The organism is Mesorhizobium sp. M0910 (assembly GCF_040319465.1).
In the GTDB taxonomy this organism is placed as follows: Bacteria; Pseudomonadota; Alphaproteobacteria; order Rhizobiales; family Rhizobiaceae; genus Mesorhizobium.
Window position 1 is genome coordinate 1 of record NZ_JAMYNZ010000015.1, and the last position, 57,671, is coordinate 57,671.

The window sequence follows — 57,671 nt, forward strand, 5'->3', positions numbered from 1 at the left end:
AGGCCGATTTGACGCGCAATACTCCGCGTCGCATCCACGACGACAACCAAGAATCGCTGTTTTCCGCCATTTGAAAAGGAGGTGCATAATGAATCGGTCTTCGCTCTCGGCAGAAAGTCCTGGCTCTTCTGCGGTTCCGATCGCGGCGGACAGCGCGCGGCCGTTCTCTACAGCCTGATCGTCAGCGCCAAGATGAACGATGTCGACCCGCAGGCCTGGCTCGCCGACGTCCTCGCCCGACTGCCCGCCTATCCGGCCCATCGGATCGATGATTTGCTGCCGTGGAATTGGAGATCCGCAAAATTGCGGACCCAACCAGCGGCGGCCTGATCATGCAGCGCAATAAGGTGCATCACGTCTACACCGTCGATCGTGTCGCCAGGGACCTCGGCGTCAGCGAAGCGCTCATCCAGGACCTGACCCTCGGTCTCGAGCCCGAGGACGGCGTCATCTGGGTGTACGGCGCCAACGATGACGACGGGATCTTGGCCTTCACCGATGAAGGCTTGAGGAGGTCAAGCTCCTCTCGAAGAATATCATCGCGTCTCCCCATCGAAAGGTTGACCCCAGCACCGCGGTGCTCAGGTGCTCATGGCCGCTGGATACGCACGTCTGCGGTCTTCACCGGACTTCACCGGATGGGTACGTTCGGCTATGGCAACGATGGGGACCTTAATGATGTCCATCTCATCGGCGGTGGCATCGACGCCAACGGTCGTGGCTTCTACAAGCAGTGGGGCGGCAACTGGGCTTGGTGGGCCGGCGGCACCTACAAGTTCAACGAGAAGACCGCGTTTAATCTCCAGGTGTCTGGTGACGACGACAAGAACTAGGTGTGGCTGCGAACGTCGCCTATACCGCTGTTCCTGGCTTCACGATCACGGCCGAAGTTGACTACAACCACTACGGCAACTTCGACACTCCGACCATCTACGGCAACTGGGTCGGCGCCGACAAGAAGAACAGCGTCGGCGGTATCCTCCGCTTCCAGCGCGACTTCTAATCGGCAGCATCTGACTGAAATCGACCCCGGCGGGCAACCGCCGGGTTTTTTCGTATACGTGACGCGATTATCTGATCAAGGTCGCACGAGGAACGTCGACGGCTTCGTCATCAGGATTTGTGGTCAGTCGCCAATCCTGTTCAAAGTACGGCAAGATCACCCAAGGCATCGATCAGTGGCTGGATCCTATTTTCATAGTTTTTCCAGCGCTTGACCGACGATTTATAGATCGGTTGCCGGACTTGCCAGCGACTGATAGTTCTGACCGACCCAGCCTTATCGAAAAAGCGAAGACAGGCATCATCCCAGGTCAAGCCAAGGTGATCTATCAAGCGACGCGATTGCCCTTCCTGGTCAGATATCAGCTCTTCGTAGCGATTCTCAAAAATTCGCCCGGGCAAGATCGAGTGCCAATGGCGCATAAGCCGCTCATACTCACGATAAGCCAGTCCAAGAGTCCCAAGGTCGTAACTGTAATCAAGGCCCTTTTTTAGGTCGGAAAAGAAACAGGAAAGACAATTGTCGATCGCGTCGCGCTTGCAGTGAATAAAACGCGCGTTCGGGAAGAGGATGGCGATCAGACCGATAAGCTCGAAATTATGAGGCAGTTTGTCGATAATGCGTGGTGCGGTAGGCGAATAGAGACGCAAGTTGGATAGATATTCCTCAGCCAACGCATGCGATTGCTGGATCGTCATCGACTTGACTGTCCATCCATAGGTTTGTCCCGGCTCCCCCTTCAGGCCGATGGAGGCCGCGATTCGCCCCAGTTTCGTAAGCTCTCCGGCCCCGTGAACGTAAGGATGGCTCGAGCAGATTTGCTCGGTCAGTGTTGTACCCGAGCGCGGCATCCCGAGGACAAACACGGGCGCTTCGGATGGGTTACCATACCCGGCTTTGGATGCCAGCAAGCCGGCATCGAATAGCCCGATCAGGGAATCGACCCACCTGCGGTAGGACTCAATGTCAAAATCTAAAGTCCTGAATGTCTTGGCCTTTAGAAAATGGTCCATCGCCTCGCCGTAACGGCCAAGGTCGTTCAGAACCTTGCCTGCCGCCAGATGAAGCCCATAGGGCTCGTCGGCGGAAATCGCCGGGTTGGCAAGTTCGTCCAGGATGGACTTGAGTTCGGGCGGTTCGGTAGAAAATTTCCGGATGCCTACAAGGGTGTTGTAAGCCCCTGGCACGTTAAGACGCCTGGCGATGTTTTCCGTTAAACAAGCTGCTGCCTCGTCCATCCGTCCGAGACTTACGAGCGTATCCGCTAGACCCATCCGGGCTTGCGGATGATAGTGGTCGATCCGCAGCGCCTTCTCATAGATGGGCAAAGCCATGTCGGCCTTGTCGAATTTGGCGTAGGCCTGCGCCAAGCCGCAAAGTGCCTCCAGAAGATCAGGCTTCAATTCGCAGGCCCGTTGCAAGTGCCTGATTGCGGGCAGGTAATCGCCAACCTTTAAATAGGTTTCGCCAAGTGTGAGCCGGTAGTACGGATTGTTAGGCTCTTGGGTGACCGCCCGGGCCAAGTATTTGATGGACAACTCATCATCGAAATCCAGCCCCAATGTGCCAAGTATGTACAATGCCAGCGGATGCTCACGCGTGCGCGCCAGAACGCGATGACAGAGCTCCTCGGCCTCAGGTAGCTGATCCAATTTCTGAAGTTCAAGCGCTTGCCTCAACAGCATGTCGTCGGCCTGCGCGCGAGGCGGGCGGGCCTGCGGCTTGGCTTTGGGTGGCGCAGCTTTCGGCGGTGCCGCCTTAGCCGGGGGTTGAGTTTTGAGGTGCTTTGCCCAGGCGGGCGGCAATCGGTTGCTCATACTATGTCGCTAGCAAAACGGCGCGGGAGAATCCAGCCTTGGGCGAACCGCCAAGTAAGCGCGACGATGCTCTCGGCCAGTCAGTACGACGGCGAAAACACCATGTCCGTCGAAGGCTCAACCCGGGATGCGTCGCTAAAAGGTTTTGAAATCGTCCTGTCACTCTTTCCGGGCGTTAGCGCCGCCCCTCACCTGCCTGCCGGCACCCTCTCCCCTTATAGTGACGGGGAGAGGGGCGCTGTGATCGGCGATCTCACCAATCGCCGGCCTGCAAGAGAGCCAGCGCTGCGGCGCGCCCCTTCTCCCGTCACTATCTAGCGTGCGCACACATTTGATTCAACTCCAATGAATCAAAGTGATGGTCGCATTTCTGGAGCCGAGCATCGGGCTCAACAGCTTGGAAAACGTACGTTTTCAAGGCTCTTGGCTTATCAAAGAAATTGCCCCTTCGAATCAGATGTGTGCGCACGCTAGCCCGTCACTATACGGGGAGAAGTGCCCGGCAGGGCGATGAGGGGCAGCGCCGGCTTCGAGAATTGATGTTCCCACCACAAGTTGGAAGCGGTCAGTCGGCTGAAGCGATCGCCGCGGCTCGGCCACGCCGGAAAACTTGCACCCTTCCCCCGCCCACGCTAGCAAGTGACTCCCCTTCCACGCGAGCCTGTGCCATGCTCGCGCAAGGCGGCCTTCGCCGGAGGCGTACGCGCTACCCGTCTGATTTGACGGACGAGGAGTGGGAGCAGTTCGCGCCGCTGATGCCCAAGCCTGGGCGTCGCGGCCGTCCGCGCGAGCGTTGATGTCCGGGAGGTGGTCAACGCCGTGCGCTACCTGGTCCGCTCCGGTTGCGGTTGGCGAATGCTGCCGATCCATTTCGGGCCCTGGCAGACGGTCTACGGCTGGTTTCCCGAGTTGGCGCGGCGTTTTCTGTTCCAGACTATCCACGATGTGGCGCTGATGCTGGATCGCGAGCGAGCCGGGCGCGAGGCCAGTCCCACGGCTAGCGTGATCGACAGCCAGTCGGTCAAAGCTCCGCAAGCTGAAACAAGGGTTACGACGCCGGCAAGAAGATTGTCGGCCGCAAGCGACACGTTGCCGTCGATACGGATGGGCGGCTCTTGATGGTCAATCTCACCACCCCCGATATCTCCCACAGTGCCGGTGCTCAGGCGATCCTGGATGGTAGCCGCAAGCGTTGGCCCTGGTTGAAGCATCTATTCGCCGACGGCGCCTATGACAGGCTGAAGCTCATGGACAAAGCCGCCTATCTCGACTTCGTGGTCGAGATCACTCGTCGATCCGACGACCAGAAGGGCTTCCAGATCCTGCCCCGCCGCTGGGTCGTCGAGCGGACCTTCGGCTGGATGACAAGATGCCGCCGCCTCGTGCGCGACTACGAGCAGCGCATCGATGTCTCGCAAGCCATGATCCTTGTCGCAATGGGCGGCAATCTCATCCGCCGAAACGCTCATCCGTGAATTTCAAAACGGACTCTCAGAAGCGGCATGGATAGGCAATCCATCGTCCGGGATTGAACTGATAGTTTTGATTTTGATGCTCGAGCGCTCCCGCGCCAGTGAGTATATAGAGCCCCAAAATTCGGGTTCGCGCCGGTTCAGTCGCCGGATCTTTATGAGCGCATGATTTCTTCTGGCGCGGGAAGTGGATTAGGAAAACCTGCTGACGGCGCGGCCGCCTTCAATAAGAAAAACTGTGCAGCCTATAAGCTTCGGCTCGACGACATCCGGTTCTCGATTTCCTTTAGGATGTTGGTTGCGCGTGCGATGCGGCTATACCTGGCCAGAAAGTCTGCCTTCGCCTGCTGACCGATCTGATCCCGAAGCGCCTTGTTTTCGCGCAGGCGCTGAAGAGCTTTGACCCAGTCGGACGGGTTGTCTGGCGACACCAGAACGCTGTTGACGCTATCCCTCAAAACTTCTCGGATAACTGACAGGTCGGAGGACACTATGGGTTTGCCATGCGCCATATATTCGAAGAGCTTGAGCGGCGACATTCCCTCAGCGATATTTCGACCGCCGCCCTGGCCCTCTACATCTCTAAGATAGGGCGCGAGTACAACGTCCATTTCGGCCAAGTAGGCACATGTCGCGGCGTGAGGAACGTAGCCGTGAAACACTGTGTTCGGGCATTTGGCCAGCTTCGATGTCCAATACTCTATATCGCCTGGTGTTCCGCCGACGATGTGAAATGTCGCCCAGCCGCATCGAGGCGCAATAGCGCTGATTATCTCCATGCCTTTTCCCTTATACAGATGTCCGACATAACCAACCTTGAACGTGCCGCTGAGGCTGCATGGCTCGACATTCGGCGGAACCGGATCCGCGCCATTGGGCGCGATGAGAAATTTTCCCGCATGTTGAGGAAAGAGGCGGATGCTGTCGTCCCGCAGACGTTGCGACGTGACGACCAGCATACAGAATGCCTCTAGGCCTATCAGTTTGGCAAGGCGCTGACGCTGACGTCTGCTCAAACTGCCAATCGGGTCGTGAAGCTCAAAAACGGTCGTGAACCCGAAAAGTCCGGCAGAAACAAGCGCTACAGTAGCCGAGCGTGTAAAGACGACATGCGGCCGCAGCCAGACCGCAGCAAGAAGTGCCAACACAGCAAAAAAAAGCTCCCGGCCGGGCACAGGCCAAAAGGGTACAGGGAGAACGCGGAATGGGAACTCGGTACCGAATCCGTATTCGCGCGCGATCTTCTCATAATGATCCCGTGTATTCATGGAGGCGCGTGGAAGCGCTAGTAGGACCTCCGCTCCGGCAACCCGAAATGCATGGCACATCTTTGCGACTTGTACCGCATTGGCGGCCGGCGCCGGAACGTGCGCAGAATGTATATAGAGAAGCCGCATCCACAAAGCCTATCTTTCACGCCTCGCGGCTGGTCTAGTTCTTCGCCTCTGAGCCGCAAGTTCGGAGACCACGGGCTGGGCAGACGCACCAAGTCGAACGACAAAAGCGCCCTCCGCCCCGGTGGCTCCATGGGTTGTGATAGTACCACTCGCCGGTTGCCTCACCAAAATCGAGCGCCCTTTTTCGCGAACTGGGGGCAGGCCCAGCGACAGCACACGCCGCCCTTCACCGGACAGGTTCTGACCACAGCCGTCATCAAAGCCCCAGCCAGCCAGCAATTATGTTGCGCTGTATCTCAGAAGTTCCGGAATAGAGTTTGCTGCCGATGGCATCACGCACGGCACGTTCGACGTCGAATTCGCTCAAGAAACCATAGCCGCCGAAGACCTGGACGACATCGAGCGTGGTGCGAACAAGCGATTCGCTCACAAAGAGCTTCGAAACGGCGGCGTCGAGGGATACGGACTGGGAGCGTTCAAGGCCCCACGCCGCTTTGTAGACGAGCAGTCGGGCCGCCTCCACCTGCATCTTCATGTCGGCAATCTTATGGGCGACCGCCTGGTGCTTGGAGATGGTCTGGCCGGACTGACGTCGGGTGCGCGTATAGGCCACTGCCTTTTCCAGAAGCCGCTCCATGGTGCCTACATGACTGGCGAATAGGCACGCCCGCTCCCAGTCCATGCTATGGACGAACAGCCTGGAGCCGCCGCCCACTCCACCGAGAACAGCGTCCTTCGAAACAAATACGTCCTCGAAGACAAGCTCCCCGATCGGAGACGTCCGCAGTCCCATTTTTTCGAACTTTTGCGCGACCCGATAGCCGGGCAGCGTGCGGTCCACGAGGAAGCTCGTGATGCCGCCGAAATACCCCTTGGCGCGGTCAGTGACAGCAAAGACGACGGCAACATCCGCCACCGGCCCGTTGCTCACGAAGGTCTTCGTGCCGTTGATTAGAAAGCCGTCGCCATGAGGCTCCGCCCGGGTTTGCATCGCAAATGCATCGGAGCCCGACTCCGGTTCGCTCATCGCATTGGCCGCGATCAAAGTGCCATCACAGAGCCTCGGAAGATATCGATTCTTCTGCTCTTCAGTGCCGAACTTCCAAATCGGCACCACGCAGGCCAGAAGGTGGGCGCAGATCGAGAAGACCAAGCCGGAATCCTCGCAGCCGTAGCCGAGCGCGTCGATTGCAATGGCCGTGGACAGGGAATCGAGACCGGGTCCCCCGTAGGCCTCGGGGACTGGCAGGCCGGTCAGGCCCATCTGCGCGCAGGCCTGCCACAACTCGTGCTGGAATACTTGGTCCCGGTCGCGCTGCCTGACATCTTTATTGAGCTTATCTTGCGCGAAGCGATGGATCTCACCGCGCAGGATGCGCTGCTCCTCGTTCAGCGCGAAATCCACTACTCCATCCTTATCAGATGCTGGTAGTCAATTTTATCTGTCGATGTCTTCGGAAGTAACGGCTGATGCGAGAACCAGTCCGGGGCCATGTAGGCCGGCAAGTTGTGAGCGCAGAACCGCTTCAGCTCGATGAGCGACAGCGCATGGCCGTCGCGCGAGGCATAGAACACCTTAATGGAGACGCCCGACTCCTCCGAGCGAGCGATCGCCGCCACCTCGGAGATCGCTGGATGGCGATAGAGCGCCGTCTCGATCTCGCCGAGTTCGATCCGATATCCCCGCCTCTTCACCATCCGGTCGCGTCGACCACGGAAGGTGTAGACTCCGCCATCGCCTTCGATCACTACATCGCCGGTACGGTACCAGCGACCGCTTGAATCGACGTGAAAAGCGGCGCTTGTTCGCTCAGGCATGTTCCAATAGCCCAGCATCACGGGAGCACCGCTGATTGCGAGCTCGCCTTCCTGGCCTCGCGGCACGTTGCGACCATTCGCATCGATCACGCGTGCCTTAACATGCGCGCAGGCGCGCCCGATCGGAAACGGCGCCGAGCGGTCTTCGGCGATCGTCTGCGGGATTTCGTAGTAGGTACAGACGTTGGTTTCGGTTGGACCATAGAGATTCAGGTAGCGTGCGCGTGGGACCACAGCCTTTAGCCTGCGCAGATGCTTGACCGGAAAAACCTCGCCGGCAAATAGAATGAACCGAAGAGCGTGGTCGTCGCGAGCATCAAGGCTGCCGTGCTCGACCAGAAGCGTGAGTACGGAGGGCGTGGAATACCAGACGGTCAACCGCCGCTCGGCGATAACCGACGCCATCCGGGTCGGATTCTTGCCGAGCTCCTCACCGATGAGGAATACGGTCGCGCCGTGCTTCAGCGGTACGAAGATGTCGAGGATAGACAGGTCGAAGTGGAAAGGCGCATGGGAGGAGAAGCGGTCATTCTCGTCAGGGGCGAGGATCTCGGAGCACCAGTCCACGTAGCTCGAGCCATTACGATGCGTCAGCATCACGCCCTTCGGCTGGCCGGTCGAGCCCGAAGTGTAAAGCACGTAAGCGAGGTTGTCCGGCCCCGGCCGCGCCGATTCGTCCTCCACCGCCAAGCTGCCGGCCTCTACGCGAGCCAGGTACGTCGCGAGCGGCGAGGGACCGTCGGACCAGTCGAGCGGTAAGAGACACGGTTCCGCAGCCAAGCGCGCCAACTCACAGCGCAAAGTTTCGGCTCGGGACGCCTCCACGAAAATCGCGCGCACGCCGCAGTCGTTAAATATGAACGCGCTACGCGCAGGCGGTGCCAGAGAGTCGACGGGCACATAGGCCGCGCCCACCTTCAAGGTGCCGAACAGAACAGCGAGCGAGGCGATCGATTTTGGAAGGCAAATGCCGACGCGGTCCCCCGGCCGGACGCCGATCCGACGCAGATGGTCGCGGACTTGGTCCGACAGCGCGTCGAGCTCGCCGTAGGTGATCTGCCGCCCAGAGCTCGCCTCGACAGCGGCGCACGTCTGGGGATGCCGCCTCGCGCTCTGTTCCAGATACTCGTGTAAGGCAGCAACCGTCATGGCGGGCTCTATGTGGACGCCTGCTTCGACTGGACGAAATTGGCAATTTGGGCGATGGAGTTCAGGTTCTCCGGCACGAGTTCGTCAGGGGCGATTTCGATACCGCAGGATTTTTCCAGGTAGGCAACGAGCTTAAGCGTCGCCAACGAGTCGAGAATGCCGTCAGTTATCAGCTCCGTTGAATCCGTCAGATTCTCCGGCCTTTCACCGGGCAGAAACTCCTTCAATATGAAATCCTTGGCCATCGTCCTGATCTGGATCGCGTTCATTGTTCCTCCTTGTGTGGAGCAACCGCAAGGTTCAGGGGAATTAGATCCTGGTGTTGCTGCAGCACTTGGTAAAGCTTGTCGGCGATGAGCCGATGGCCGGCGGCGTTTGGGTGATCGTCCCAAGGTGCTACAAGAAGCGTCCGCCAGTCATACCCGTCATACACACCGGAAAGATCGAGAACGTTAAAGCCAGCCTCGGCAGCGAGGCGCTTCTCTAGCTCGGTGCTGGTCCTCTCGTCTGGTCTGGGTAGATAGATCCAAAAGACCCCGACCCCTTCTCGCTTCGCAGCTTCCACGATTCGAGAATAGATCGCACGCAGAAGTCTGTCTCCGTAGGGCATGAGCTTTCTTTGAAGTACCTCGTGGTCGGCACGGGGATCGATCCCGCTCTCGCGTACAATGTCGCGCACGAAGTCGTAGCGATATGCGGAGCCATTCTGGATTGCTTTCCCGAGACGCTTTAGCGTTCGTGGAACAAGCGCGCTGTGCTCGAAGTAAAAGATGTACTTTGGTTTGAATGCGAGCACTCGATCCTCGATGATGGCCAGAATGTCCAGAGGAACATAACCCCCAACGGCAAAGTTCAGCACCTCGTAGTGTCGATACCCGCTGTCGTCTGCCTGCGCATTCAGCCGCCGCTCCAACAGGCCCTCGAAAGTCTCGTCATCCGCGACGCCCTCGCCGAAGACATGCGAAGAGCCGACGATTGCGATTCGTGGGGTGCCGGGAGTAGGAATCTTTTCATAGTCCTGATCTCGCATGCCCCAGCGGTTGATGTGGACCCGCGTTCCCTTAAAGTCTGCTTGGGAGAGTGGTCGCAGATAGGTCGTGGGAAGCGCACCGGTGAACTCGCTCAGCGGCGTCTTGTCCAAATTGTCCCAACCGTCGTGTCGTCGTTGGCCATAGACAATCCACAGTTCTGGGTTAAATGCGCCGACATTGACGAGGTTCTCGTAGTAGCCGCGCTCCAGGTTCGCGTTGTCGCGGCTATTGAGGTTCGGCGCTCTAATGTCGGCCATTGCGGTACTGACCGTCTCCCCGAGGCGATCGTGAACCATGGGGAGCGAGATGCAAACCGCGATCAACCCGCAGACACCGACCGACGCAACCGACCGTCGGAAACTGTACTGGCGGTCGGCGCCGCCGCGCGCGAGCGCAAGCGCAGGAATGCCAATGATAGCTGCCACCGCGACCAGTACGAGGGCGGGCGTCATTTTGCCAGGAACTTCCACGCCCACAGTGTCGAAGACGGAGAACCATTGCGGGACCGAGCTCGCGCTCCAAAACGACCAAAGGAGGCAGATGACGACGAATACGCCAATGGTCCGGCTCGCAGTTTGCAGCGCACCGTTCCAGCTTAGTGCCCCGCCACGCAGGCGCCGCGTGCGACCGTGCCGCATTTCATAGTGGGCGTTGATCGTCACAAGCACGGCCAGGATCATCCAGAAGAGGAAGTCGTTCCAGGTGAATACCCAGGTGCCACGTAACCAGAACCACTGATAGTTGTGCAGCAGCCAAGTCGCGAGGAACGCGAGGAGGGTCGCGCTGACCAGCGCTACGCTCTCTCCCCAGCGTCGAAAGCGAAAATACAACGGATAGTATACAATCTTCATTATGAAGTCCTTCCAGTATATATTTATTCGACGCCAGAAATCTGTGAAACTTGAGGAAAGAAAGTACAGATTGTGGGTTTCTGGAAGGTTGAATCCAAATAAATGCAAAATCCCGGTGATTATGTGAAAAGTTCCTGAAACCTTCAGATAAAGTAAAAATGGCCATATGATAAATTGCAAAAGCTCAATCTGATTGTGTACGTCCGCAGCATCGATAACAAATCGCTGATATACGATGCGGTAGCATATCAAATGGATAGCGCCGCGAAACATCCACTGAATGCCCGTTTGATAGATGTAGTGCCGGTCAGCATTGTAGTAGCTGCTGCGGAAAGTTCTAAAATCTACGACCGGAAAGAGCGGGAAGCACACGTTCGGCAACATGAAAAAATACGCGAGCCGCTCCGAAAGCGTCGCCATCTTCTGTTCACGTCGCATTTCGTATGCATAGACAATGAGACGGAACATGAACATGGAAGCGAGCACTGGCCAGACGGCGCGCGTCCACGGGGTCGCTATCCAGTCCATTCGTGCGGCGGCGAGCCCGCAGCCGGCGCCAACCAGCGCCAGCACTCTCCATCCAAAAGCGATCGGTAGGTGGACAATTCCGATCAGTACGAGCCCAATGGCGACGATCCAGGCGGCATCGATGAGGCCGTCAAATCTCCAGTGGTGCCAGTTGGGCCCAAGGTTCGCGAAAACTGCGGCGATAGTCGCGAACGAGAGCAGCACGAAAAACGGCAGCCGGTAAGGCTGTGGCAGGAAGTAGTGCACGCACCAGCCGGCGAGGGCAACGAGCAGGACGCGGACAAGCGCAGTAGTCTCGAGCCTGAGGAGATAGACCAGCGCGATGAAGAGGGCCAGCTGGCAGGCTATGGCGAACCAAGCCAGGATGCTTCTCGACTCAGTCTCCGTAGGATCCGCCGACCAGGGACGAGACAATGTCTTGATCCAATGCACGCTCGCGCGCCTCAACCAGCTGCCGGCGGACATCGACAAGAAGTGGCTTTGGGGCATGCGAAAGATCCGCAAGCTGCTGGTCCCCCTCCCATGGCTCCCATCCCTGACGGGTAAAGCGCCCCGGTCCTTAGAGGGATGCCTTGACTTCTTTGAACGAGTCCGGTTCCGCGCAAACGCAGAAGTACATAAAACGCAGAAGTACATAAGTGTATCAGAAACAAATCGCTCCGCTGTGCCCGGGGTAACAGCGACTCGTCTCTAAGACGCTTAAAAACAAGCTAAATCTGATCGATTGAAAGCCGATTCCGAATGGGATCGATCTGCCCCGTAATCCGCGCCGCGAGCCGAACGCCGATGGCAGTCGACGCTCTGTCTGCCTTGGCCATCTTAGTCCGGAACGCTCGGGCACATGATCGACGAGTTCGCGGCACTTCCAGCCGAGGCAAAGGCGCAACTCACCATCCTGGGCGATGCCAATGCCGCGCCACTCTCGACGAACAGGCAGCCCGGTTGGGCCTTTCCAGCAGCGTCACTTTCGCTGGCGCGGTCGAAAATGTCTTTCCATTCCTGTGGGAGGCTGATTCTATCTTTCCACCTCGGTGTCGGAAGGTATGTCAAAGTCAACGCTCCTGAAAACAGCCTCTCTTCGTTGAAGATCGTTAAATACAATTCGACCTCGGAGGCAATTGTTGCCTACGTGCTGGCGTGATACTAGGCGGAACAACTTGACGGAACAATTTTGCCGTATAGCCGCCGTTGATAGCAACGGACCTGCTAAATGTTGATTGGCACACTAACTTTGCACACCGGTTACAACGAGGGGGCGCAGCTTCAGAGCCTCGCCCTCCAACGCTGCATTTCGGACCTGCGTCCCGGCTCGCCGGCGGAGATCGTGGACCACCGCTATCCAAGACGACTGGAGACTGGCTATGGGCCGGCGACAAACGCACGCCAGCGAACGCTTGCCGCCTTCGCCGATGGACTGCTGCTCAGCCCCAAGAGGTTCTACTCGGAGGATAGGTCACCAACGTTTCGCTACGTAAGCGACCGCTATGATGCGGTTGTGGTGGGTAGCGATGAGGTTTGGAAGATCGACTACGTCTCCCGTCTCGGTGGGCTGATCAAGCTTCAGACCAACCCACTATGTCCGCCATTTCCCAATGTCTACTGGCCAGAAGTGGCGTGCTCGAAGATAGCATATGCGGCGAGCACCGGCAGCAGCACCAAATGGACCGAAATGCCGCGCCGCAATCGATACTTGATGGCCAAATGCCTGAACGAATTTGTCGCGATCGGCGTGCGGGACGAGCGGACACGTGAGTTGGTCCTCTGGGCAGATCCAAGCCTCGCGGATCGTGTGACATTGACCCCAGACCCGACAGTCACTCACGATCTAACGTCGAATGCCACTCATGAAAGCCTGCGCGTAAAGCTGGCTTCCTGGGGCGTGGATTTCAATCGGCCCCGGGCGTTGGTGATAGCCGGCCAGCACGAGCTCTATGCAGAGGCCACGACCTCTCTGCGGGCGCGCGGCGTCCAGATTGTATCAGTCTCGGATCGCAATCACCTCGCAGACATCGATCTCACCGAAAAGCCGATTGATCCCCTCGAGTGGGCAAATCTGGCATCACAATTCTCCTACTGCTTGTCAGAGCGCATGCATGGGGCACTATTTGCTCTGCGGAACCGGTGCCCGTTAATTTGCCTGGACAGCCGGCGACCCGCCATCGGCTTCCCCACTAAGAATGAGGCTTTGATGACGCTGATGGGCATTCCCTCTCAGTACGTGTGTATTCACCGCAAGGGTGCCAGGGACCATTTGCTGGACATGTGCGAAAACCTCGGAAAACTTGTTCACGACTACATGAAGATAGACAACCGGTTCCGGGAACTAGCTGAGATTGGCCGTACGTTTCTGGATAGGGCCCTGCCTGCGGCCAAGTAAAATAACAAATCAAGATGTTGTAAAATGCTTCGAAAGCTGCAAATTCTTCTGTATGCTCAAGCGAAGGTAATCATCTCCTACGTATATGACGTTGGAAATTACCTACGTTACAACGGGGATTCGCTGCTGGTTCCAAAAAAAGAGCGGCTATATTACCGAATAATCGTGGACGCTCACTCGATTGAGAAGGGCCTTTCTCTAAAGGACAGGAGGCCCGGTTTTGGCCAGGAAAAAATCAAGCGACTTATGAATGAGGTGTCCTCCTACGACGCCTCGCTAGGGGCGTTTCCGCTTGAAATGGCTGTTGGCGCACTTCGCGCCTATGTTGACCTTCATCCACCAGGGGAGCCTGAGCAGCCCTTTGTTGAGAAAGTTCGTCAATTCGTCGAGCGTTTCAATGGGCTTGATGGAGTCGCCTTGACCGGCGGGGTTCAAAGCGCCGTTCTGCCAATTGGGGGGCCAGCCCTCACACTCCTGGAAGGACTTCAGTGTCGTCGCTCGGTTAGATACTTTGACGAACAATTAATAGATCGCACCACATTGCTAGAGTTGGTACGCTTGGCGCAAGGTGCGCCATCCCAATGCAACAGGCAGGCGACAAGAGTATACCTCTACCAGGGCCGTCATCAAATCGATCAGATACTCGCCCTGCAGGGCGGGGCGCGAGGCTTTTCAAAGTCCATATCAAACCTGGCCATTATCACGTCAGACACAAGGGCCTGGCGAGGAAGCAATCAACGAAACCAGATTTATGTCGATGGTGCGCTGTTCCTAATGCATTTCCTGTTGGCCGCGGAGGCACTTCGGCTCGTGGCTTGCCCCCTCAATCTTGCGGTCGATAGTCGAGTTGAACGGCAAATTCGTGACGTCGGTCGAATTCGAGCAGGCGAGAGATTGATTGCATGCGTCGCCCTTGGCCCTATGGCAGGTACTGCCATCAGATTTGCCAGGTCGCCGCGCAGGCCGATTGATGAGGTGGTCTCGTTTGTAACCGAGGAGTAAGTCTCCGCTGGCACTTGCAGAGCGATCGAACGAAGCTGGCTTCTCGGGGAAGGGACAATGTCTTGATCGACTGCCCGCTCGCGCGCGCCAACCAGCTGCCGCCGCACATCGACAATAAGTAACGTGGAGCACGCGAAAAATCCGCAAGCTGCGGGTCCGGCCTCTCCCATAGGTCCCTTAAAGCATTGCCTCCACTACTTTTTTGAACGAGTCCGGTTCCGATCCGATTTCGCGCAAACGCGGTGAGGCAGAAGTATTGGTCCAAGGTATACCACAGTATACCACAAAATAATCACTCCGCTGTGCCCGTGGTGACAGCGGCAGTTCTCTGGGACGTTTAAATCCAACAAGTTAGATCTGATCGACTGGAAGCCGTTGGAATAACCCTCCTTACGGACTGCATGTGCCATGGCCCAAGAAGGAAGGGCACACTTAGGATTCGGGGTTCATCTCCATACGGCATGCACCCACCGAGGCGTGGCATGTCACTCCAATGCAGTAGCACCGATATCGGGACGCATGGACCAAAAGCGCGGCTGGGCGTGGGAACGCACCCAACGGATAAATTCAGCGCGATCGGTGCGGCGATATGAAAGTACAGGACGCGGAAGGCAAGATTGACTTGGGGCGTCGACTGCGTATCGCTCATGTCATCACCCGTCTCATCAATGGCGGTGCTGATGAGAATACTGTCCATTCCTGCAATTGGGCCGCGCAAGGGGGGCATGATGTTGTCCTGCTACATGGCGAGACGGTCCAGCCGGAAATCATAGCTAAAGTGGACCCGCGGGTGGAACTCATTGGCGTCCCGGGCCTGACTCGGTCCATTTCGCCTGTCTCCGACATGCGGGCATTGTTGGCGCTCACCCGGAGATTCCGCGCCTTGAATGCCGACATCGTGCATACGCACACCAGCAAGGCAGGCATTCTCGGGCGGCTCGCCGCATGGGCGGCGGGAGTTCCAGCGATCGTTCATGGCGTGCATATCGTGCCTTTTGTCAATGTCGGCGTCGCCGAGCGGTTTGCTTATCTCGCCTTGGAAAAGCTGGCAGCGCCATTCACCAGTGCGTTCATCAGTGTGAGCGAGGGCATCCGCGACTTATGCCTGAGCGCAGGAGTGGGACATCCAGACAAACATTATGTCGTCCATTCCGGATTCGATCTCGATCGTTTTCGCAACGCCGGTCCGCCCGACGGTTGGCGCGATTTGTTGCGCTTGACCCCGGACGCGCCGCGCCCGTCCGTGCTCTTGATGATCGCGGCTTTCGAGCCACGCAAGCGACACACGGAATTTCTGGACGCTTTCAACAAAGTCGCCGTCCGGTTACCCGACGCGGTGCTTGTGCTCGCGGGCGACGGGCCGCTTCGCTCGACCGTAGAATCGCGGGCCAAGCGGCTTGGGCTCGAGCGACAAGTGGTCTTTACCGGTTATCGGGACGACCCCGAGCGGCTGATCGCGCTCGCGGATCTCTGCCTGCTCTGTTCCATGCGGGAGGGATTGCCCCGCGTAGTTATGCAATATCTCGCCGGTGGCAAGCCCTGCGTCGCTTGCGATCTGCCAGGTCTTCGCGAAGTGCTCCGCCCTGGTATCAACGGTGTGATTACACCCGCGGATGATTTGGCAGCCATGGCCGACGCCATTGCCGCCCTCCTGGAGGATCGTGCAAGACTGGCCTGCCTCGCCCAAGGTGCCGCCGCGGCGACGGATCTTTCGAACTGGGACGTCAAGCTGATGGGAAAGCGGACCCATGCCATTTACCGCGCGGCTCTTGACCAGCATCGGGCAAGCAAGGGAGTATCAACAGTACCTCCTGTCCGAAATGTGGCGCTTCCGCGATGATCGGGTGCAGCCTTATGCGTTTGACGGTGATCGGGCAACTTGCCGGATTGGTTAGCGGTGCATACTTCGCCGATTTCGGCGATGAGGTGGAGTGCGTCGATCTGGACGACAAGGGGATCGATGCGCTGAAGGCAGTGAGATGCCAAAGAGGCATCTTCTTTTTTGCACATGGGACGGGGTTGTAATCTTGGTGGCCGCCTTGGCTCCGGGAACGCTATCCGGCGGATTGATATGATTGCAGCAGAAGTTGCCTCCGCTTATCCGATGAAGACCCCGCGAGCCGAAGCTCTTCCCAGCATGCGTGTTCTGCTCGTGCTCCCAACCTATTTTCCTGAGTCATATGGCGGCGGCGAACAACAGGCGCGGCGATTTGCTCGGGTGCTGGTTGAAAGCGGCGTTTCCGCAACCATTCTGGCGCCCAGTCTGTCGCACTTGACCTCGAAACGGTCTGCCATCGACGGGGTGCCTATCCATCGCCTTCGTTTGCGCGCGGCTCCGTATTTGGGCGGGCGGCATATGCTGTCGTTCCTGTCGTGGTGTGTCCAAGTTGTGATCTGGATGCTGCGCCGTCGCGACGAATTCGATGTCGTACATATCATCCACGCCCGACTTCACGCTGTTCCGGCGGCGTTGGCAGGAGCCCTCCTGCGCAAACCGGTTCTCGCAAAATTGGGCCGGGGCGGACGGTGTTTCGATCTCGACGTTGTGCGCGAAAAGAAAATCATCGGTCGCTGGGCGTCCGCCTTGATTAAACGTCACGTCACGGCCTTCATCGCCAATAGCCGCCAAATCGCTGGTGATCTGAAGAGACATGGCATCGGCGCGGATCGCATTCATATGATTCCGAATGGGATCGATCTGCCCCGCAAGCCGCGCCGCGAGCCGAGCGCCGATGGCAGCCGACGCTTTATCTGCCTTGGCCGTCTCGATCCGGAAAAATGCCTCGAGCACATGATCGATGCGTTCGCGGCACTTCCCGCCGACGCAAAGGCGCAACTCACCATCCTGGGCGATGGCCAGTGCCGCGCCACCCTCGAGGAGCAGGCGGCCCGGTTGGGCCTTTCCAGCAGGGTCACTTTCGCCGGCGCGGTTGAAGATGTCTTTCCCTTTCTGCGGGAGGCTGATTTCTATCTTTCCACTTCGGTTACGGAAGGCATGTCAAACGCACTGCTCGAGGCCATGAGTTGCGGCGTGGTCCCGATCATCACCGATGTCAGCGGTGCATCCGACGTTGTGAAGCATGAGCGCAGCGGCTTCTTGGCTCGCTCGCATGTGGAGTATTGCGGACTCCTTCATCGCGCGCTCGGCCTATCGGAAGCCGAGCGCGATGAGATGGCGCGGCGCGCAGTACAAACAGTCACTGCGCGATTCAGCATGGAGAGCGTCGCAGCACGGCAAATGAGGTTGTATGCCACTCTTGTGGACACTGCCACCCAGATCGTGAGGCGGTAGGTTATTCAGGAGCAACCCCGAAGCCGGCCTACGCAATGACGACTATTGATGCCGGAGAGAGGCGCTGAACGAGATGCATCCACTGAAACTGGTTTTTGCGCTTCCGGCAATCCCCGGCCAAGCGGCAAACATGGTGCCGGTCGTGAACGCATGCAGCGCTTTTGAAGCAGCCGGTTGTCCGATAGCCACATTTTTAAGCAGCGTGGAGCTATGCGCGGCCCCTTTCCGCTATTCAATTATGAAGCAGCCAAGGCGGTTTGCTAGCCTTATCCGGAGGCTCTCACCCGAAAAGCGACAGGCAATAACGGGCAATAAAATGCCATTACAATCCCGCCGCTCGGCCTGTGGCTGGTGTAGGAGTGCCAGCGGACCAGCTATTGCTAATATCGTTGCGGCAACCGCCTTGTCGCTTGCTTTGAGCGCCTACAACGCAGCAAAGAGGCCAAGTAAGCAGCCATGACGGTCGACTCGCGCGAAAGGCTGAGATTCGTGGCTAGGGAAAAGTGTCCTGGATGCGGCAGTACAAATATAGCCATACTATACGACTCCCCCTTTTCCCAAACGGATGTTCGTAGGTTTGTGCACGAATGCTTTCGTGGACGGATCTCCGACCAAAACCTTAATGGTGCGCGATACACGATTGCGCAATGCCGCGCTTGTATCCTGTATTTTCAGAGAGAAATTCTAGACAGCAAAGGCATGGAATTTCTCTATGACGACGTTAGTGACGAATCTGTTTCTCTGGCCAAGAGGGAACGCGCGGGCCGAAGCTATTTCAATAACCTGCTGCGGTCTGCTGGGATGATCGAGGAATTGTTGTACATTCCTCCAGTGGCACGCCACATAAAGGTCTTGGATTTTGGGATGGGGTGGGGCCACTGGGCCATCGCAGCGCGCGCCCTTGGCTATGATGTTGTCGGGGCCGAGCTGTCAGCGCGGCGCAAATCATTCGCGGCCGCGCACGGCATTCAGACCATTGATCCGAGTGAAGTGGAAAATGAGAGGTTCGACTTCATACATATGAATCAGGTGCTGGAGCATGTGTCTGAGCCACGCGAATCCGTAAGACAGCTGGCTCGAATCTTGAAGCCTTCTGGCATTATAAAGATATCCGTTCCCTTTGGCGAATTGGTTGCGCCGCAGATAACATCGGGCTGGAAGATAGAAAAAAATGAACTGTACCCGCTCGGACATATCAATGCATTTACAGATCGATCTCTGGATACGCTCTGCGAGAGCGTAGGTCTCAAACGCGTTGCTCCTTCAGAATATGTAACACCTAAGGCGCGTCTACGTGCACTCTATCGGAAGCTGCGCTGGCCTCGAAGAGCAAATGGCTATTTCCGCAAAAATGAGGGGCGTCGCTGAAGAGATTGCTGCTGGATGCAACAAGGCGGTTCCAGTCAGCCTGTGCGACCGTGACGGCGCGGTGCTTATGCTGGGATGCCTATCCGCTGGCATTATGACTTGGGTTGATGAAGCGATGACGAAAACGGTGATTGGACGCCTGAGGAATTCACCCGCGAGGCGTGGGCGAGAAAATAGCTCATGAGGTTGGAGCACGCTTGCATGCACTGAAGCGTGGCAGTCGAATTGGACAGTCCGGAGCAGGTCAACTTGGACGAGGTAACTGGACATAAAAACCTGACACGAAGGGCAGCCAACGGCCTCTCGTGGTCGGGTGCCACATTGCTGGCCCGAACCTTTTTGAATGTCCTGGTCACGGCCATTCTCGCGCGCCTGCTTTCCCCCCAGGAGTACGGCGTTGCCGGCGCTGCGCTGATCATCGCATCCGTCGGCAATAACATTGCCAATCTCGGCATGTCGCAAGTCCTGGTCCAGCGACGGGACGTCGACGAGCGCCATATCGGAACCGCAATTTCTTTGTCCGTGATAATCGCTGCCATTCTCGGCATACTTCAATGGGTGTTTGCACCACAGATTGCAGATTTTCTTCATGTGCCGGAATTGGTCCTCATTTCGCGCCTCCTTGCTGTGATGATGGTCGCGAACGCGTTCAATCTGACCGCCGAGGCCATTTTGTCGCGGCACCTGAAATTCAGAATATCCTCCACAGCGAGTCTGGTCGCTTGGATTGCTTCCCATGTCGGCCTAGCCATTCCGCTTGCCTATTTTGGACTCAGCTATTGGGCCTTGGTGATCGCATATATGGCCGAGGCATCGATCTTGGCCAGCATCTATTTCTTCATCGCCAGGGACTATCTCGTGAGGCCCAGTTTCGACATGCAGTCCTATCGCGATATCCGCAGACAGAGCCTGGGCTATTCGCTGGCTGGTATATCAGCCGTCACCGCAAAATATATCGATAATGTTATTGTCGCGCGGTTGATCGGCACTGCAGAGCTGGGCATTTACTCGCGAGCGTATTATCTGATTGCGATGCCAGCAAGTCTGTTCGGAAATCTGAACAAGAGCGTGATTTTCCCGCTCCTGTCGAAGGTTCATCACGACAAGGCCAGGCTATGCAGCGCTCAGCTCAAGGGGTATGCTTTAACGGCGGCGCTTGCTCTACCGACTAGCGCGTTTCTATGCTGTTTCGCAAAAGAGATTGTTCTCACAATTCTCGGCCAGAAATGGACGGATGCCGTCGTTCCCATTATCATATTCTCTGCAGTAATTTATTTCCGCGTCGGTTACAGAGTGTGCGGAGTCGTGACGCTTGCGACGGGCCAAAGTTACCGAACGGCCTCCATGCAGATCATTTACATGGCCCTTGTCGCTTCATTCGCGTTCTTCTCGGCGCCCTACGGCGTGAACGCAGTGGCCTTTTCAGTGTCCGGCGCCATTGCGACGAGTTTCTTCCTTTATGCGGCGATGACTTGTCGGATAACGGGATTATCAGCTGTGGATTTCGCGCTCGTACATGTGCCGCCTGTCGCATTCGCCGCTGTGGTGTTCGCCACTGGCTCGGCGGTCAAAATGCTGCTTGCCGGATCGCCCGACTATCTTGTGCTCGCGACCGGGCTTCTCGTTATAGGTACATTGTCCGTTGTCACTGTCTATCTGAGAGCGTCGCTACTCTTCGGAAAACATGGTGCGGAAGTCTTGCAAACTCTAACATCCAAGAAAACGAAATGGATTAGATTTGTATAGCCCACGGTATCTGCACACTCGGCGCCTCTCCGACTGCCCATCCGACGACTTAGAGTCTCTTATACCGGGACTGGAGACACAGTCGGCGGCCTTGAGACGGCAGGCCTCCTTGACGCCGTTTTCTCTCATCGGAATTCGACCTTGCGCGGGGCAAACCGGGTTCAGTGAACGGCTGCTCCTCTGTGCTCGAACAGGCACTACGCACTGGGGACCGTGAAACTTGTCTATGCCTGTCCCGTGCCTGTTCGGGGCCAGGCGGCAAACGCCGTTAACCGCACAAGGTCAGAAATTATCATCTCCATAATCGAACAGTTCTGCGGTTGCGCGGGTGCCTGTCGAAATCCGCTGTCGTGCTGAACGATCGAGGCGGGCAACCGCTCGGGTGTTGACGTCTGGTGCGATGTGATCGGATGCTTCGTCCAATTTTATCCGCAGCCTTTCGCCAGTTGCGGCGTCTGCGTTTGCCTTTCGCGCCGCCCCAAATGATTTAACCTTAAACCGGATCTTTCCGTCCTCCGCTGCCGCTATGCCGAGCGCGTCGTAAAGGCTTCTAACAAACGCATCCGGTGATTGGATCAAGTCCTCGAATCGAAGCGATAGCGCATCACGCTTCCTCGAGGCTTTGAACATCAGGCTAGTCACATCATTGTACCATTTGATCGCGAGCGCCTCGCTGAGACCGCTGCGTATCAGCCCTTCGCACATCGGTAATGGATGCCGCGTAAGCACAAGGTTCCGCGCTTCCATAAAGCCGCGCGCAATCGCGTCGTCGAATGCAATGTAGTAATCCATCACCTTCAGAACGACGTAGCGTGCTTGGGACTTTTCGTTGCGCTCCCCGGGGCGGACGGTCTCGGCAGTCGCTGCGCGGATATGACGCCAAAAGACGGGAACAGATGCCCAGTTGACGGCCCCGCCAATATGGCACGCGGCCTTGCGCAGCTTGTAGTAGCGTCCGAATACTCCCTCATGCCATTCGCGGTATGGCATCAACACATCCGGCGAGCTGCCGATGATATTCCAGACAATATTTGACCCACCTCGGCCAAAGCAATTCAATAGAAGCGCATTGGGCGGAAGAGCTTTGCCCGGCCTGGTGGGAGGCGAAGCACCGATCCTGTCAGCGGTCTGCATCTGCTTTCTCCAGTTATCGCATTAGGCGCGACCCACTTCCCCAGCTGTCGTTGAAAGGTTAAACTGAAACCTATGATATGCTGCGGAGCTTGTGAGGAGAAGCGCGATAGTAAGTAACGGGTGTCCATGCGGAGTCTCATCCCGAAACCAGCAATTATTGGCACACGACAATGACTAACCGCTTTTCTCGCCGGGACCTGGCGCGGGCCGCATGCGCCGCCCTTGTGCTGGCGGCATCCGGTCGCCCAGGACGGGATGCTCGCGCCGCCGGTCCGGCGCAAGGCTCGCAGCCGAAAGCTCACTCCTGGCATCCTGGTCTGTTCCCGGAAATGATTGTGAAATCCTGGTTTCAGGAGGATCTGGCCGAGGGCGAAGTCTCCTCATGGCAATCGGCCGGCGCGAAGCCGGTGGCTGCGATGCAAGCCGAGCCCTCCCTGCGCCCGACAAAGCTTCCGAATAACGGCGGAGTCCATTTCAAACAGGGTACGAGACAGGCGTTGACCTGGCCCGCCGATAGCGATGCGCCTTACCTTCACCGCTGGTGGCTCGTGATCGCCCGGTGCAATTCGGCGATCAATGCCGACGCGGAATGCGTTTCCGTTGTTTGCGCCAATGGCGCGGAGGGTGGCCCGGTGCATCGCCAACCCCAGGTCTGTTTCAAGCCATCGGCCGGCACATTCGTTTCGCGGCTCCATGACGGCAAGCTCAAGAGCGAGGAAGGGCAGTGCTCGACCGATTTTGACGAATGGAATGTCATGGTCGGGTACCGCCGCGGGTTCGTGATGCAGGCTGTGGTGAATGGGATCAAGACGGCCGGCCAGACGGTTTATGCATTGACACCCAACCGGATGAAATCGCAGAGCTTCATGGGCGATGTGAACAATCCGATGAGGGCCGATGTCGCGATCGATTGCGTCATTATCGGGCAAAGCGAACTAAATGACTCCCAGATCGACAGGCTGATGGGATGGGGCATGTGGCGCATCGGCCGGCAATCCGCCCTGCCCGACGTTCATCCCTATCGCCAGAGCCCTCCTTCAGCTGTGGATGCGAACGACAAACCGGCACGTTATGCCTTTGATTCAGTCTCGTGGGCGTCCTGGACAGCCATCGGCAATGAACGGCGATATGGTCATCGTGGTGAGGCGGCGCCGCCGATCCGCGGTTACACAACGGTTTTTTTTGACGACTTCGACTCCAACACGGTTGTCGATGATTCCAAAGGCGCGCAAAGCAGCATCTGGTATGCGCCGACCCATCTGACGACCGTTGGTGTTGACGCCGCTACGCCGCCGATGTCGGCGTCGCCCTCCTCCTATGTGCACGACGCCAGCAGCCACACGCTGGCGCTCCGGCTCTTGCACAAGCGGCGTTGGAGAACAGGTGCATTCTCTTCCGTGAACAACAATGGCCAGGGGCGGTGTTGGGGAAAGGGGATCTTTGAGATCCGCGCCAGAATGCCGAAGATACTCGCGCCCCGCCCTGGATTTTTTCCTGCTTTCTGGGCGTATGGGAAGGAGCATCTATTCTGGCGGACGCGCAATCGTCTTGAGACGGACTTTTGGGAATATGACGGTCTCAATGGGGCCTATATCAACATCAGCCAGCACGTGCACAAACCCAGACTCGGCTATGCAGATCCACATATCACGCCACGTAGCGTGCACCGGAAAATCGCCGGCTATCAAGTCGATCCATCAAGTGGTTTTCCCAGCACGATCGACGTATACGATGGCGAATTTCATACTTGGTATGCGCAGATCGAAGATGATTATACCTATTTCGTGATCGACGGCTATGAAGTGGCGCGCGTTCCGACGACACCGGAACTCGCAGCAAAAAAATACATCATTGTGGATTTCGCCTACGATGAAAAAAAGGGGCGCGCTCAACCGAACCCGTCGCAAACGTATGACATGGTGATTGACTATATAAGGGTCCGGCAGACGGAAACGGATCTGGCTAGGGCCCCGACGGCCTTCAGCGCATTGCCGGCCTTCTCGGGCCAGACCTCACCGGGCCAGGCGCTGACCGTCGTACCGAATGTTATTGCGTCGCAAATAGAGTATCTATGGTATCGTGACGGCGTTCCGATCGTGGGCGAAACCGGCACAAGCTATGAGCTCAGCTCGCGGGATGTCGGGCATAAGATTCGCTGCCATGTTCGCGCGGTCTCTGTGCTCGACCAGCCAGAAGCCTGGACCCCGGAGAGCGAGACCGTCGGCTAGAACGCATCGACTGCGCGACGCCAGGATGCGTCATCACTCTCGTCGGACTGCTGACGAGCTCTGCCGCCAGTAAGCCTCCCCACAGCCGAGGCGGGTGAGTTTTCCCAACAGGCGGAAACCTCTTCGATATGCGATGCCACAGCGGGCGGAACGATGAGGTCGTCGGCTGGAGCAGGGTGAAGTGTTTCTCCGCGGGCTGGCATTGATACATCCAATAAGTTCTGTCTCCGGGGAAGAGAATATGCTAAAGAAGATCGCGCCCAGCGAGAGAGCTGTGATGCGTTACCTTCTGACATTCGCGGTACTGAGCCTCTTCCTGCCAATCAGACTCGAGACGGGTCTTGTATTGCTGCGTCCGTTCGAGCTGATCGCATTGCTGATGCTCTTTTTTGGCCTGGCGACGGAGCGTTGGCGAAGGTTGGCTTTTTCAGCCGGTTTTCTACTGCTCCTGCCCTTCTTGGGCTGGCACGTGGTCTCGGCCTTCAGCGTGGACGCAGAGAATGGCCTGCGCGAGCTGTTGCAGATCTCCGCTGTGGGCGCCTTTGCGTTCGCCTTGGCACAGGAGGCCAGCCGCGTCGACACGCACAAGGCCGTCAACATCTTGCTTTTCGGCATGGTGCTGATCCTCGCCTATACGATCACCTGGCATGTCGCCCATGGCTACTTGGTCGGTTGGAAGCATCTGTTCGATCCGAGGCTCGCGTTCACCTTCCTTCCAATTGCGCTCGCAGGGCTCCTCCTCTTCGTCAACGGGGGCAAGCGGCGCACCCTTTGGTTTGTATGGGCGGGGATACTTCCCCTGCTCGTGCTATCTGGGGAACGCAAGGCGTTTTTGATCTATCTCTTTCTGACCGCCGCGCTTCTGATGCGCGGACGGCTCGCTGCGATGGTGCCAGCGATCGCCGCGGGCTTCGTGGCACTTTTCGTGCTGTCGACCACGGTCAATAACGCCTATGTCGAGAAGCAGATGCAGACCATTCTCGATCCGCTGAGCATGGGGCAATACGAATATCTGGCCGCGACGGGGAAATATGCCCCTGGAGACACCCCGAGCAATGTCCAGCGCGCGTTTGCTTTCACTCTGTCCAGACAACTCATCTCCGAACATCCACTGATGGGCGTGGGTACGAACCAATTCAAGAATATTATCGATACGGATTTCAGCGGACTTCCTGGCGAGTTGCGGCTTGGGATACATGGCGAGTTTCAACGTATCCTCACCGAGAACGGCATCATTGGGCTCAGCCTCTATGTTCTCATATGGATTGCTGCATGGTTTCGCTTAAGCCGTACTCTAAGCTGGGCGCTTTCTCACGGATTGATCGGAGCGGCCCAGGCACGGCTTCTGCCCCTCGTGCTCCTTGTTCCTTGCGCCTTTTACGTTGGAACAGAAGCCTCCGGCACACGAGCTTTCGTTACGCTGAGTCTTGTCTCGCTCCTGCCTGAATTGACGCGGCACGGGCTTTGCCTATCATTGCACAGGATGCGGAGGAGCCACCCCAGAGCATGAGACATCCTGGATTTCTCGCGAGCCCCTTGCAAGGAAACACGAGATGAGTGTTTCGGTTATCATGACATGCCACAATGAAGAACGCTTCATCGCGCAGGCAGTGGAAAGCGTGATTAGTCAGACCGCCTCGAGCCACATCAAAGAGATCATCATTGTCAATGATGGCTCGAAGGACGGCTCGTCGGAAGTGATTGCCTCGCTGGGTCGCAGGGAGCCGCGCGTGCATGTCCTGACGACGGCGGGTATCGGGCTTTCATCGGCGAGGAATCTTGCCATCAGACATGCTGCCGGCGATCTTATTGCAATTCTGGACGGCGATGACTTCTGGGCCGAGGACAAGCTTGAGCGTCAATTAGCCGTCTTGGGCAATGGCTGCAAGGCAGGTCTTGTCTATGGCGATTTCGTCGATTTTTCCGCTCCGGATCTGTCCGATGCTCTACACGTCGCCGTGCGCCGCTATCGCGCGGACCAATGCGATACGCTGCCGACATATTTTCTGCTTGATGGGCCGATTGTTCCTTCCAGTATGGTTATGCGGCGGGAAATGGTCGAAGATATCGGGTTATTCAACGAGGCATTTAGGGCTGGAGAGGATACAGAGTTTTGTATGCGCGCAGCCGAGCGTTGGACATTTCAATATGTGGCCGAAGCACTCGTCTATAAACGGCGCCATGGCTCGAACATAACCCGCAGACTCGACGCGCTTCTGCCGGTAGCCGAACGACTCACGCGAGAATGGGCCATGCGACGGCGGGAACTTACGCACCTCGCGCGCCGGCGCAACGCGCGTTTGTACGCAAAGGCGGGCAATGATTGCGTGGCTCAAGGCGAAAAGAAACGCGGAGCGCGCTTGCTCATTCGCGCGATGTGGCACGATCCATTGTCATGGCGGGTGTACGTTTACTTTTTTCTTTGCGCCCTGCCGAGGGGCATGGATCCGCAGGTGCGCCGTGCAGCCAAGCTATTGTTCTACCGCGCCTTGCGCAAAGACTTTGCTGACGGCTCTTAAAGATGCTGGCGGAATGGCGAGAGCTCGAGCATCTCAGGCGGCAGCCCTGGAATCCTTCCGTAGCGATTATTCTGTACCGCGACACAGGACCATAACGGAGGCGAAATCAGAGCTCTCCGCGGTCGCCAAGTCTCTCTTAACGCGGGTAAGAACTTGAAAGGTCTCCAGACCCACCACTGAGCCCTCACCACAAGCGCAGGAGAATTCCACACAAGATCGGGCTGTTAGTTGCGACAGTAAACACGAGGTGCAAGAGAATCGGAGCGCTTCACTATCACATGCGAATTCTTTACTTCATCAACGGATTCGATCCCGGTGGCGCCGAGCATGGGCTACTCACCTTGCTGCAAGCAGGATTTTTCAGCGGCCACGAGCTGAAGATTCTCGCCTTTTGCCGTGGTCGCGGGGCTCTTGCCGATGAAATCGCCGCACAGATCGGAGAGCATAATCTTATCCTGACGTCGCAGAGTGAAGAGCCTTCCTTGCGCACCTTTGTGGGTACGTTCTTTGTAATGTTGCGCCTTATCTGGGAGTGGCGGCCGGATATGGTTGCGTTGTCGCTCAAGCAGGCCAATCTCCTGGGACGGCTAGTTGCGATGTTTGCTCCTCGGCTGCACTGCGTTTCATTCGAACACACTACCCGCTACCGCTCCCGGCGCGCCGCAGGTATTTATGGCCCTGTGCTCAAGGCCCTGTCCTGGCGCGTCGACGAAATCTGGGCTGATTGCGAAAGTACGCTGCGGGAGACGCAAGCCTACTTCCTGCCGCGCAGGCGCCGCTCGCATATAGTGCCTTTGTTTTGCGCCGATGAGGCTTCCAGCCACAAGCGCGATTACGCGCTTCACACACCCTTGCGCCTTGCTGCTGCCGGACGGCTTATCGCGCTAAAGAACTTTGACCGCCTGATCGAGGCCGTCCGAATGCTCCAAGACCGCGGCGTTTCTGCAAGCCTCGATCTTTACGGCGATGGGCCGGAACGGCAGGGGCTTTCGCGCAAGGCGGATGAGCTCGGCGTTGGAGATCGCGTGCACTTCCATGGCTATGTCGCGCGCTGGTCCGAGCTCGCCTCTGATCGTGACGTGTTCATCAACCTGTCCGATACGGAAGGGTTCTGCATCGTCGTCGCCGAGGCGATGCTTGCCGGACTTCCGGTGATCGCGACTGACGTCGGCGGTATCCGAGATTACGGCAAGGATGGAAAGAATATGCTGAAGCTTACTGTTCCCTCGGCGGAGATGGCGGTGACGCAAGCACTGGTGTTCGCGGGCGATGAAACGCTCCGCAAGAAGATCGGAATGCAGGCACGACAGGATATGCTGCTGGCCTATTCGCAGGGTGCTTTGCGTGTCCGTGCTACGGCAGTGTTGGGTGGCGGAATGTAAGGAGCTGGCGACCAAGATAGCCGGGCCGATCGTGAATTCTGACGGCTCGGCATCGCACCTGTCTGACATGGTTCTCGACCTGGCGCTTCTCCCAGCCCGATGCCAGCGCGCGGGATTGTATTGCCGGTCCTTGCCGACGAACACCATCTCCACCGCCCTATTCGTGTTGTCGTAGATGATGCGCGCAGAAGGCGAACGCCCGGTCATGCTCGTCGAACACCATTTCCTGAATCTGGCGCGGATAAGCCCGGACGAATATCATTAGACTAGTCGTCATTCTCGGCATTCGAGGAGTTTGTCCGTCAAAGCCCTCCTCGGGCTATCTGCATAAGACAAAAAATGCTTGCTCCACAACTAGGCTTGGTAATACCGACTATGACGTTCACTGTAAAATTCGGCACTGCCGAACTTTTGATACAGCTTGATTCTTTTGAGATCGACCTTGTTAAGCAGAACGCCGATACATTTATCCGCAAGGATCGGATTGTTGTTGAGGTTTTCGCGCACGAATGTACGAGCGGTCACGCCCCATTCAACAACCAGAACAAGGCCGTCGAGATGCTGGACAAAGGACCTCACGTCCGCGACTGGAGCTAACGGGGGCAAATCAACGACGACGTAGTTGAACATAGAGCCCACCTTGAGCAGAAAGTCGCCCATTTTCTCGATAGGCTGTACGGTCTCTGCGAGCTTTTGTTGCCTCTGGTTCACCCCGGGCAGGAACCTCAATGACAATGACTGATGAGCAAGCAAATCTCTCCGATTGAAGTCTCCAGCCAACACATTGGCTAGGCCTCGTTCCCAGCCGTTGGCTAACATAGGGGACAAGCCCGGATTGTGGATGTCGGCATCGATCAACAGCGTCCTACAATGCTGCATAGCGAGAACCATCGCAAAATTAGCCGCGACCACCGACTTCCCTTCTCCCGGGAGGCAGGAAACGATGCCGATCGCCCTGGTGCTCTTCCTTGGTAACTCGACATCAACAGCGACTTTCACCGTTCGCATCGCTTCAGCGAATTCCGAGCGCGGATGTTGCTCTACCCAGTTGAAAGCGCTGTTCCCCACCTCGATGAATGACGGCTCTTCGGTCGCAATGAATGACGGCTCTTCGGTCGCACGATCACGCTTGTTTCGGCGAATTGGCTTTCCGTCCAGCAACGGGATCATTCCGAGCGTGTCAAGTCCGAGCTCATCGCGCACTTGACCCCTCGTGCGGAAAAAGCGCTCCCGGTACTCCCGAACTCCGCCCACACCGGCGCCAATCATGCCGCCAAGCACGGCGCAGACCGCCAACGTAAGAATGCTATTCGGAGAACTCGGTCTGCTGGGGTATGGTGCCTCCGAGATAACCCGCGCCTCCGGCAACGCCATCGAAAGGTTCTGCAGGCTCGCTTGGTATTGCTGCAGGACCTGTTCATATTGCGACTTGAGAGAGGACGCCTCAAGTTCGAGCTGGCGCAAGGTAACCAGCGTTTCCTTCGTCAGCGTATTGTCTGTTCGGAACCTGTGGACCGCGAGCTCGGCGTCGACCGATCGCTTCCGCACCCTCTCGAGCTCTTCCGCCAGTGCACTGCGAGCTCGGATAATCGACTCATCTTTGGCTCCGACTTGGTCAGAGATATAGATTTCCGCATACTTATTGGCTATTTTTTGCGCCATTTCAGCGCTAGGCGACTGAAATTGGACCTGCAGAATGTAAGAATCGCCTACACGAGCTACCGTTATATTTTCAGCCAGAATGCCAAATGCCTGCCATCGAGGATCGGGCCCTCGCGCTGCACTCGATTTCCACGGCGCTCCGCTTTCTTCGGAACTGCCAATGAATGACCGCACCACCCGAGCGACCGATCCTGTGAGACTGTTGAGCAACGAATACGGTGCTGACAAGAAAGGGCGATCGGTAGCAAGACCGAGGCTGTCAACGACCTTTAGCCCGATGCGGTCGGAACGCAACAATTCGACCTGGCTCAGCATCATCGGGTCAAGCTGTGTGGAGCTTCCGCTCTCTGTTAACTTCGTCACGACGGAGGGCTGGTTCTTGTCGATCAGGATTCTGGACGTCGACTCGTACAAGGGCACCTCGAGCCGAAGATACGCCAGCCCCAGCACAAGGCCTGCGAGCGCGCACGTAAGGACGAACCTCAACTGCCGTCGCGCTGCCGCCACGAGTGTTTCGAGATCAATCGTTGCCGACTGAGGATCGCCAAATATCAAGGCAGAATCCGGGTGCCGATTTTCAACTTCGCGGAGCATAAGCCTTCAGACCCGTGGGGTGAGACTGGCAGCGCATAGGTAGTCAAAAACACCATACCACATTGTCTGACCAAATGTCTTGAAATTCAGTATCCACGCCGGCGGAGCCGCCCCTCCCCAAAGACGCAAAATTTTAACCTCGGATTGCAATAAATGAACCTCACGCGGCCCATGCTGTCTGCAATTCCGCTACACGTCATGCGATCCAATTAAAGGAAGAAATCGGGTCGTATTGCCAAATGGCAAAACATCTGAGCAAGAGATTCCGGGTCTAGGTTGAGCCTGTCGTACGGGAAACAGGGACGTCGATTGGAATGACTCGTCGATCACCGGCGCGCGATATCGATCACCGTAAGAGTTCTGGGCGCATTTGGCGCATCGCGGAACGCCTCTCAGGTGCCCGAATAAGACAGGTTGCAGTCACATTTTGTATCGTGATGTGGGGTGTCATCCTGCTGATCGTCCTACTCTAAACAGCCAGAGCCTATAAAGGCGGAGAGTGGTCCACCTTATTCACTAAGTGGCTCGGCAGTTGCTCCCTTTCGGACTCATCGGGTGGGGTATTTGGCTTCGGAAACACGGATACTTTGGAGACCGAGCGCCACACTAGCAGCATGACAGCAACAAAGTACCCGATCTGTATCAAGATCCCACAAATTAACGTTTGGACAAACGTACTCCAGAGCGAGGCGGTAAGCAAATATGTACTGATGGCGAATGCCGACAGGACTATGATAAAGCCGCGCAAAAAAAGCAAAAAGGACATCGCCGTCCCACTCGCAGCCGCTCGCGCGACGCGCTCCTTGGCTATTCAGCCCTCAACGCATTAACCATCATAACATATCGGAACGGGTTAGAGCGATCAAATATTAGGAGATGCGAATAAAAACCCACCCTAACCTTTGCCAAGACGCTTTCGGCGGATATGGCGGCCGCGCCTCATGCGACCAATGCCATTCAGGCCTTCCTTCTTGTGCTCGCGTAGATGGCCAGCGTTTCGACCAAATGGCCGAAGCCATTGCTCGGTGCCTGGTCGACCATGAGCAGGTAGCGCGCGACCGGTCGCTCGCTGGTCGGCGGTGTCGCTCCCGATCGGCGATGCGATGGCCACGTCAGCGATAACGCTTGCGGCTCCATGACTGCGCCAGGTTGACGATCAAGAGCATCAAGAATGACAGCACCAGCATGATCGCCGCGATGGCGGTCGCCGCCGCGTAATTATATTCCTCCAGCCGGATGACGATCAGAAGCGGTGCGATTTCGGATTTATAGGGCAGGTTGCCGGCGATGAAGATGACGGAACCGTACTCGCCGACGCCGCGTGCGAAGGCCAGCGCGAAACCGGTGACGATGGCCGGCGCCAGTCCGGGAAGCAGAACGCGGCTGATGATCTGGAAGCGATTGGCGCCGAGCGTGGCGGCCACTTCCTCTACCTCCTTGTCGATCTCCTCCATGATCGGCTGCACGGTTCGTACGACAAAGGGCAGGCCGATGAAGATCAGCGCAATTACGATGCCAAGCGGCGTGTAGGCGACCTTGATGCCGAGCGGTGTCAGAAGGCTTCCGATCCAGCCGTTCGGTGCGTAGAGCGTGGTCAGCGCAATACCGGCGACCGCTGTCGGCAGCGCGAAGGGCAGGTCGACCATGGCATCGACGATGCGGCGGCCGGGAAAGCTGTAGCGCACCAGTACCCACGCGACGATCGTGCCGAAGACGACGTTGACAGCGGCGGCAATGAAGGCGGTGCCGAAGCTGATCTCAAGCGCGTTAATGGTGCGGCGGTCGGTGACGATCGCCCAGAAGTCGGTCCAGCCGAGCGCCGCCGAGCGCCAGATCAGCCCGGACAGGGGAATGAGGATGATGAGGGTGAGGTAGGCAAGCGAGAAGCCGAGCGTCAACCCGAAACCCGGAATGACGCTCGGCTGCCTGAATCGCCACCCCGCCTTGGCGGGTGCTGTGGTCATGTCGTCCTGATCTAAATGCTACTGGGCCGGCTTGTAGATCTGGTCGAATATGCCTTCCTACCGAAGTGATGGCGCCGGACGTGTGGCACATGGCTGAAAAGCGCGGTTCATCGGTCGATGTAGCCGTGATGCGCGAGATAGTTGATAACCTGTTCGGCCAGCTCCTCCGACGCGCTCACCCCTGCCGCCAGCACAATTTCCGGCGACTCTGGCTCTTCATAGGGGCTGTCGATGCCAGTGAAATTTTTAAGTCGACCTAGACGCGCGCTCTTGTACAGTCCCTTTGGGTCCCGTTTCTCGGCCACGTGGAGAGGTGTACTCACGAAAATTTCGACATACTCTCCCGCAGCAAATAGCTCTCGGGCCATTTTGCGCTCGGCCCGGAACGGCGATATGAACGACGCCAAGACAATCAAGCCGGCGTCGACCATCAATTTCCCCACCTCACTGGCGCGCCGCAGGTTCTCGACACGGTCAGCATCCGTGAAACCAAGGTCACGGTTGAGGTCGTGGCGAACATTGTCACCGTCGAGAAGATATGTGTGCCGCCCCATTGAGACGAGGCGCTTTTCTACCAGGTTAGCAATCGTTGACTTGCCCGCCCCCGAAAGACCGGTAAACCACAAGATGACCGGTTTCTGACCTTTCAGGCGCGATCGTATGGCTTTGTTTATCTCCACTGCCTGGCAATGAATATTGGATGCCCGACGCAAGGCGAAAACAATCATTCCGGCACCGACCGTCTGGTTTGACAGCCGATCAATCATGATGAAGCCGCCCATAACGCGGTTGGACGAATACGGCTCGAACGCGATCGGCTCCTGCGTCGACAGGTTAAGTGCGCCGATCTCGTTTAGGTGGAGCGTCTTGGCCGCCAATTTTTGAAACGTATTCACGTCGACCTTGTACTTTATCTCCATCACGCTTGCACCCACAGTGCGCGAGCCAATCTTGAGATAATAGGTCCGCCCTGGGATGAGCTCGTCGTCGCTCATCCAGATCACGTGGGCCGAAAACTGATCAGAAACCTCGGGGCGGCTGGCAGCTGCACAAATGATGTCACCACGCGAAACATCAATTTCGTGTTCCAGAACCAAGGTAATCGCTTCGCCAGCCGCCGCCCATTCGTGCTGGCCGTCGTAGGTGATGATCGACTTGACCCTGGACGTACAACCGGACTGTGCGACAACGACTGGATCCCCAACGTTGACCACGCCACATGCGATTGTTCCCGAATAGCCACGGAAGTTCAAATTCGGTCTATTGACCCATTGCACCGGCAACCGGAATGGGCCGGCTGTTTCATCGCGGACCACATCGACGGTTTCGAGGTGCTCGATGAGCGTCGGCCCTTCATACCACGCCAACTTGGCGCTCCGCTCCGCCAGGTTGTCGCCAAAGCGTGCCGACATCGGAATGGAGAGTATCGTTTTGAAGCCAAGGTCCGCGATGAAAGTCTGATAGTCAGCGCCAATCCGATCAAAGGCCTTCTGGGAGTAATCCACCAGGTCGATCTTGTTGATTGCGGCAACGAGGTGCTTGATCCCAAGCAGCGACGCGATGAAAGTATGGCGGCGTGTCTGCGTGAGCACCCCCTTCCGCGCGTCGATGAGAATGACGGCAAGGTCGGCATTCGACGCGCCGGTCGCCATGTTGCGCGTGTATTGCTCATGGCCAGGCGTGTCAGCGACAATGAACTTGCGGCGATGGGTCGAAAAGAATCGATAGGCGACATCGATGGTGATGCCTTGTTCACGCTCCGCTTCCAAACCGTCCACCAGACGCGCGAAATCGATGTCATCTCCAGTTGTTCCGTGCTTACGAGAATCGCGTCTCAGACCCGCGAGCTGATCCTCAAAAAGCAGTTTGGCATCGTAAAGCAGGCGTCCGATCAGTGTCGATTTTCCGTCATCGACACTTCCACACGTCAGGAAGCGAAGCAGGTCCTTGCTTTCATGGCGCTCCAGGTACTGGCTGATCGCTGCGGGGTCTATCGGTATCGCGTTCATCAGAAGTATCCCTCCCGCCTCTTTTTTTCCATCGCCCCTGACTCGTCGTGATCGATTAGACGCCCAGAGCGCTCGGACGTTCGAGCAAACAGCATCTCGTAGACGATCTCCGCAACCGTCGACGCATCCGATTCAATTGCGGCGGTCAGCGGGTAGCAACCCAAAGTGCGAAAGCGCACCATTCTCATTTCCGGTATTTCGCCGGGCTCAAGCGGCAGCCGGTCATCATCGACCATTATCAGCACGTCCTGGCGCCACACGACCGGACGCTTGGCCGCGAAATAGAGCGAAACGACGGGAATGTTTTCCTTCAGGATGTACTGCCAAATGTCGAGCTCGGTCCAATTGGAAAGAGGGAAGACACGGATGGACTCCCCATGACGAATCCGCCCGTTGAAAACATTCCAGAGTTCCGGGCGCTGGGTCTTCGGATCCCAGTTGTGATTTTCCGTTCGAAAGGAAAAGATGCGCTCCTTGGCTCGGCTTTTCTCCTCATCGCGTCGAGCCCCGCCAAACGCTGCGTCGAATTTATACTTGGTCAACGCCTGCTTGAGTGCGTCGGTTTTCATAACGCTTGTGTAAGTGGAAGAGCCGTAAGTGAACGGGTTGATCCCTTCCTTCAAGCCCTGCATGTTGGTATGGACGATCAGATCCATGCCCGCGCACTCGGCAGCATCATCACGGAACTGAATCATCTGCTTGAATTTCCAAGTCGTATCGACGTGAAGTAGCGGAAAGGGCGGGCGCGACGGAAAGTACGCCTTGAGCGCCAAATGCAACATTACCGACGAGTCTTTGCCGATCGAATAGAGCATTACCGGGTTTTGAAATTCCGCCGCAACCTCGCGGAAAATGTGGATTGACTCTGCCTCAAGTCGCTTAAGGTGGGTCAATCTTCCGCTGGAGACGAAGGGGGTTCCATTCGTGGCCACCATATCGTGCAGCATCTCACGCTTTCCCTCTTCACGATCCTCCATCGACAGAGCGAGGCGTGCTTTTCATCCGCGGTGTGCTCGTGGAGCAATCGGGGACTACACCGAGCCTCTGAGCCCAATTTTTCCGACGTAGAATTCTGCTTCGCCGTAAGCGACAAGATTTGCAAAATCGACATCTGATCGTTGGCGCCCCCTTGTTGTAGGTCCCTCGAGATTAAGGACGATGCCACCAGCAACTCGCAGGATTGCGTCGCCAGCCGCCGTGTCCCACTCCATGGTTCTGCCTGGCCGGGGATAGGTGTCCGTCTCACCTGCCGCTACACGCCAGAGCTTCAGCAATGGCCCTGAGGGAACGGCGCTAACCATACGGTCCATTATGTCGATCCCGTCCAACTCTTCCGCCTGTGCGACTTTTGTACCGAGCTTTACGTGGGATACCGGGATACCTGGGATAAATGAGGCATATCGGCGACACTCGCTGTGACCGCGGACACAGTGAACTCGATATTTTCATGACAGGTTGGAGCAGCTGATATGCTGCTCGATCCGCAACTGCTCGATCCATTAAATGCGTTGCGACAAGGGGCTGAATTGGTTGGTTATGTGTATGACTGTCAGCCGTTCGAACACACGAGAGCGCGAATGTTGAATAGATCGGTGCGCTGGCGAGCAGGCAGCTGCGCCGCGCTCACATGCTTGTTACTCTTGTTCGTCTACGCGAACCTGTCGAATGGCCCTGCCCTAGCACAGGAGTACAACGTCGACGAGTACCGTCTGCAGACTGGCGACGTGATCGGCTTCGCGGTCATAGGCTATCCCGAGATGCAAAAGCGAGCTGTGATCGACCAGAGCGGTACAATTGTGTTGCCGGTCTTGGGCTCCCTAAAGGTTCGCCAGAAGACAATAGAGGATGTTCGCAAGGAGGTAATCGAGGTCCTAAAACCGAAGTCCCTTCCGCAACGATCCGCTGACGGCACTGAGAATTGGACCGGGTTCTATCCAGATCAGATTATAGTTGATATTGAGGAATACCGACCGGTCTATATCGACGGGGACATTGCCTCTCCTGGGACTCAGGCCTTCCGACCAGGAATGGCTGTCCGACAAGCTGTGGCTGCGGGCGGCGGCTATAAGCTCGGTCGCGGCGAGGTTGAAAACCCTGAAATGACAGTAGCGGACCTTGGCGGCCGCCTCTACGTTCTGCGCATCAAGTATCAGGAAAGCCAAATCAAGGCTGCTCGAATAGAGGCGCAGCTGAGCGGCGCCAGGGCGATCGAGGTTCCGGAGGCAGAACGTGACCCGAGCCTCGAACCCCGTCGCGACGAAGCTTTGCAGCAGGAACAGAAGCATCTTGAAGCTCTCTATGTGGATCAGGAGAAAGAGCGCGCTTCAATCAAGTTGGCCACGACCAAGGCGGCGGAACGGATGGGCTACCTGAAGGAGCAGCAGAAGGCGGATCAAGCTGGCGCGGCAGCGGATGCGGCTGAACTTGATCGCCTCAAGAAGCTCTTCGAAAAAGGTCTGATCCAGATCACCATGATCAACGATGCTCAACGCGCAGTGCTCTTGTCAGCGACCCGCGCTTTGCAAACCAACGCTGAGATCTCTCGACTTGAACGCGACCAAGGGGAATTGCAGCGCAGCCTTGAGAAGCTTACCGACCAGGGTCGAATTAACCTGTTGGCTGACTTGCAGACTGAAAGCGCGGCGATGATGGAAATGCGCGCTGAGATGGATTCTTTGGCCAAACAAATCGCCTATGTGAGGCAGCTGCGCAGCGACCTTTTGGCCGAAGGGGGCCGCCGGGTTATGATGGGTGTAACCCGTTCCAATGACGGAAAGACAGCGACGATCGAGGCGACCGAAGATACTCTGCTCGCTCCGGGTGACACCATCACAATTACGCTACAGGCCCCACCAGGAGCGGCGATCGCGAACTAACTGATTAAATATTGTTACGGCGTTCATCGTCACACCTCCCCTGCCAAACGGAGGACGAAACCCGCAAGCTGCTGCCGGGCACCTGAAGTGGACGACGGCCCGGGACTTGGTTCCGCCTTTTTACGCGGAGATAGAGCCCACCGCCGTCGCTATGTCGGTTTCAGCTCCTTGGCGCGAATAGTAGTTTCGGCTAATATATGCGTGAACGACCGATCCCAGCAACTCTGTGCCTAGGTTGCGGCGGATAGCAGCAAACGAAGAATGCTGAAAAGCAAAGAGATTCAGTGGTGGACGCCTGCACACACCAAGGGAGAAGGGTTTGGATGACACTCCGTCCGTCAATCTCTCGTCAGGTCTTTGCGAACTTCACGCTGCCTGATTGTCTAATTGATATCTCGTCCAAAAATCATTTCTGGCCAATATGGGGGCGATTGCAATTCTCTTCCTTCGGGCGCGACTAGGGATGGCGGATTTGCCGGGCAATTCACAGCACTCTGCCCACACGCTCGTGGCGGTTATCATCCCTGCCTACAACGCAGAGCCATTCATCGAGCGTACCTTGGCGTCCGTGCTCGCCCAAACGCATAAAAATACGGAAATAATAGTCGTTGACGATGGTTCGACCGACGCAACAGCATCGATCGTTCGACGACTGGCTGATGGCGACGGGCGCATCAAATTGCTCCAACAGAAGAATGGTGGCGTCGCGTCGGCGCGGAATGCGGGGGTGCGGGCAAGCAAGGGCATCTTTATAGCGCCTGTAGACGCCGATGATCTCTGGCACCCGACCAAGCTCGAAAAGCAGCTGCGTGTTTTCGCGGCGGCTGGCAATGATCTAGGGCTTGTCTACACACTTTACCGGACGATTGACGCCGATGATATGGTGATCATCACGCCGAAGCAGAGGCACCCAAATGGATGGGTGTTCATGCAGCATCTCGGACAAAATTTCATCGGCAACGGCAGTTCGGTGATGTTTCGGCGCGATGTTCTCTTCGAAATGGGTGGCTACTCCTCGCGACTGCGCGAGAGCGGTGCAGAGGGTTGCGAGGACTTCTTCATCCAACAGAGCATTGCCTCCAAATACCGTTTCGGCGTCGTTGAGGAGCATCTTGTCGGATACCGCCGAACGCCAGGGAATATGTCGGCAGATTTCGTGCGAATGCTCATCTCGCGTCGGATGGTGCTCGAGAGCGTACTTGCCCGCTGCACAGAGGCGGTGAAGCCGGTCCTGCTGGATGCGATCTTCCGCACCGATGTCGAGATTGCCAAGCTTGGGCTGATGACACACCGATTTGCTGCTGTCGCCAGGAACTGCACTAAAATGCTCTGGCGATCACCTGTGCAGTTCGCGAAACTCGTTGCCGCATTTACGGCCATTTTCCTGCGCAAGGCGAAGCGAGCACTTCCCCAACCGGAAAGCGAGGACCGCAGCTCAGGGGAAAACGGCTCGGAGAGCGGAGGAAATTTTTGGAACTACTCTATTCATGAGTTTGCGGATTCCGCCGAGAAAGCCGACTACCGCGTGGTGCTCAGCAATCTTGCTGTAATGGACGAGAAGCTTGGACCAAGCGGAGCCTATTTGACGCGGCTTCCCGAAGGAGGGACGCTTGCAATGCCCAACGAGGACACGAATTCGGACAGCCTATGTCCCCTTCGTGACATGAGATGAAGAAGCTGTTGCTGGCTGGAGGAGCAGGATTCATCGGGTCGCACCTGGTCGACCGGCTTCTCAAAAGAAACGATTTGGACATGCTGGTTGTGGTCGACAGCCTATGGACCGGCAGAGCAGAAAACGTTGGTCATATCCGAGATCAACGCCTAGTGCTGGTCCGCTCCGAGGTGGAGCATTTCAAATCCGATTTCCAATTCGACGAGATCTTTCATCTTGCCTCGCCCGCGTCGCCGCCGGTCTATATGCGGGAGCCCGAGCGTACCGTCTCAGCAAATCTAATTGGCGCTATGCGGCTCTTGAAGCTGCTCAAAAAGGATGGGCGAATCTGCTTTGCGTCGTCCTCGGAGGTTTATGGAAATCCGTTGGTCAACCCGCTGCCCGAGACGTATCGGGGGTCAGTGGACTGTACGGGCCCGCGCTCTTCCTACGACGAAGGCAAGCGCTGCACCGAGGCGCTCCTCTTCGAAAGCAACCGTGTCCGCGGCGTCGATGTGCGGGTTGCCAGGCTCTTTAACGTCTACGGCCCGCGCACCCGAGCCGATGATGGGCGTGCTGTTTCCAACTTTATCGCCAATGCGTTGGCCGGCAAGCCGATCGTCGTCCATGGTGATGGTCTCCAAACCCGCAGCTGGGGTTATGTCGACGATATTGTCGATGGGCTCGAACGGCTGTTCTGGCTGGAGAACTTCAATCATGTGGGAGCAGTCAACGTAGGAAACGACCGGGAAATTTCGGTGCTTGAGATCGCGCAGTATGTTGCAGGCCTCATTCCCGGAACGACCATTGTTCATGGTGAGCCGGCGCCGCAGGATCCGACCAACCGGCGTCCTGACCTGACCCTATGCCGAAGAATCTTGCCGGGGTGGTCGTGCAAAGTGCCCTATGAAGAGGGTCTCGTGCGCACATTGCGCTGGTTTGAGGCCAATGGTGGAATTGCGGAAATGAGGGCAACTCACGCGATCTAGAGCCAGCAATGATCGGCATGATCTGAGATAGGCGGGCGGCATGGACTGCGGAGCGGAAGGTGAATGAGTCAACGGTTCGCGTGACCGTCCTTATTGTCACTTACAATCACGCACGCTACGTGGCGGCTGCGATCGACAGCGCTCTCATGCAAGAGGCCGATTTCGGTGTCGAGATATTGATCAGTGAAGACTTTTCGACCGACGGAACCCGGAAGATTGTCGAGCGATATGTTTCCAACCATCCTGAAAGGCTGTCGGCGATCTATTCCGGCAGTAATGTGAGATCGAACGAAGTCGTCACGAGAGGACTCCGGATGGCGCGTGGGCGGTACGTCTCGATCCTCAATGGCGACGACCTGTGGACATCCACGACCAAGCTCAAAGATCAGGCGGCCCATCTCAACGCGCACCCGGAACTCTCCGCAATATTCCACAATGCAGTCGTGGCGGATGGCGATGAGTTCACATCGACGCGGTGGACGCGGGCGGACCAGAAACCCATCGTGACGCAAAGGGATATCTGGGAAGGCAATCCTTTCGCAACTTGCGCCGGCATGATGCGAACCGCGTGCGTTCGAAATGTGCCGTGGTGGTATGCTGATTTCTTTCCGATAACTGACTGGCCGCTGTATGTGCTTTGCGCAAGGACAGCAGATCTCGCTTTTGTCGACGAGGTAGCAGGTGTCTACCGTCTGTATCCGGGCGGACTCATATCGGCACTGCCAAACCGACCCAAGCTGGATGCAATAGAAGGATTCTACCGGCGCATGGCGCAGGTCATGGACACGCAGGTGGCAAATTCTGCCCGCGGCGGCTGCTCCCGCTACTTTTATGAATGGTCAATGCGGTATCTGGTAGAAGGCGATTTGCCATCGGCCAGATCGTGCTTCCTGCGGAGCCTTCGCAGCGGTGGCATCGGACGTGACGTGGACAAACGCGACATTGTCAGGTTGGGGCTGCACCTGCTGAAGTCCTCGGTGCTCCAGCGATGACGGCGGTCCGTGACTTCGAGTATCGCGATCCGATCTCGCCGTTGCCACGGGAGGCTGCACGCCCGAAATGGTCAGTGATGATCCCCGCCTGTAATTGCGCCTGCTTTCTTGCCGCAACGCTGGAAAGTGTGCTGGCGCAGGACCCCGGCCCGGCTCAAATGCAAATCGAGGTGGTTGACGACTGTTCTTCCGATGATCCGCAAAGAGTCTTGAATGAAATCGGTGGGAACCGCGTTGGCTTTTTCCACCAGCCGCAAAATCTAGGGCATATCGGCAACTTCCATACCTGCCTGGATCGTGCCCAGGGCGAACTCGTACATCTCCTGCACGGCGACGACGCCGTCCGCCCCGGCTTCTACGAATTGCTCGGACGAGGCTTCGATGCGGACCCGAGTACAGGCGCGGCATTCTGCCGGGCGATCTTCATGGATGCCCACGGACAGGAGCTGTCGATCCCGCCTGTAATGCAGTCAAGCCCCGGACGGCTCGAGAATGCGGCGGCTCGACTGGCGTTGGAACAGCACGTCATGACGCCATCAATCGTGGTGCGCCGCGCGGTCTACGAAGAACTCGGCGCCTTCGACCGGCGGCTCAAATGCAGTGAAGACTGGGAGATGTGGGTCCGCATCGCTTCTCAATTTCCTGTCTGGTACGAACCGCAGGCCCTTGCACTTTATCGGATGCACCCCCAATCGAACACAGGGCGCCATATCCGAAGTGCCGAGGACATGGCCTACACGCGAATGGCGATCGATATTTTCAAGAGCTATCTTCCAACCGAGCTTGCGGACGATGTCGCCGCGTCGGCCCGGCGGACCTATGCGCTAAGCGCTCTCGAGACTGCGCGGCGACTGTTCGGCGCCGGCGATTGGGCTGGATGCTTGGCGCAGATGAGCGAAGCGTTCCGCTTCGATCCCTCACTCAAGACAATTGGTCGTATGCTGCGGCTCGTTGCAAGACAGGGAGGCAGGATTGTCCATCCTAGTTGAAACCGCGCAGCGGCCTGCAGGACTCCGGGAAGATGAACCGGTCCGGCTCGTTTTGGCCGGATGTGGAGCTGTCACAAGGCTCTACTATGCGGAAGCGCTTTCACGCCTTCAAAGCAGAGGCCAAGTTGCAGTCGCGGGGATATTCGATCCAGATGCGAAGCAGGCCGCACTCGTTCAGGCGCGACTGCCCTCAGCCAAGGTTGCGGCCAGTTTCGACGGCCTTTTGGCTATGGACGCCGATATTGCGATCATTGCTTCGCCACCTGGATATCACGCTGATCAGTCGACACAAGCGTTGGAAGCCGGGATGCATGTTCTGTGCGAAAAGCCGATGGCCACGAGCAGCTCCGAGGCGGCTCGTATCCTTGCGGCAGCGGCAGCCAACAATCTTCATGTGGCAACAGGGCTCGTCAGAAGGCAGTTCCCTGCGACGCGGTCGATAAAGGCCATGCTGGAGGGCGGAATGATCGGACGGTTACGAAGCGTCAGTTGTTTTGAGGGCGGCTCCTTCCAGTGGCCGGTGGCTTCGATGAGCTATTTCAGCTTCGCGGAGTCCGGTGGTGGTGTGCTTCAGGATATCGGCACGCATTGCCTTGACCTCCTGACCTGGTGGTTTGGAGAGCCCGACGAAATCCACTACGCCGATGACGCAATGGGCGGCGTCGAGGCGAACTGCCTTGTCCGGCTGCGTTTTGGCGGCTTCGACGCGACGGTCAGGTTGAGCCGGGATTGGGCTCGCCCGAATCTGTACCGCCTTGAGGGCGAACGTGGCTCGATTTCCTGGACGGTCAATGAGACCGAGACTGTGGAGGTCGCCTTGAATGGAAGTCGCACGACAGGCTGCGTTTCCTTCACCAATGCCGACGGCCGGTCGCGCGATTTTGTCGATGCATTTTGCGATCAGGTTTCGGGCTTGGTGGATGCGGTCCGAAATGGGGCCCCCCTTTCCGTGCCGGCCAGTGTTGGGCGCAATGTGGTCGATCTGATCGAAGGATGCTATGCTAGACGGAAACTGATGGACATGCCGTGGCTCGGTCCGGAAGAATTGCTCCATGTCGCTGCTTCCGCCGGGACCAGACAATGACCGGCACTGTTGCAGTGCTTGGCGCCAACGGTTTCATAGGTTGCCGCACCGTGGAGTTGCTGCAACTTTCCGGCTGGGCGAATGTGAGGCCGATCGTTCGCAGGCCGGATGCTTTCGCCAGTCTGTCTCGCTTTGCGATTGACGCAATGGTGGCGGATGCGCGTGATATTCAGGCTCTTACCGCTGCCTTTACGGGCTGTCAGTACGTCGTACATGCAGTTGCCGGTGACGCCCGCACCATCGTCGATGCTATCGAGCCAGTCTATCATGCAGCCACCGCTGCCGGCGTGCTTCGTCTGATCTATCTCAGCAGCGCTTCCGTTCATGGCCAATCGCCCCCGCCCGGGACGGACGAAACGAGCGCGTTGCATGACGATCAGACGATCGAGTACAACAATACGAAGATTCATGCCGAACGCCGTCTCGGGCAACTGTCACGCGACGGCGCGGTGCAGGTAGTGGTGCTGCGGCCCGGAATTGTCTTTGGCCCACGCTCCAGTTGGACCGGTGGTTTTGCCGACGAGCTCATTGACGGTTCGGCCTACCTGGTGGATGGCGGTCGTGGTATCTGCAACAGCGCCTATGTCGACAATGTCATTCACGCGATCAAGCTCGCCATCGAAGTGCCCGAGGCCTCTGGGCGAACCTATCTGATCGGAGACCGGGAAGAGATCAGTTGGGCAGATCTTTGCCGACCGATCGCCGAGGCACTGGGGTTCGACCTGGCCGCGATTTCGGCTTCAGCGCCATTGTCATTTGCTCCGAGATGGAAACAAGGACTGAAGGAAAGCCAAGGATATCGGCGGCTTGTCCGAAGCCTGCCAAGGCCTGTTCGCAGCGGACTGAAGGCAGGCTATGCCGAGTGGCGGAAGGCAGGACGCAATGCGACCGGTGCGACTACGGCCCCAACGGTCATGGTATCGGAGGAGCGTGCACTTTTGCACCAGTGCCAGACGAAACTTCCATGGCGCAAGGCCGAGCGTGAGCTCGGATACCAGCCTGCCGTCAGCTTCGAGGAAGCATGTCGGCGATCTGTCGGCTGGTTGACCTTTGCCGGCTACCCGACCTGCCGAAACGGAGCGGGTGAGAGATGACCACCCGCCCCGCTGCATCCAGCGTTTCAGTTGTCATCACGACCTACAATCATGCGCGGTTCCTTGCCGAAGCGATCGACAGCGTCCGCAATCAGACCGTGAAGCCGGATGAGATCATCATTGTGGACGATGGGTCGTCGGACAATCCCGAAAGTGTTGTTCGTCGATATGACGACGTCCACTACATCCGCCAAAAAAACCAGGGTTTGGCCGCTGCCCGTAACACCGGGATGACGGCAGCGCGCGGCGAATTCATTGCCTTCCTGGATGCCGACGACAGGCTGCGCCCGGTAGCGCTGGCCACCAATCTTGCCTTGTTTCACGACAATCCCGATTGCGCGTTGGTCTACGGCGCTTTCCGCTACATCGACGAGGCCGGTGCAGTCAGGAATACTGTACCACTGAGGTCGGTGGGCGAGGACCCGTATGCATGCTTCCTGACCGACAACCTGATTGGAATGCATGCGACGGTGCTCTATCGCCGCAGGACATTGGAAGCCGCCGGCGGATTTGACCGGTCACTGCGGGCTTGCGAGGACTACGACGTCTACCTTCGCCTATCTCGGGCGAACAAGGTGGCCTGCATTCCGGAATACCTCGCAGATTACCGTCGGCACGCAACGAATATGTCGAACAGCAATCCGATGATGTTGCGCGCGGCGCTGAAGGTCCTTCGCCGGCAGCGGGACGTCGCGCAGACCAATCCGGATTGGGCGGCCGCCTACCGTCAGGGTGTCGAAAAATGGAAGTGCTATTATACGGACAAGCAACTGGGACAGCTTGGTACAGCGCTTCGGTTCCGCTCTTCACTCGCCGGTCAACTCAGCAGCACTATCGCCGTTTCGCTTGCAGCGCCGTTACAGACCGCTGTGATGCTCCGGCATCGTCTCAGGCGCCGGTCAAGTCGGCACCGCTCGAGCGCCCGGTTCGGTGACCTCGAGCGTACCGTACCCTTCAGCACGGAGTTCGGTTTTGATCGCGGCAAGCCATTGGACCGCCGCTATGTCGAGACTTTCCTCGCGTCCTGTTCGTTGAACATATCCGGAAGGGTCCTGGAGATCGGTGACAACGCCTATACGATGCGTTTCGGAGGCAGTCGGGTTACCGCAAGCGATGTTCTGAACCGTTATAACGGCCACCCGTTGACAACCTTCGTGGGTGATCTGGCGAATAACGACGATCTGCCGTCCGAGACCTTCGATTGTATCGTACTCACCCAGACCCTGCACCTTCTTTTCGATCTACCTGCTGCAGTCGCAACCCTGTGGCGGATCCTGAAGCCGGGAGGCGTTCTCCTGATTACAGTGCCTTGGGTCAGCCCGATTGACAGGAGAGAATGGGGCGAGAGCTGGTTCTGGTCGATAACTCCGGCTGCCCTAAGGCGACTTCTGTCGGACAGGTTCGGGGCGAAGAACGTCGAAGTCAGTCACTATGGAAACGCGTATTCTGCTACGGCCTTCCTCTACGGCCTGGCGGAACATGAGCTGAATTCGGCATTACTTGATGTGCACGACCCCTATTGTCCGGTAATAGTCGCGGCGCGGGCTTTCAGGCGATGAGCGGCGCCGTGACAGCGCGTCAAACTGTCAGCAAATTCCTGCGACGGGGGCGCCTGCTTGCCGGTTTCGGCCGACCTATCGTGCTGATGTATCACCGCATCGCAGAACCGCTCGTCGATCCTTGGGAACTCGCGGTTTCGCCGCAAAATTTCGCACGCCAGATCGAACTTCTTACGAAAGCGCGGGACATTGTTCCCCTGCAATGGCTGGCGCAACGGCTTGGGGAGAGACGGTCACCGAGAAATGCGGTGGCAATCACCTTTGACGACGGCTACGCGGATGTCCTCCAAAACGCCGTGCCGATCATGCGGCGTATGAACTGTCCTGCGACTGTCTTCGTCACCACCCATGCGATCACCGATCCCTCAGTGTTCTGGTGGGACATTCTATCCCGCATCATTTTGGAGATGCCTGCTCTCCCGAACACTCTGGAGATCGAGATCGCTGGCCGAAACTATGACTGGCGCGTTTGGGAGGACGCAATGCCGGCGGACTCCAATAACGCGATCAACCGCACGACGCTCCATTTCAACTTGCACGCACTGCTGAAGCCGTTGAGTCCACACGAACGCGAGAAGGCCCTTGAGCGGCTGGCAAGATGGGCAGGAACCGACGCCAGTCCCCGAGGGCGCGATCGCGCCATGACGCATTCGGAGCTGCGGCAGCTCGCCGACACCGATGGCGTTTCGATCGGCGCCCACACCTGTACGCACCCATCCTTGCCGCTACTGAAACGGGACGAGCTTGAACGCGAGATTTCAGGCAGCCGCCAACAATGCGAGGAGATTACAGGACGGCGGGTGGTGGGATTCGCATACCCGTTTGGAGATTTCGATGGCAGCACCGCCAACGCCGTAAGGTCTGCCGGCATAGACTATGCAGTAACTACCCTGCCGCGTGAAGCTGGGCCTCGCGTCGACCCTTACCGATTGCCGCGCGTTACGGTCGCCGATTGGGGTGAAGCTGACTTTCGGCGCATGGTGCTGTGCCATGGCTGACAATTCAGGCGGACAGCCGCGTGTCACGGCAATTATAGTCGTGTTCAATGGTGAGAGTTATCTCCGGGAAGCTGTTGACAGCATTGTAGGTCAAAGCTTCACCGACTGGGAACTCCTCGTTGTCGACGATGGCTCGACTGACCAGTCGCCCGCCATCATACGCGGTTATGAGCAGCGGCTGCCGGGCAAGGTGCGACTATTGTCTCACCATGACAATGGCAATCACGGTATCAGCGCCTCGCGCAACCGTGGACTGACGGAAGCGCGCGGCGCCTACGTCGCATTTCTCGACGCAGACGATGCATGGCTGCCCGAAAAGCTTTCCGAACAGGTCTCTATTATGGAAAGCGATCCGGCGCTCGGCATGATCTATGGCCGGACTCTGATCTGGCATAGCTGGCAAGAGGCTGCTGACCGCGCGGACTTCTACTACCCGCTCGGCGTCGAACCAGACACCCGATACGAGCCTCCCGTGCTGTTTGAGCTGCTACTTCAGAACGAGGTCCAGACGCCGACAACATGCAATGCCCTGATGGGTTCAAGCTTATTCGCAACGCTTGGGGGGTTCGAGAACAGCTTTCGCCTGATGTTCGAGGACCAGACGTTCTTTGCCAAGGCGCTCGCATTCGCGCCCGCCTACGTGTCCGGCCGGACCTGGGCAAAATACCGCCAGCATTCTGAAAGTTGCTCTGTTGCCTGCTCTGAGGCAGGCACTGACGAGGCCGCGCGTATCACGTTTCTCACATGGCTAAATCGCACAATGGCGGATAAGGGCGCCTCTTTCCGCATTCGTTCAGCAATCTGGAAAGCGCTTGCGCGCGAGCGCCGCAAGGTGATCAAGCGAAGTATCAAAGGATGGCTTCGGCGATGACTTCCCTGCCGCGAGTGACGATCATAACCCCCTTCCTCAATGCGGAGGCAACTCTGGGCGAAGCGATCGCCAGCGTCCAAGCCCAGACAGTTGCGGACTGGGAGCTTTTGCTGGTCGACGATGGCTCGACGGATGACAGTGTCAGGATCGCCAATGATGTTGCAGCAACCGATCCTCGGATCGAGGTGCTGAACAGGCCTCCCGGATCCAAGCGTGGCGCGGCGGCAGCGAGAAACGCCGGAATAGAGGCCGGCAGCGGCGATTTGCTTGCCTTCCTGGATGCAGACGATCTGTACGAACCGCATATGCTCCGGACGGTTCTGGCGGCAGCCGATGCCAACCCGGAAGCCGCAATGATCTTCGGGCCGACGAGATGGTGGTATCCAGACGGTGAGCGCCCCGACTGGATCGAGCCGACGGACGGGCTTGCTGGCCGTTTGCATCAGCCCCCGCGGCTTCTAAGGCGACTTCTGCTGATCCAGAACGGTCACGTTCCGTGTACCTGTTCGGTGCTCTTGCGAAGGAGCGCGATCAGCACGGTCGGCGGCTTTGAGGAGCGCTTCGATCTCTATGAAGACCAAGCTCTGTGGGCGAAGCTATTCCTGCGTCTTCCCGTCTTTGTCACGCCTGTAACTCTGGCACGCTACCGGCAGTATTCCGGTTCGACGTCGGCGGCGGCGGCTGAGCGAGGGGTCTACGACGGCATGGGGAAACACCCTGCCCGCGCTGCATTCCTCGACTGGGTCGCGCAACATTTGCAGGAGAGTGGACTGCGAGGCTTCCACGTCCGATGGACGCTGCGGCTGGCGCGTGCGCCCTACGTCGTGCCGCCGACGATTGGAAGCAGGGCCGACCGGCTTATCCTGAAGATCATGATGTGGACAGCAAAGCAACGGCGCCGGATTCGGCGTAAACTCGTGCGTGCTTCAGTTTGAAAGCAAGCGTCAACGCCTAGTCACCCATCGGTGCGGAAAGCTGACACTGCCGAAGCCGGGTTGGGCGGTAACCGGTCGGTTGTCGAGCAAGCCGGGCATGACATCGAACACGGCGGCGGTCTCGACCTGGTCTTCGACCACTCTGTCGTCCGCCACTAGCGCCACATCAATCCTGTAGCGCCCTGGTCTCAGCATAAGGCTCTCTACATGCACCGTGTAGACTTCGCCCTGACGATCATGCTCGGAGTGCTCCATCGTGTCGAATGACGTCACAGGATCGCCGAGGTCGTCAATAATGGTAATAAGGCATTGTGCAAGTTCGCGCGGCCCATCGACCTGAAGCCGAAAAACCGCCGGCTGCCCCGACGCGACGGGACCCGTTTTGTTGAAAACCTCGATGCCGACGACACGCAGGCGGCCTCGCCCGGTGCGCGTCGTTCGTGTACTCAGATCGGTGCTCGCTCGCGCTTCCAGTGTCTGCAGATAATTCCGGACCAGGTCGCCCGTCGGGCCGTCGGCCAGGATCGTCCCGCCGTCGATAAAAATTGCGCGGTTGCAAAGCCGCTGCAGAACCGACATCTGGTGGCTAGCGATCAGCACTGTGCGGCCCGTTTCGGCGACGCTTTCGGCCTTGGCAATGCATTTCTTCTGGAATGCGGCATCGCCGACGGCCAATATCTCATCGATCACCAGAATATCGGGATCGACATGCGCGGCAACCGCGAAGGCCAAGCGTAAGTACATGCCGCTTGAGTAACGCTTAACAGGCGTGTCGAGAAACGGCTCGATGCCGGAGAAATCGACGATTTCATCGAGCTTGGATCTGATCTCGGCGCGGCGCATGCCGAGTATCGCTCCGTTGAGATAGATGTTCTCGCGGCCGGTCAGCTCCGCGTGGAACCCCGTGCCGACCTCCAGCAAAGCTCCCAGCCGTCCGCGTATCGTCGCGCGACCGGAAGTCGGCTCCACAATCTGCGCCAATATCTTGAGAATGGTGCTCTTTCCCGCGCCGTTGGGTCCGATCACGGCAAGGACTTCGCCCGCGCGCACCTGGAAGGAGACGTTCCTCAGGGCCCAGAATTGATCGTCTCCACCGTTGCGTCGACCCAAAGCGGACTTCCTGTGAAGGATTCGCCTTGCGCCGCTGGCCAGCGCGTCCCGCAAGGTAGGGAAGCTATTGTTCGCCACCCCCAGTCTGTAGGCCTTGGAGAGATTGGTGGCTTCAATCACTGTGTCGGTCATTGCTCAGATCAGGTCCGGAAACGCGCGTTCGGACTTTGAGAAAATAGCCAGTCCGGCAACGAGAAGGGCCAGCGAGGAGAGAGTCGATATCGAGATCATGACCCAATCGGCGGGCGTGCCCAGTACGCTCCAGCGCATGGCTTCGACTATCCCCACCATAGGGTTCAGGCTGTAGAGCGGCCGCCAAAAGTGCGGCACGAGATTGCCCGGATAGACAACCGGAGTCATGAACAGAACTATCTGAAGGCTGAACGGCACGAGATATCCCACATCGCGAAAGCGGACATTGATCGCAGATAGTGCCACTCCCAGCCCCGTCGCAGACGCAGCCATGACGAGCACGAACAGTGGCAGGAAGATCACCTGCGGTGCCGGCCAGATTCCGAATGCCAGCAGCGCCGCGAACAAAAGAGTGAGGCCGACGATCATATCGGTCAGGCACGTGGCCATAGCGGATATGGGAATGATCAGACGCGGAAAATAGACGCGCTTCACAAGTTCCTGGTTGCCGACAAGGCTGCCCGTCATGCTGCCAACCGCTCGCGAAAAAAAATTCCACGGCACGAGCCCACACAGGACAAACAGCGGGTATGGCGCTCCGTTTGATGAGATGCCCACGAGTCGGCCAAACAAGACGCTGAAGACCGACATGGCAACGAGCGGCTGCAGCATTGCCCAGAGCACACCCAGATAAGTCTGGCGGTATTTGACCTTGAAGTCGCGCCAGGCCAGGAAGAACACAACTTCCCGATATCGCCAAAGTTCGGAAAGGTCGATCAGCCGCCGCTTGCGGGACGGATCGATCACTGTCTCAACAGCTAAAGGTTGCGGGTCTGTCCGTACCGACACTATGATGGCGTCCGCCCTCCCTTGACGGCCCCATTGAGGCCTACATTTCCGCGCAGTGCAATCAGGACTTTCTCCGAAGTCTATTCTCGGGGAACGCTCGAATGCCTGGACTATTTTTTCAGCCTCCGCCAGCCGGCTCTGCGAGAATAGCCACCGCGGTGATTCCGGATCAGAAACAGGAGCCCTAAGACCCCTGCGCCGAAACTGCCGAGGCAAAACGCCCAGCGCCACGCGTCGAGCCCAAATGGCTGGAGCGGCGCAAGCCAGCGGGCGATGAAGATGTAGCAGTGGGGGCCAAGGGCGGCGGTGGTGCTGACGAGAAGGATCAGCATGCCACGGCGTCTGGGCGGCAGGATTTCCGTCAGGTAGGAAATGACCAGAGGTGGAAGGCCCCAAGAGCGATGCCCGAATGCCACGCAGCACTGTAAAGGATTGGATGTCTCGGCTAAACGCGGCAAGGAGCGAGACCACAGTGAGGAACAGCAACACGCCAGAGAGCACCAACTTTCGCCCGTAACGATCGGCGACCCATCCCGTGGGGCCCCAATGAACATCGAGGACAGTAGCCAGGAGAGTTGCGCCGGATCAACCGGATTGGGTGGCTCGGAGAATACTGCGGAAGGGGCGCTGTCGATGCGATTTCCGCGACATCGAAGCAGAAGGCGTCGGCACAAACGATAAGCACCAGGAGGTGTAATCTCGTCAAGTCAGGCCGAGGTTTGGTGCAGCCCGCCATGGTCGAACGCACACAAGATCGCTTTGTCATCTCACAACCGGCGCTGTGCCGCCGCCACCTCATAGCTCGTCTCGCCCGCTTCAAGGCGTGCCATCGCCCGCTGCCGCAGATCTACCGAATAGGCTTCGCCATCAGTCACGACCTCCACGGCCGGGACATCGAATTTGATTTGCTCAATCTTGGGAATCTGGATTCAGCCAAAACGCGAACCGCTCTAGCCTAGGAGTCTAGGCTACGTGCGCCTCCGATAGCAGATGGCCTCTTCGATAGTGGGTCTCGCGATGTAGCGCTCTCCGCTAGCACCTAATCAATCAAGATCAAGCAGTTGCGTGAGCAACCGCTACCACCAGCCACACTCTGGGTAGACGTCGACGCGCGTCGGAGAGTTTTCGTTAGTCGGCGGTGGCACGCGCCGGCGGGATTGTCTTGATGCGACGCGGGATCTATTTCGCGAGCCAGCCACCGTCAAAGCGTCAAACGGCAGGATCGCTCCATCACGTACGACGCTGCGCCCGCGCCCAGGTAGGACAAAGTCTATATATTTTAGTTACCGAGCAATCTTCAGCGCGGCCGATGGATAGCCGGAAAGTATCTGTGCGCGCCAAGCATCTTCTTCATTCGGAGCTGCTGTCAGCCTCTTATGAGTGACTCGACGAAACCGGCCAGCACAATCAGGACAAGACCTCCCAGCAGCCCTGCTATTCCGGCTCCGATTAACATGGTCGGCGTCAGGCCGTCGGCGTGGTAGCGGATGAGGCGCCCAACCCCCGGAATGCGCGCGGAGGGCCACACAAAGAGCAAGCCGCCGATGCCGCCAACAAGCAGTCGGCTGTCCTGCCAAGACAAAAACTTGGCACCCAGCGACCCAGGCCATTCCGACCGCGGCGCCGCAGACAAATTCTACAAACAGCAGTATGCTTGGGACCCCAGGCATGGCTAAGGGAGCTCCACCATAGAATCCTACGTCGCTGGGTCTGCGGACGCTCCGAGTGAGCGCATCGCGCAGAGCCTGTTCCCACAACGCGCCGAGTTGTTGCACGCAAGCATTTCGATATATCCGGAGATCGTAGTGCATGAAGGAGACGAGCCAAATGTCGTCGGCGACTTCGGTGATTCCGAGCCTCTGGCCGGCGAGCACGGTGGAGATGTTGATCTTCTTCTCTTCTTCCTGTGCATGCAGCTGCGCAGATGCCGCCGCAGGGCGGCGCTCCTCCTCCCTGTGTCTCGCCGCCGCCACGTCATTGCCAGGCAGCCGAAGGCAACGGCCCGTGGCCAATTCAGTGGTCCGCGTCCGATCCCACGGCTGATCTCGCAACGCGGTCGGCCTTTCCGCGAGCATAGCTAGGCATCTTGACGGCAATGATGGAGAGAATACCGATGATTATGCCGGCGATTACATCTATTAAATGATGACCGCCTTCAGGCAGAGTGGCCACAATCATGGCGGCATTCACCATGGCCAACACGACAAAAAGTGGCCGGATGGTCCGCGCGGCATAGACCAATGCCAATCCAAGTGCCGTGTGGAACGACGGGAACGTGACGAGCCCTGTGCCTTTAGTCATAATTAGATCAAACGGCTCGCCTGATCGCAGCGCCATAAGCACATGATGGTGCCACATTCCGGCATCAGTGGTGAAGTTCGAAAATAGCCCGCGCGCCGGCTTGAAATAGGCATAAGCGCCTTCAGCTGGCGCCAACGCCATCAGTGCGCCCGTGAAGACCGAGGCAACCGCTAGAAGAGCCACAAACTCCAGTGCTCGTTCTCGTTGGTTTCTCACCGCGTGGACTAACAAAACGAGCGGCATTTGAAACGCCAGCACATGATAAGCAAAAACCAGGACGGATGCTGTAGTCGGCTGGTTGGTCGTGGCCAGAAACCACCGCCAGTCGAAACCGAGGCAGGAATCGATAGAAGCTAGAACCGGGTCTGCCAGCGGCCTTGAGGTGGCCGACGCCAGGTACATGAAGACGGTGGTTGAAATGGCGAGCGGTATGAATGCAACTGCGGAAACGACCAGGATTCTCAAGCAGCCACAAAGATGTTTGATTATGCTGGCGATTGGGCTTGTATCAGATCTCAATCTATGGAGGGCAATTGCCGATGCCATCCAAGATGCGCTGAGGACAAGGGCCACCTTGCCTATGTCAACCCAGTTCCTCGGTGAAAAATCGACTGTAGAAAATGGCAACCAAAAAATGTCAATCAGCCCGAAAAGAGCTGTGACCAAGGCAATAGTTACTAAGTGATTTCGAGTTTCAACACCTCCGTCAGCCAATGAAGCATTCCTAACGCCGCCGTGTAAGATCACCAGGCATGCCCTTACATCTGTACACTGCAGGTCAGCATGGGGCACAGTCACTGCCATCGGCACAATGAGGATAAAGACGGAATGAGCATTGGCGTGGTCTGCCCATAGGCTTCGTATTCGGGGAACACCGCTCGCAAGACCCTCTCCTCGTTCACGAGCCGCCGATATTGGAAAGCCAGGGCAATCGCGCAGATTGCGACGGTCGCCCATGTCGCGTTGCCGAGAAGAATGCCGAGCAGGACGATCGCTTCGCAGACGTAGAGCGGGTGACGCACGATCTGGTAAGGCCCTGCCGTGACGAGCCGCCTGGCCTGCGCGGTGATGCTGAAGGATCTGCCAAGCCAGAACAGGCACAAGATGCAAAGAGCGAAACCAACTATGGTGGTCAGGTCCGCAACAAACTCGATCTGCGGAGCTGCCTGGATGCGAGGGACCGCGATCAAAGTTGCGGTGGCAAAGCATCCGATGAGCGCAGAGATTCGGGGTTCAATTCCGTGCGCTGTTCCCAGGGGCGGAAGACGCGCCACTGTCATCACAACGACGAGCACGAGAAAGCCGAGAGCGGCGACATCTGCGGTGAGATCGATAATCCACGCCACAGTCCATTCTGCGCCGGCAAGAGCTACCAAGAACGTTGCGGCCTTCAAAGTCGCGCAGAACGTGAAGTAGAGTGTCATCGTTGCACGCCCGGCGAAATCACGTATCTCTGGCGGAGGGAGCTTCATTGATTCTGCCCTTCGGAATCACTGGATAGGCGAGTTGCTCGACGTAAGTTGATGGAATCGGATCATCGACGCCATAGCGCTCCGGGACAGCGTTACCGGGCAGGTACATCGTTCCGAAGAGCGCATCGATCAATGAAAGTTGACCTGCGAAGTTCTTGTCGTATGCCGCGCGCTCGTGAGCGTGATGCCAATGATGGAACTGGGGTGACGCGATCAACCACCGAAGCGGGCCGATATTCAGCCTGACGTTGGCGTGCAGCAGAAGTCCGTGGACGTGAAAAATTATTGCAAACAGGGCGATCGCCGGGCTGCTGAAACCCAGCAGATATACAGGCACGAGCGACGCGCACTTTGTCAGAGCCTGGTCAACAGGATGAACCCTGTGCGCCGCCAACCAGTCCAGTTCTTCAATGCTGTGATGAATCGAATGGAAGCGCCACAAAAAGGGAACGGCGTGAAAGGTGCGGTGGGCCAGGTAAAAGCCAACGTCCGCAATGACAATGATCTCTGATACCTGGAGCCAAACAGGTTGCGATGATACTGCGCTGCCGACATAGGCCGGCACCAGCCGCCCCACCGTACTCGTTGCTACCGTGATAGCCGCGATCAGGCCAAGGCTTATCGGGATGCCATTAAACAGCGCATAGACGAGATCATTGAAGAAGGCTTTCCTAAATATCTTCTGATGGGGGCGCAGAGCGAACAGGTATTCGATCGGAACGAAGATCAGAACCGCAATTAAGAGCGCTTTGATATTCAGAATGTCCATACGGCGTCCCGCCGGCAAGACGCAATCCAAGCACTTCGCCAATTTGAGCGCAAGCTAATGATCTCTCACAGGTTGATTGAAAGTTAGTTTGCGCGCCAAACATGTCAGACTGAGAGCCCGCCTAGAACCGTGCGTTGCCATAGATCTGAAGCCCTAGCGTGCAGATAGCGGCGATCGAGATCGGCACACCGAAAGGGACGACGCCTTTGCGATCCAGATGCTGAACGTAGAGGCGGAAGGCGCCTTCGGGCAGCATCAAGGGGTTCTTCACGACTAACGCGGTCGCAAGCGCGAAGACCAGCAACAGCACGGAAAACACCAGGAGCCCGCTGCCGCCGATCAGAAACGAAATCACCGCCATCAGCTTGACATCGCCGGCGCCGACCTTGCGGATGGCCCAGAACGGGAAAAGCGCAACGAACAGCAGAAGGCCGGCAAGCGCGCTCAGGCCCATGTCCCACCACGACCCGGTGAGGATCGACACAAACTGCAGCGAACCCACCCCAAGGCACAAAAGCAGCAGCACGTCGCGGTTAGATATTTTTTGGGTGGTGAAGTCGAGCCATGCAACCCTTGCCAGCAAAGAAACCGCCAGCCCTTTCATCAGCAGCGCTCCGGCAAGCAACATGCTAGCGCCTTACCGTTCGAGGTTCTTCACGCTGGATGACAGGAGTCGCAAATTGTTGGCGACGGTCGGATCGTTGGGAGCCAGTTCGTACGCTTTAAGGAAATTGCTGCGCGCGTCCTGCAGCTTGCCGCGCAGCAGATAGGAATAGCCGACGTTATTGTAATATTCGGGCGTAGGCCCAATCAGCCGGAAGGCCTGGCCATAAGCCCTGTCGGCGAGATCGAAGCGGTGGATGCGGTCGCTGCAGGCGGCGAGGCCCAGCCATGCGACACCATCGTTGGGGGCAAGTTGCGTTGCCTTGTAGAACAGGGCGCCCGCATTGCCATAATTTTCCGAGCGGAACTGGTTCTTGGCTTCGGCAACGGCTTGGTCGGAGGCATAATATTCGACGTCGCTGACCGTCTTCAGTCCGTCGAAGGTATCGCCGAAGGCAGTAAGCTCCACTTTCGCCGGCTCGTTAGTGCGGACGACTCCCGTTGGATCCGTCGCATTCGACTGACATCCGGAAAGCACGACTACCAGCAAACTGGCAGCGGCAACGAGGCACATTGGCCTTTTCATTTTATCCCCCAGGGATCTTTCCGATCCCGTCCCCTGACCAAAGCACATCCCGGTCTAGAAGAAAATGCCCTTCATTCGAATGATCACTGGAAGCATCACAACCATCATCACAACAGGAAAGATGCATAGCCCCAGTGGTATCATCATCTTGACAGGCAAAGCGTTGGCGCGTTCCTCGGCGAAGAGAATTCTTTGTCCCCGCATTTCGTCGCTGTAGACGCGCAAGGCGTCCGTCAAACTGGTGCCGAGCTCTTCGGATTGACGGAACAGCACAGCCAGCGCGCGCGCCTCCTCCAGTCCAACGCGGTCGGATAGTTCGCGCAGGGCCTCGCGCAACGGCTTGCCCGCGCGCAACTGAAGATTCATGATCGCGAGTTGGATACCGAGCCATCTGTGGGTGCCAGCCAGTTCGCTGCCGACACGCTCGACAGCCGCCTCGAGGCTCATGCCGGCATCGGCGCAGGTGATCATCATGTCCATGAAATCCGGAAAGCCGCGACGATAAATCTGCTTTTGTCCCTTTTCGAATCGATCGAGAGCAATGCTCGGAATGACGATGCATCCCAGCCCAAGCAGGGCAGAGCCTGCAAAGGTGACAAGACCGGGAAGTCCGGGTGGCAATATCCGCGACAGGAGCGCAAACGTCACGGAAAAGCCAAGACAGACCGCACCAAGACGCGACAGAGTATAGATCATTGGCGCGCTTGACTGATAGAAGCCGGCGCGAAAGAGCTTTGCGTCCAGCGCGCTGGGCTGGTCGCGTTCTTTTTCGATCGATCTGAAATAGGCGTCGACCGGCCGCTGTGCTGAAATCTTGGCCAGTTCTTCCTGGCCCAAAAGCGAGCGGCGGTTGGGAATGCCCTCTGCCAGCAGGCTTTGCGCAACCAGTTTCCTCGTCTGCAGCGCCGGCAAGACGACGAGCGCGCCCACCAGAAACAGCGCTACGGCCGCCAGGAAGACGGCGATGGACACCAGAAGGCTCAGATCCTGGGTCACAACTTCTATAGCTCCGATCGCTCAAAAATCGAAATTGACCATACGGTACATGATGAAGTCGCCGAGCAGCGCCCAGAACCCGAAAACCAAGAATACAGGCATGATCAAGGGGCTGCCCCATACATCACCGTAGTAGCTGGGGGCTAGGCCCGTGAGGATGGCGAGCATCAAAAGAGGAAACAGGGAAATGATCCACGCGGACATTCGCCCCTCGGCAGAGAGCGCCCTAATCTTCAACCTGAGTTTCTGCCTTTCGCGCAGCACCACTGAGAGATTCGACAGAATTTCGGTAAGGTTGCCGCCGGTCTTGGCCTGAATCGACAGCGACACCGACAGCAAATGCAGACCTTCGAAACCGACGCGCTGCGAGAGTTTTCGCACCGCGTTTTCAAGGCTGAGGCCAAAGGTGATCTCGTCGGAAACAATGCCGAATTCGGTGCCCAGCGGATCAGGCATTTCTCGTGCGACAAGG

The 57,671-nt window shown here is 57.6% G+C and carries 48 protein-coding genes and 5 pseudogenes (1 of these 53 running past the window's edge); 28 read left to right on the plus strand and 25 right to left on the minus strand.

The genetic code is table 11. The features are described 5' to 3' along the window. Positions 1 to 102: 102 nt before the first annotated feature. A pseudogene (locus NKH78_RS27850) lies at positions 103 to 330 on the plus strand (transposase domain-containing protein); the annotation flags it as partial. 320 nt (positions 331 to 650) lie between these two features. Next, positions 651 to 1,003 (plus strand): annotated as a pseudogene (locus NKH78_RS27855) (porin); the annotation flags it as partial. Positions 1,004 to 1,143: 140 nt separating this feature from the next. Here the strand turns inward: NKH78_RS27855 and NKH78_RS27860 are convergent. Further along, positions 1,144 to 2,820, minus strand: coding sequence for a tetratricopeptide repeat-containing sulfotransferase family protein (locus NKH78_RS27860; RefSeq protein ID WP_352740794.1), 1,677 nt, complete (start codon positions 2,818 to 2,820; stop codon positions 1,144 to 1,146). Between the two features lie 668 nt (positions 2,821 to 3,488). On the opposite strand from NKH78_RS27860, the pseudogene NKH78_RS27865 reads away from it, so the two are divergent. Beyond that, positions 3,489 to 4,295: pseudogene (locus NKH78_RS27865) on the plus strand (IS5 family transposase). 242 nt (positions 4,296 to 4,537) lie between these two features. On the opposite strand, the gene NKH78_RS27870 reads toward NKH78_RS27865, so the two are convergent. The 5 genes from NKH78_RS27870 to NKH78_RS27890 form a co-directional block, all read right to left on the minus strand. Beyond that, positions 4,538 to 5,689 carry a glycosyltransferase gene (locus NKH78_RS27870; protein ID WP_502899858.1) on the minus strand — a complete coding sequence of 384 codons (1,152 nt, stop codon included), beginning with the start codon at positions 5,687 to 5,689 and terminating at the stop codon, positions 4,538 to 4,540. Positions 5,690 to 5,945: 256 nt separating this feature from the next. Then, positions 5,946 to 7,094 carry an acyl-CoA dehydrogenase family protein gene (locus NKH78_RS27875; RefSeq protein ID WP_352707142.1) on the minus strand — a complete coding sequence of 383 codons (1,149 nt, stop codon included), beginning with the start codon at positions 7,092 to 7,094 and terminating at the stop codon, positions 5,946 to 5,948. Beyond that, positions 7,094 to 8,656 (minus strand): amino acid adenylation domain-containing protein, encoded by a 1,563-nt coding sequence (locus NKH78_RS27880; RefSeq protein WP_352707140.1) that lies wholly within the window; start codon positions 8,654 to 8,656, stop codon positions 7,094 to 7,096. Before NKH78_RS27880 ends, NKH78_RS27875 begins: the two co-directional genes overlap by 1 nt. A gap of 8 nt (positions 8,657 to 8,664) precedes the next feature. Further along, a complete protein-coding gene (locus tag NKH78_RS27885; protein WP_029356091.1) occupies positions 8,665 to 8,925 on the minus strand; it encodes an acyl carrier protein in 261 nt (86 codons plus the stop codon). Continuing rightward, positions 8,922 to 11,498 carry an SGNH/GDSL hydrolase family protein gene (locus NKH78_RS27890; protein WP_352740790.1) on the minus strand — a complete coding sequence of 859 codons (2,577 nt, stop codon included), beginning with the start codon at positions 11,496 to 11,498 and terminating at the stop codon, positions 8,922 to 8,924. Before NKH78_RS27890 ends, NKH78_RS27885 begins: the two co-directional genes overlap by 4 nt. A 409-nt stretch (positions 11,499 to 11,907) precedes the next feature. Here NKH78_RS27890 and NKH78_RS27895 point away from each other — a divergent pair, with 409 nt between their 5' ends. The 8 genes from NKH78_RS27895 (at position 11,908) to NKH78_RS27930 (ending at position 20,851) form a co-directional block, all read left to right on the plus strand. Then, positions 11,908 to 12,207 (plus strand): hypothetical protein, encoded by a 300-nt coding sequence (locus tag NKH78_RS27895; protein WP_352707135.1) that lies wholly within the window; start codon positions 11,908 to 11,910, stop codon positions 12,205 to 12,207. 69 nt (positions 12,208 to 12,276) lie between these two features. After that, positions 12,277 to 13,443, plus strand: coding sequence for a polysaccharide pyruvyl transferase family protein (locus NKH78_RS27900; RefSeq protein WP_352707132.1), 1,167 nt, complete (start codon positions 12,277 to 12,279; stop codon positions 13,441 to 13,443). Positions 13,444 to 13,467: 24 nt separating this feature from the next. Continuing rightward, entirely contained in the window at positions 13,468 to 14,445 is a 978-nt protein-coding gene (locus NKH78_RS27905; RefSeq protein WP_352740788.1) for a nitroreductase family protein, read from the plus strand. Positions 14,446 to 15,034: 589 nt separating this feature from the next. Then, positions 15,035 to 16,285, plus strand: a complete 1,251-nt coding sequence (locus NKH78_RS27910) for a glycosyltransferase (RefSeq protein WP_352740786.1) — start codon at positions 15,035 to 15,037, stop codon at positions 16,283 to 16,285. A 14-nt stretch (positions 16,286 to 16,299) separates the two neighbouring features. Next, complete coding sequence (locus tag NKH78_RS27915; protein ID WP_352707149.1) at positions 16,300 to 16,470, plus strand: hypothetical protein; 171 nt, start codon at positions 16,300 to 16,302, stop codon at positions 16,468 to 16,470. Between the two features lie 46 nt (positions 16,471 to 16,516). Beyond that, entirely contained in the window at positions 16,517 to 17,737 is a 1,221-nt protein-coding gene (locus tag NKH78_RS27920; RefSeq protein WP_352707126.1) for a glycosyltransferase, read from the plus strand. Positions 17,738 to 18,436: 699 nt separating this feature from the next. After that, positions 18,437 to 19,105 (plus strand): class I SAM-dependent methyltransferase, encoded by a 669-nt coding sequence (locus NKH78_RS27925; protein WP_287217183.1) that lies wholly within the window; start codon positions 18,437 to 18,439, stop codon positions 19,103 to 19,105. 249 nt (positions 19,106 to 19,354) lie between these two features. Then, on the plus strand, positions 19,355 to 20,851 hold the full coding sequence (locus NKH78_RS27930; protein WP_352707123.1) for a lipopolysaccharide biosynthesis protein: 1,497 nt from the start codon (positions 19,355 to 19,357) through the stop codon (positions 20,849 to 20,851). A gap of 282 nt (positions 20,852 to 21,133) precedes the next feature. Here the strand turns inward: NKH78_RS27930 and NKH78_RS27935 are convergent, their stop codons facing one another. After that, a complete protein-coding gene (locus NKH78_RS27935) occupies positions 21,134 to 21,985 on the minus strand; it encodes a sulfotransferase (RefSeq protein ID WP_352707121.1) in 852 nt (283 codons plus the stop codon). Positions 21,986 to 22,155: 170 nt separating this feature from the next. Here NKH78_RS27935 and NKH78_RS27940 point away from each other — a divergent pair, with 170 nt between their 5' ends. The 4 genes from NKH78_RS27940 (at position 22,156) to NKH78_RS27955 (ending at position 28,114) form a co-directional block, all read left to right on the plus strand. After that, complete coding sequence (locus NKH78_RS27940) at positions 22,156 to 24,213, plus strand: hypothetical protein (protein WP_352707119.1); 2,058 nt, start codon at positions 22,156 to 22,158, stop codon at positions 24,211 to 24,213. A 241-nt stretch (positions 24,214 to 24,454) separates the two neighbouring features. Continuing rightward, positions 24,455 to 25,723: an O-antigen ligase family protein gene (locus NKH78_RS27945; protein WP_352740784.1), complete on the plus strand. Its 1,269-nt coding sequence runs from the start codon at positions 24,455 to 24,457 to the stop codon at positions 25,721 to 25,723. A gap of 43 nt (positions 25,724 to 25,766) precedes the next feature. Then, positions 25,767 to 26,732 (plus strand): glycosyltransferase family 2 protein, encoded by a 966-nt coding sequence (locus tag NKH78_RS27950; RefSeq protein ID WP_352740782.1) that lies wholly within the window; start codon positions 25,767 to 25,769, stop codon positions 26,730 to 26,732. 278 nt (positions 26,733 to 27,010) lie between these two features. Further along, positions 27,011 to 28,114 carry a glycosyltransferase gene (locus tag NKH78_RS27955; protein ID WP_352740780.1) on the plus strand — a complete coding sequence of 368 codons (1,104 nt, stop codon included), beginning with the start codon at positions 27,011 to 27,013 and terminating at the stop codon, positions 28,112 to 28,114. Between the two features lie 46 nt (positions 28,115 to 28,160). Here the strand turns inward: NKH78_RS27955 and NKH78_RS27960 are convergent. The 7 genes and pseudogenes from NKH78_RS27960 to NKH78_RS27990 form a co-directional block, all read right to left on the minus strand. Then, positions 28,161 to 28,394, minus strand: a pseudogene (locus NKH78_RS27960) (IS21 family transposase); the annotation flags it as partial. A 74-nt stretch (positions 28,395 to 28,468) separates the two neighbouring features. Then, positions 28,469 to 30,370, minus strand: coding sequence for a Wzz/FepE/Etk N-terminal domain-containing protein (locus NKH78_RS27965; RefSeq protein ID WP_352740778.1), 1,902 nt, complete (start codon positions 30,368 to 30,370; stop codon positions 28,469 to 28,471). 484 nt (positions 30,371 to 30,854) lie between these two features. Further along, the gene (locus tag NKH78_RS27970) at positions 30,855 to 31,136 is read right to left on the minus strand and encodes an exopolysaccharide production repressor protein (RefSeq protein ID WP_352707108.1); all 282 of its coding nucleotides are present in this window, start codon (positions 31,134 to 31,136) and stop codon (positions 30,855 to 30,857) included. Positions 31,137 to 31,482: 346 nt separating this feature from the next. Further along, positions 31,483 to 32,334: a sulfate ABC transporter permease subunit CysT gene (gene cysT / locus NKH78_RS27975; RefSeq protein WP_352884825.1), complete on the minus strand. Its 852-nt coding sequence runs from the start codon at positions 32,332 to 32,334 to the stop codon at positions 31,483 to 31,485. Positions 32,335 to 32,441: 107 nt separating this feature from the next. Continuing rightward, complete coding sequence (cysN, locus tag NKH78_RS27980) at positions 32,442 to 34,343, minus strand: sulfate adenylyltransferase subunit CysN (RefSeq protein WP_352706271.1); 1,902 nt, start codon at positions 34,341 to 34,343, stop codon at positions 32,442 to 32,444. Further along, the gene (gene cysD / locus NKH78_RS27985; protein ID WP_352739470.1) at positions 34,343 to 35,290 is read right to left on the minus strand and encodes a sulfate adenylyltransferase subunit CysD; all 948 of its coding nucleotides are present in this window, start codon (positions 35,288 to 35,290) and stop codon (positions 34,343 to 34,345) included. Before cysD ends, cysN begins: the two co-directional genes overlap by 1 nt. Positions 35,291 to 35,374: 84 nt before the next feature. Then, positions 35,375 to 35,653: an inositol monophosphatase family protein gene (locus tag NKH78_RS27990; protein ID WP_502899863.1), complete on the minus strand. Its 279-nt coding sequence runs from the start codon at positions 35,651 to 35,653 to the stop codon at positions 35,375 to 35,377. Positions 35,654 to 35,812: 159 nt separating this feature from the next. On the opposite strand from NKH78_RS27990, the gene NKH78_RS27995 reads away from it, so the two are divergent. From NKH78_RS27995 to NKH78_RS28045, 11 genes are all read left to right on the plus strand, one after another. Continuing rightward, entirely contained in the window at positions 35,813 to 37,219 is a 1,407-nt protein-coding gene (locus tag NKH78_RS27995; RefSeq protein WP_352884828.1) for a polysaccharide biosynthesis/export family protein, read from the plus strand. Positions 37,220 to 37,640: 421 nt separating this feature from the next. Continuing rightward, positions 37,641 to 38,891 (plus strand): glycosyltransferase family 2 protein, encoded by a 1,251-nt coding sequence (locus NKH78_RS28000; RefSeq protein WP_502899859.1) that lies wholly within the window; start codon positions 37,641 to 37,643, stop codon positions 38,889 to 38,891. Further along, positions 38,888 to 39,859: an NAD-dependent epimerase/dehydratase family protein gene (locus NKH78_RS28005; protein WP_352706280.1), complete on the plus strand. Its 972-nt coding sequence runs from the start codon at positions 38,888 to 38,890 to the stop codon at positions 39,857 to 39,859. The genes NKH78_RS28000 and NKH78_RS28005 overlap by 4 nt, the downstream gene beginning before the upstream one ends. Before the next feature lie 59 nt (positions 39,860 to 39,918). Further along, entirely contained in the window at positions 39,919 to 40,851 is a 933-nt protein-coding gene (locus NKH78_RS28010; protein ID WP_352706283.1) for a glycosyltransferase family 2 protein, read from the plus strand. After that, positions 40,848 to 41,840, plus strand: coding sequence for a glycosyltransferase family 2 protein (locus NKH78_RS28015; protein WP_352706284.1), 993 nt, complete (start codon positions 40,848 to 40,850; stop codon positions 41,838 to 41,840). The genes NKH78_RS28010 and NKH78_RS28015 overlap by 4 nt, the downstream gene beginning before the upstream one ends. After that, positions 41,824 to 42,924: a Gfo/Idh/MocA family protein gene (locus tag NKH78_RS28020; RefSeq protein ID WP_352739468.1), complete on the plus strand. Its 1,101-nt coding sequence runs from the start codon at positions 41,824 to 41,826 to the stop codon at positions 42,922 to 42,924. Before NKH78_RS28015 ends, NKH78_RS28020 begins: the two co-directional genes overlap by 17 nt. Further along, the gene (locus NKH78_RS28025) at positions 42,921 to 44,018 is read left to right on the plus strand and encodes an NAD-dependent epimerase/dehydratase family protein (protein WP_352739467.1); all 1,098 of its coding nucleotides are present in this window, start codon (positions 42,921 to 42,923) and stop codon (positions 44,016 to 44,018) included. The genes NKH78_RS28020 and NKH78_RS28025 overlap by 4 nt, the downstream gene beginning before the upstream one ends. Next, entirely contained in the window at positions 44,015 to 45,577 is a 1,563-nt protein-coding gene (locus NKH78_RS28030) for a glycosyltransferase (protein ID WP_352739465.1), read from the plus strand. Before NKH78_RS28025 ends, NKH78_RS28030 begins: the two co-directional genes overlap by 4 nt. Beyond that, entirely contained in the window at positions 45,574 to 46,575 is a 1,002-nt protein-coding gene (locus NKH78_RS28035; protein WP_352739463.1) for a polysaccharide deacetylase family protein, read from the plus strand. The genes NKH78_RS28030 and NKH78_RS28035 overlap by 4 nt, the downstream gene beginning before the upstream one ends. Continuing rightward, positions 46,568 to 47,446, plus strand: a complete 879-nt coding sequence (locus NKH78_RS28040) for a glycosyltransferase family 2 protein (RefSeq protein ID WP_352706295.1) — start codon at positions 46,568 to 46,570, stop codon at positions 47,444 to 47,446. Before NKH78_RS28035 ends, NKH78_RS28040 begins: the two co-directional genes overlap by 8 nt. Continuing rightward, positions 47,443 to 48,381, plus strand: a complete 939-nt coding sequence (locus NKH78_RS28045; RefSeq protein WP_352739461.1) for a glycosyltransferase — start codon at positions 47,443 to 47,445, stop codon at positions 48,379 to 48,381. Before NKH78_RS28040 ends, NKH78_RS28045 begins: the two co-directional genes overlap by 4 nt. A gap of 9 nt (positions 48,382 to 48,390) precedes the next feature. On the opposite strand, the gene NKH78_RS28050 is transcribed toward NKH78_RS28045, so the two are convergent. The 3 genes from NKH78_RS28050 to NKH78_RS28060 form a co-directional block, all read right to left on the minus strand. Beyond that, complete coding sequence (locus NKH78_RS28050) at positions 48,391 to 49,491, minus strand: ABC transporter ATP-binding protein (protein WP_352706298.1); 1,101 nt, start codon at positions 49,489 to 49,491, stop codon at positions 48,391 to 48,393. Between the two features lie 135 nt (positions 49,492 to 49,626). After that, a complete protein-coding gene (locus NKH78_RS28055; RefSeq protein WP_352706301.1) occupies positions 49,627 to 50,430 on the minus strand; it encodes an ABC transporter permease in 804 nt (267 codons plus the stop codon). A gap of 152 nt (positions 50,431 to 50,582) precedes the next feature. Next, positions 50,583 to 50,804, minus strand: coding sequence for a hypothetical protein (locus NKH78_RS28060; RefSeq protein WP_352706303.1), 222 nt, complete (start codon positions 50,802 to 50,804; stop codon positions 50,583 to 50,585). Positions 50,805 to 51,206: 402 nt separating this feature from the next. Between NKH78_RS28060 and NKH78_RS28065 the strand changes: the two genes are divergently transcribed. Further along, the gene (locus tag NKH78_RS28065; protein ID WP_352706304.1) at positions 51,207 to 51,431 is read left to right on the plus strand and encodes a hypothetical protein; all 225 of its coding nucleotides are present in this window, start codon (positions 51,207 to 51,209) and stop codon (positions 51,429 to 51,431) included. Positions 51,432 to 52,268: 837 nt separating this feature from the next. Here NKH78_RS28065 and NKH78_RS32735 read toward each other — a convergent pair. Both NKH78_RS32735 and NKH78_RS28075 read right to left on the minus strand, forming a co-directional pair. Further along, a pseudogene (locus NKH78_RS32735) lies at positions 52,269 to 52,367 on the minus strand (transposase); the annotation flags it as partial. A gap of 118 nt (positions 52,368 to 52,485) precedes the next feature. Further along, positions 52,486 to 53,175, minus strand: coding sequence for a phosphatase PAP2 family protein (locus NKH78_RS28075; RefSeq protein ID WP_352823789.1), 690 nt, complete (start codon positions 53,173 to 53,175; stop codon positions 52,486 to 52,488). Between NKH78_RS28075 and NKH78_RS28080 the strand changes: the two genes are divergently transcribed. Next, positions 53,174 to 53,458 (plus strand): hypothetical protein, encoded by a 285-nt coding sequence (locus NKH78_RS28080; protein WP_352507989.1) that lies wholly within the window; start codon positions 53,174 to 53,176, stop codon positions 53,456 to 53,458. The genes NKH78_RS28075 and NKH78_RS28080 overlap by 2 nt on opposite strands. A 109-nt stretch (positions 53,459 to 53,567) precedes the next feature. On the opposite strand, the gene NKH78_RS28085 is transcribed toward NKH78_RS28080, so the two are convergent. The 6 genes from NKH78_RS28085 to NKH78_RS28110 all read right to left on the minus strand — a co-directional run. After that, positions 53,568 to 54,197 carry a methyltransferase family protein gene (locus tag NKH78_RS28085; RefSeq protein ID WP_352507990.1) on the minus strand — a complete coding sequence of 210 codons (630 nt, stop codon included), beginning with the start codon at positions 54,195 to 54,197 and terminating at the stop codon, positions 53,568 to 53,570. A 19-nt stretch (positions 54,198 to 54,216) separates the two neighbouring features. Next, the gene (locus NKH78_RS28090; protein WP_352884830.1) at positions 54,217 to 55,014 is read right to left on the minus strand and encodes a sterol desaturase family protein; all 798 of its coding nucleotides are present in this window, start codon (positions 55,012 to 55,014) and stop codon (positions 54,217 to 54,219) included. 121 nt (positions 55,015 to 55,135) lie between these two features. Next, positions 55,136 to 55,642, minus strand: a complete 507-nt coding sequence (locus NKH78_RS28095) for a prepilin peptidase (RefSeq protein WP_352706312.1) — start codon at positions 55,640 to 55,642, stop codon at positions 55,136 to 55,138. A 9-nt stretch (positions 55,643 to 55,651) separates the two neighbouring features. Beyond that, positions 55,652 to 56,203, minus strand: coding sequence for a tetratricopeptide repeat protein (locus NKH78_RS28100; protein ID WP_502896167.1), 552 nt, complete (start codon positions 56,201 to 56,203; stop codon positions 55,652 to 55,654). 54 nt (positions 56,204 to 56,257) lie between these two features. Continuing rightward, positions 56,258 to 57,199 (minus strand): type II secretion system F family protein, encoded by a 942-nt coding sequence (locus NKH78_RS28105; protein WP_502899860.1) that lies wholly within the window; start codon positions 57,197 to 57,199, stop codon positions 56,258 to 56,260. 21 nt (positions 57,200 to 57,220) lie between these two features. Next, on the minus strand, positions 57,221 to 57,671 hold the 3' portion of the coding sequence (locus tag NKH78_RS28110; RefSeq protein ID WP_352542681.1) for a type II secretion system F family protein. Its footprint extends 521 nt past the window's final position; only the last 451 of its 972 coding nucleotides appear in the window; its start codon lies beyond the right edge, outside the window; it ends in the stop codon at positions 57,221 to 57,223.

What these genes read in the sequence shown, in the direction of transcription:
- NKH78_RS27860 (WP_352740794.1), bottom strand. Translation starts at nt 2,820, where the DNA reads ATGAGCAACCGATTGCCGCCCGCCTGGGCAAAGCACCTCAAAACTCAA.
- NKH78_RS27870 (WP_502899858.1), bottom strand. Translation starts at nt 5,689, where the DNA reads ATGCGGCTTCTCTATATACATTCTGCGCACGTTCCGGCGCCGGCCGCC.
- NKH78_RS27880 (WP_352707140.1), bottom strand. Translation starts at nt 8,656, where the DNA reads ATGACGGTTGCTGCCTTACACGAGTATCTGGAACAGAGCGCGAGGCGG.
- NKH78_RS27885 (WP_029356091.1), bottom strand. Translation starts at nt 8,925, where the DNA reads ATGAACGCGATCCAGATCAGGACGATGGCCAAGGATTTCATATTGAAG.
- NKH78_RS27895 (WP_352707135.1), top strand. Translation starts at nt 11,908, where the DNA reads ATGATCGACGAGTTCGCGGCACTTCCAGCCGAGGCAAAGGCGCAACTC.
- NKH78_RS27900 (WP_352707132.1), top strand. Translation starts at nt 12,277, where the DNA reads ATGTTGATTGGCACACTAACTTTGCACACCGGTTACAACGAGGGGGCG.
- NKH78_RS27905 (WP_352740788.1), top strand. Translation starts at nt 13,468, where the DNA reads ATGCTTCGAAAGCTGCAAATTCTTCTGTATGCTCAAGCGAAGGTAATC.
- NKH78_RS27910 (WP_352740786.1), top strand. Translation starts at nt 15,035, where the DNA reads ATGAAAGTACAGGACGCGGAAGGCAAGATTGACTTGGGGCGTCGACTG.
- NKH78_RS27915 (WP_352707149.1), top strand. Translation starts at nt 16,300, where the DNA reads ATGCGTTTGACGGTGATCGGGCAACTTGCCGGATTGGTTAGCGGTGCA.
- NKH78_RS27920 (WP_352707126.1), top strand. Translation starts at nt 16,517, where the DNA reads ATGATTGCAGCAGAAGTTGCCTCCGCTTATCCGATGAAGACCCCGCGA.
- NKH78_RS27925 (WP_287217183.1), top strand. Translation starts at nt 18,437, where the DNA reads ATGGAATTTCTCTATGACGACGTTAGTGACGAATCTGTTTCTCTGGCC.
- NKH78_RS27935 (WP_352707121.1), bottom strand. Translation starts at nt 21,985, where the DNA reads ATGCAGACCGCTGACAGGATCGGTGCTTCGCCTCCCACCAGGCCGGGC.
- NKH78_RS27940 (WP_352707119.1), top strand. Translation starts at nt 22,156, where the DNA reads ATGACTAACCGCTTTTCTCGCCGGGACCTGGCGCGGGCCGCATGCGCC.
- NKH78_RS27945 (WP_352740784.1), top strand. Translation starts at nt 24,455, where the DNA reads ATGCTAAAGAAGATCGCGCCCAGCGAGAGAGCTGTGATGCGTTACCTT.
- NKH78_RS27950 (WP_352740782.1), top strand. Translation starts at nt 25,767, where the DNA reads ATGAGTGTTTCGGTTATCATGACATGCCACAATGAAGAACGCTTCATC.
- NKH78_RS27955 (WP_352740780.1), top strand. Translation starts at nt 27,011, where the DNA reads ATGCGAATTCTTTACTTCATCAACGGATTCGATCCCGGTGGCGCCGAG.
- NKH78_RS27965 (WP_352740778.1), bottom strand. Translation starts at nt 30,370, where the DNA reads ATGCTCCGCGAAGTTGAAAATCGGCACCCGGATTCTGCCTTGATATTT.
- NKH78_RS27970 (WP_352707108.1), bottom strand. Translation starts at nt 31,136, where the DNA reads ATGTCCTTTTTGCTTTTTTTGCGCGGCTTTATCATAGTCCTGTCGGCA.
- cysT (WP_352884825.1), bottom strand. Translation starts at nt 32,334, where the DNA reads ATGACCACAGCACCCGCCAAGGCGGGGTGGCGATTCAGGCAGCCGAGC.
- cysN (WP_352706271.1), bottom strand. Translation starts at nt 34,343, where the DNA reads ATGAACGCGATACCGATAGACCCCGCAGCGATCAGCCAGTACCTGGAG.
- cysD (WP_352739470.1), bottom strand. Translation starts at nt 35,290, where the DNA reads ATGCTGCACGATATGGTGGCCACGAATGGAACCCCCTTCGTCTCCAGC.
- NKH78_RS27990 (WP_502899863.1), bottom strand. Translation starts at nt 35,653, where the DNA reads ATGGACCGTATGGTTAGCGCCGTTCCCTCAGGGCCATTGCTGAAGCTC.
- NKH78_RS27995 (WP_352884828.1), top strand. Translation starts at nt 35,813, where the DNA reads ATGCTGCTCGATCCGCAACTGCTCGATCCATTAAATGCGTTGCGACAA.
- NKH78_RS28000 (WP_502899859.1), top strand. Translation starts at nt 37,641, where the DNA reads ATGGGGGCGATTGCAATTCTCTTCCTTCGGGCGCGACTAGGGATGGCG.
- NKH78_RS28005 (WP_352706280.1), top strand. Translation starts at nt 38,888, where the DNA reads ATGAAGAAGCTGTTGCTGGCTGGAGGAGCAGGATTCATCGGGTCGCAC.
- NKH78_RS28015 (WP_352706284.1), top strand. Translation starts at nt 40,848, where the DNA reads ATGACGGCGGTCCGTGACTTCGAGTATCGCGATCCGATCTCGCCGTTG.
- NKH78_RS28025 (WP_352739467.1), top strand. Translation starts at nt 42,921, where the DNA reads ATGACCGGCACTGTTGCAGTGCTTGGCGCCAACGGTTTCATAGGTTGC.
- NKH78_RS28030 (WP_352739465.1), top strand. Translation starts at nt 44,015, where the DNA reads ATGACCACCCGCCCCGCTGCATCCAGCGTTTCAGTTGTCATCACGACC.
- NKH78_RS28035 (WP_352739463.1), top strand. Translation starts at nt 45,574, where the DNA reads ATGAGCGGCGCCGTGACAGCGCGTCAAACTGTCAGCAAATTCCTGCGA.
- NKH78_RS28040 (WP_352706295.1), top strand. Translation starts at nt 46,568, where the DNA reads ATGGCTGACAATTCAGGCGGACAGCCGCGTGTCACGGCAATTATAGTC.
- NKH78_RS28045 (WP_352739461.1), top strand. Translation starts at nt 47,443, where the DNA reads ATGACTTCCCTGCCGCGAGTGACGATCATAACCCCCTTCCTCAATGCG.
- NKH78_RS28060 (WP_352706303.1), bottom strand. Translation starts at nt 50,804, where the DNA reads ATGCTGATCCTTCTCGTCAGCACCACCGCCGCCCTTGGCCCCCACTGC.
- NKH78_RS28065 (WP_352706304.1), top strand. Translation starts at nt 51,207, where the DNA reads ATGGTCGAACGCACACAAGATCGCTTTGTCATCTCACAACCGGCGCTG.
- NKH78_RS28080 (WP_352507989.1), top strand. Translation starts at nt 53,174, where the DNA reads ATGAAGACGGTGGTTGAAATGGCGAGCGGTATGAATGCAACTGCGGAA.
- NKH78_RS28075 (WP_352823789.1), bottom strand. Translation starts at nt 53,175, where the DNA reads ATGTACCTGGCGTCGGCCACCTCAAGGCCGCTGGCAGACCCGGTTCTA.
- NKH78_RS28085 (WP_352507990.1), bottom strand. Translation starts at nt 54,197, where the DNA reads ATGACACTCTACTTCACGTTCTGCGCGACTTTGAAGGCCGCAACGTTC.
- NKH78_RS28090 (WP_352884830.1), bottom strand. Translation starts at nt 55,014, where the DNA reads ATGGACATTCTGAATATCAAAGCGCTCTTAATTGCGGTTCTGATCTTC.
- NKH78_RS28095 (WP_352706312.1), bottom strand. Translation starts at nt 55,642, where the DNA reads ATGTTGCTTGCCGGAGCGCTGCTGATGAAAGGGCTGGCGGTTTCTTTG.
- NKH78_RS28100 (WP_502896167.1), bottom strand. Translation starts at nt 56,203, where the DNA reads ATGAAAAGGCCAATGTGCCTCGTTGCCGCTGCCAGTTTGCTGGTAGTC.